We start from the raw sequence: 55472 nt of genomic DNA on the forward strand, positions 1-55472 counted from the left end.
CGTTGCCGAACGAGGCGGTCTCCGAGGTGAAGCGGTCCCCCGTCAGCTGCATCCCGTCCCCCGAGTCCCCCGCGAACCGGATGACCACCCGGTCCTGGCGGCGTACCTCGTGAGACGGGAGGGTCGTTCTGTCGGCCTCTCCGGGGGCGTTCGTGCCACTCGGACGGGTCGTGTCCACGGCCATCGGCCGCTCCTTCGTGTCGACGCAGATGACTGCCTGGCGTCGCACCCTAGGGAGCGCCCCTTGTGATCGGCCAAAGCCGTGCCGGCGGACCGTGGTCGCGCCGACGACGTCAGGCGTGGGCAGGCCGGTCACGACCCGGCGGCACCGTCACAGCAGCCACTCGGAGTCGCGCGCGATGCGGATCGCGTCGACGCGGTTGCGGGCGTTGAGCTTGCCGACGATGGTCGTCAGGTAGTTGCGCACCGTACCCGCCGAGATGCGCAGTGTGGCGGCGATCTCCCGGGGCTCCGCACCCTCCGCCGCGAGCCGCAGCACCTCGGTCTCCCGGGTGGTGAGAGGGCTCTCGTACTCCTCCCAGGCGGCCAGCGCCAGTTCCGGGTCGACCGCTCGCTGTCCCGCCGCCACCCGTCGTACCGCGGTGGCCAGTTCGGAGGACGGGGCGTCCTTGCGGAGGTACCCGGCGACCCGTGCCTCAAGGGCCCGGCGCAGGGCGCCGGGGCGTCCGAGGCTGGTCAGGATGAGGACGCGGCACTGGGGGAGCTGCTCGCGCAGCCGGACGGCCGCGGACAGGCCGTCGATACCGGGCAGGTCGATGTCGAGGATGGCCACGTCGGGCCGGTGCTTCAGCGCCATGGCGACGATCTCGTCCCCGCGGGAGACCTCGCAGATCACGTCGAGATCGTCCTGGAGGTTCAGCAGTGCGACCAGGGCGCCGCGGACCATGTCCATGTCCTCGGCGAGCAGGATCCGTATCACAGAACCGCCCAGGGGACGTCGGCACTTCTCGAATCGTCCGCAGCCGTCGGACCGCTCGTTGGTTTCCGTCATGTTCACGGCCTCCATCCTGCGGAGATCGTAAGTCAACCACGTGAAAATTGTGGGCCGTTCGAAGGCTTCTGGGCATACAACTGCGTATCCGTTGGCCATTTGGAAAAGAATTGAGGCCAATTCACCTTTTCTGGTGAATGTTCAGTCAGGGGCGTGCGTGCGTCTCGGGTGCTACACGCCTCGCTCGCCTCCGCCTCGCGGTGCACAAGCGGCTCTTTAGAGGGCGCCCGCAGGATGCGTGCGAACCGTACGCGTCGGCAGGGCGTCGGCACTCTCGGAGAGGTTCAGCGATGCGCGTTCTTTTCACCATCTTTCCGGCTTCGGCACATCTCTATCCAGCCGTCCCGCTGGCGTGGGCGCTGCAGAGCGCCGGCCACGAGGTCGTCGTGGCGAGCCCCGAGGGCGTGGTCGACCAGAAGGTGATCGAGAACATCACCTCGGCCGGCCTGACCGCGGTCTCGCTGGGCGGCAAGGAGGAACTCGCCGCTTCGCTCGCTCCCCTCATCGCAGGCGCCGGCCCGGACCGGCCCACCCTGGCCCTCGACCCCGACGCCCCGGACTCCTGGCGCACGGCCAGGGCCGTGCTCGGCGGGATGTTCCACGCGTACTACCCGCCGCCGACGGCCGAGGGCGGCCGTCGGCCCATCCTGGACACACTGGTCGAGTTCGCCAAGGACTGGCGTCCGGACCTGGTGCTGTGGGACCCGCTGGCGCCCACCGGCGCCGTGGCCGCGCGCGCCTGCGGCGCCGCGCACGCGCGCCTGCTGTTCGGCAACGACAACATCGGGCTCGTCCGGGCCAGGACGCGCGAGGAACTGGCCGACCCTGCCTCGGGCCTGACCGAGGACCCGTGGATGCCCTGGCTGGGCCCGGTGCTGGAGCGCTACGGCCTCGACTTCACCGAGGAGACGCTGACCGGCCAGTGGACCCTGGACCTGACCCAGTCCCGGATGCGCACCCCGCTGGACCTGACGTACGTCCCGGTGCGCCGCGTCCCGTACAACGGGGCCGCCACGCTTCCCGGCTGGCTGCACGCACGGCCCGACCGGCCCCGCGCCGTGCTCACCCTGGGCGTGAGCCGGCGGCTGCTGGCCGGCCGGCACAGCGGCTTCCCGATGCGGGAGTTCTTCGAGTCCGTGTCCGGTCTGGACCTGGAACTGGTGGCGACGCTGAACAGCGAGCAGCTGGAGGCGGCCGGCACGCTCCCGGACAACGTCCGCGCCCTCCCGTACGTCCCGCTCAACCAGGTGCTGCCCACCAGCTCGGCGATCATCCACCACGGGGGCGGCGGGACGTTCGCCGCCGCCGTGGCGTTCAAGGTGCCCCAGCTCGTCGTGCCCCTGCCGATGTGGGACGAGATGGTCACGGGGAGGTACGTCGCCCGCCGGGGTGCCGGACTGGTCGCCGACCCCGCGGCGATCGACGTCGACAGCCTGCACAAGGACCTCCTGCGGCTGATCGAGGAGCCGTCCTTCCAGCTCGGCGCCCGTGCCCTCTACGAGGACATGCTGGCCGCCCCGGCGCCGAAGGACGTGATCCCCGTCCTGGAGCGGCTGACCGCGGAACACCGCGGCTGACCCAGGCACCCACAGCCGTTCGGCCCCGGCCGGCCGGCTTGAGAAGGAAGGGCGAGCGTGCGCGTCGAGGAAACCAGCATCCCGGGTACGTTTCTGATCGAGCCGGACCACCTCTCCGACAGCCGTGGCGTCTTCTACGAGTCGCTGCGGACCGACGAACTGGAGCGGACCGCGGGGATCGTCTTCCGGCCCCGGCAGATCAACTACTCGGTGTCCCGGCGCCACACCCTGCGCGGCATCCACAGCGTGCGCACCCCCCCGGGGCAGGCCAAGTTCATCACCTGCGTCCGGGGAGTGCTGCGGGACGTCGTCGTCGACCTGCGCGTCGGCTCGCCCACCTTCGGCAGGCACCAGGTCAACGAACTGGACGCCGCCTCGGGCCGGTCCGTGTACGTCCCGGAGGGCGTCGGCCACGGGTTCCTGGCGCTCACCGACGACGCCTGCATCTGCTACGTCGTCTCGACCACGTACGTCCCCGGAACACAGATCGACATCAACCCGCTCGACCCCGACCTGGACCTTCCCTGGGAGTGCGCCGGGACACCGCTGATCTCGGACAAGGACGCGAAGGCACCGACGCTGGCCGAGGCCCTGGCCGCGGGCGTGCTGTCGGATTTCGCCCACACATGAAGCGAGAGGACCTCCCATGAAGGCTCTGGTGCTGGCAGGCGGATCGGGCACCCGTCTGCGGCCCTTCAGCTACTCCATGCCCAAACAGCTCATCCCCATAGCGAACACCCCCGTCCTGGAATACGTCCTCCGCAACATCCTGGACCTGGGGGTGAGCGAGGTCGGCGTCATCGTCGGCGACCGGGCCCAGGAGATCCAGGAGGCGCTCGGGGACGGTTCGCGGTTCGGGGCACGGCTGACCTACCTCCGGCAGGAGGCCCCGCTCGGCCTCGCCCACACCGTCGCCGTCGCCCGTGACTTCCTCGGCGACGACGACTTCGTGATGTACCTCGGCGACAACATGCTGCCCGAGGGGATCGTCTCCATCGCCGAGGAGTTCGCGGCGCACCGCCCGGCCGCCCACGTCGTGGTGTACAAGGTCCCGGACCCGCGCGCCTTCGGCGTGGCCGAACTGGGGCCCGGCGGTGAGGTGCGGCGCCTGGTGGAGAAGCCGCAGCGGCCGGTCAGCGACCTGGCCCTGATGGGCGTGTACTTCTTCACCGCCGCCATCCACGAGGCCGTACGGTCCATCGAGCCCAGCGCCCGCGGCGAGCTGGAGATCACCGACGCGATCCAGTGGCTGGTGTCGGCGGGCGCGGACGTGCGGGCCGGCCGGTACGAGGGCTACTGGAAGGACACCGGGAACGTCGAGGACGTCCTGGAGTGCAACCGCTACGTCCTGGACAGCCTGCGGCCGGCCGTGCACGGCGCGGTCGACGACGCCAGCGTGCTGGTGGGACCGGTCGTCGTGGAGGAAGGGGCGCGTGTCGTGCGCTCCCGCATCGAGGGGCCCGTGATCATCGGCGCCGGCACGGTCGTGGAGGACAGCCACATCGGCCCCCACACGTCCATCGGCCGCGCGTGCGCGGTCACCGGGAGCCGGCTGGAGTACTCCATCGCGCTGGACGGCGCGTCGGTCACCGGTGTCCAGGGCCTGCGCAGTTCCGTCATCGGCCGCTCCGCCTCGGTCGGCACCAGCGGGCAGAGCACGGACCGTTACCGCCTGGTCGTCGGAGACCACACCCGAGTGGAAGTCGCGGCATGAGGATCCTCGTCACCGGAGCAGCCGGGTTCATCGGCTCCAACTTCGTCCGTCACCTCCTCGCGAACGCGTACGCGGGATGGGAGGACGCGCGGGTCACCGCTCTGGACAAGCTGACCTACGCGGGCAACCGCGACAACCTGCCCGCCTCGCACCCGCGCCTGGAGTTCGTCCGGGGCGACGTCTGCGACCTGGCCCTGCTGCGGGAACTGCTGCCCGGGCACGACGCCGTGGTGCACTTCGCCGCCGAGTCCCACGTGGACCGCTCGCTGGAGGGCGCGGCCCCGTTCTTCCGCACCAACGTCCTGGGCACCCAGACACTCCTCGACGCCGTGCTGGACACCGGCGTCGAACGGGTCGTGCACGTCTCCACCGACGAGGTGTACGGCTCGATCGACGAGGGCTCCTGGACCGAGGACTGGCCGCTGCTGCCCAACACCCCCTACGCGGCCTCCAAGGCCTGTTCCGACCTGGTCGCCCGCACCTACTGGCGCACACACGGGGTGAACCTCTCCGTCACCCGCTGCTCCAACAACTACGGGCCCTACCAGCACCCGGAGAAGCTCATCCCGCTGTTCGTCACCAACCTGCTGGAAGGCCGGCAGGTGCCGCTGTACGGGGACGGACACAACATCCGCGAATGGCTGCACGTGGACGACCACTGCCGCGGCATCCACCTCGTGCTCGACCACGGCCGGCCCGGCGAGATCTACAACATCGGCGGCGGCAACGAGCGCACCAACCGGGCCATCACCGAGCACCTGCTCGAACTGACCGGCTCGGGCGAGGAGATGATCCGCCACGTCCCCGACCGCAAGGCGCACGACCTGCGCTACTCCATCGACGAGACCAAGATCCGTACGGAACTCGGCTACGCGCCGCGGATCGGGTTCGAGGAGGGGCTGGCCGCCACGGTGGCCTGGTACCGCGACCACCCCGACTGGTGGAAGAGCGTCAAGTACGGAGCCGACCGTGCGCACGACTGAGCACGGCCCGGCATCCGGGCTCCGTGTCGTGGTGCTCGGCGGCTCCGGCTGCCTGGGCCGCCGGATCGGCGCGGCCTTTTGCGCCGACGGCGCGCAGACGCACCTGGTGTCCCGGAAGCCGGCCGGGGACGGCCCGGCGGACGCGCGGCACGTCGCCCTGGACCTGCTCGCCGCCGACGCCCGCGAACTCGCCGGCTTCTTCGGGTCGGTGGCGCCCGACGTGGTGGTCAACGCCGCGGGCCGGGTCTGGCAGGGCGACGAGGCCGCGATGACCGCTGGCAACGCGGACCTGGTCGTCCGCCTCACCCGGGCACTCGCCCGGCTGCCCCGCCCCCCGCGGCTGATCCAGCTCGGCACCGTCCACGAGTACGGCGCCGGGACACCGGGTTCCGGTACCCGCGAGGAGCAGGAGCCCGCACCCGTCACGCCGTACGGGCGCACCAAACTCCTCGGCACGCGGGCCGTCCTGAGGGCCGTGGCGGACGACGGCGTGGACGGCGTCGTTCTCCGCCTCGCCCAGGTGATCGGTGCCGGGGTGCCGGCCACCAGCCTCTTCGGCAAGGTCGCCGCGCACCTCGGCGAGGCCGCCCGTGCCCGCTCCCGGGGCGAGGAGCCCGACGCGCTGAGACTGCCGCCGCTGCGGGCCCGGCGCGACCTCGTGGACATGCGCGACACCGTGGACGCCGTACGGGCCGCCGCCGTCGCGCCGAAGGCCGACGTGAGCGGCCAGGTGATCAATGTCGGGCGCGGCGAGGCGGTCCCGATGCGCGCGTTGATCGACCGCATGGTCGGCCTCAGCGGCCTGGACCTCACGGTCGCCGAGGCCGCCCCGGGCCCGTCCCCACGCACCGACGTGGCGTGGCAGCAACTCGACGTCTCACGGGCGCTGCGGCTCCTGGGATGGCAGCCGCGCCGCACCCTCGACGACTCGTTGCGCGACCTGCTCGCGGCCGCTCTGCCGGCACCGGTCAATGGAAGGACATGAAGTGAGCGACACCACCGACCCCAAGGAACTGGTGCTGGACGAGGTCCGCAGGTACCACCGGGAGACCGCGCCGGCACGGGAGTTCGTGCCCGGCGTGACCGAGATCTGGCCCTCCGGCGCGGTCCTGGACGAGGCGGACCGGGTCGCGATCGTCGAGGCGGCGCTGACCATGCGCATCGCCGCCGGACCCAGCTCCCGGAAGTTCGAGTCCGCCTTCGCCAAGCGGCTGAAGCGGCGCAAGGCCCATCTGACCAACTCCGGTTCGTCCGCGAACCTCCTCGCCATGTCCGCCCTCACCCAGCACGAACTCGGTGACCGGGCGCTGAAGCCGGGCGACGAGGTGATCACCGTCGCCGCGGGCTTCCCCACCACCGTCAACCCGATCCTGCAGAACGGACTCGTCCCGGTCTTCGTGGACGTGGAGCTGGCCACGTACAACACCACGGCCGAGCGGGTGGCGCGGGCGATCGGCCCCAAGACGCGGGCCATCATGATCGCGCACGCGCTCGGCAACCCCTTCGAGGTGGCCGAGATCGCCCAACTCGCCAAGGAGCACGACCTCTACCTCGTCGAGGACAACTGCGACGCGGTCGGCTCGACCTACGACGGGCAGCTCACCGGCACCTTCGGCCACATGACCACGGTCAGCTTCTATCCCGCGCACCACCTCACCATGGGCGAGGGCGGCTGCCTGCTCACCTCCGACCTGGGCCTCGCCCGCATCGTGGAGTCGCTGCGCGACTGGGGCCGGGACTGCTGGTGCGAACCCGGCAAGAACAACACCTGCTTCAAGCGCTTCGAGTACCAGATGGGCGACCTGCCGGCCGGGTACGACCACAAGTACATCTTCTCCCACATCGGTTACAACCTGAAGGGAACCGACATCCAGGCCGCCCTCGGACTCTCCCAGCTCGACAAGCTGGACGGCTTCGTCGAGGCGCGCCGCCGCAACTGGCGCCGGCTGCGCGAGGGACTGGACGGCGTACCGGGCCTGCTGCTCCCCGAGCCCACCGCGAAGTCCGACCCGAGCTGGTTCGGCTTCGTCATCACCGTCGACCCCGAGGCCCGCTTCACCCGCGCCGAGCTCGTCGCCCACCTGGAGGAGCACAAGATCGGCACCCGGCGGCTGTTCGCCGGCAACCTCACCCGGCAGCCCGCCTACATCGGCCGGCCCCACCGGGTCGTCGGCGATCTCACCAACAGCGACGTCATCACCGAGCACACGTTCTGGATCGGCGTCTACCCGGGGCTCACCGACGAGATGCTCGACTACATGACCGCCACGATCAAGGAGTTCGTGGCCCAGCGCGGCTGAGAGCCCGTCGGCACCCCTCCCGGACCGGGACCCGGACTCCCGCCGGGAACGGGGCCCGCCGACAGGTTCCGAGCCACCGGGCCGCCTCCACCCAGGAGATCGGTAGACGATGGAGATAGTGGGGACCGGATTCCTGGCACGGAGTCTGCGTCCGCTGGCCGGCCGTCATCCGGACACCGTGGCCCTCGCGGCGGGGGAGTCCAGGACCAGCGGCGCCACCGAAGCGGACTACGCGCGCGAGGCCGCGCTGCTGCGCGACGTCGGGAAGCGGTGTGCCGCGGGCGGGAAGCTGCTGCTGTTCTTCTCGACCGCCGCCACCGGAATGTACGGCCTCGCCGAGGGGCCGGGCGCGGAGGACGCCCCGGTGCGCCCCGCCACCCCCTACGGCGCACACAAGCTCGCGCTCGAACGACAGTTACGCGACTCCGGGACCGACCACCTCATCCTCCGGCTGGCCCACCTGGTGGGCCCGCACGGACGGCCCCACCAGCTCGTCCCGACGCTGGTGCGGCAGGTCCGGGCAGGGGTGGTGTCCCTGCACCGGGGCGCGGCCCGCGACCTGATCGGCGTCGCGGACATGCTGACGATCACCGACCGGCTGCTCGGCGCGGGACTGCGGGCCGACACGGTCAACGTGGCCTCCGGGTTCGCCACCCCGGTGGAGGACATCGCCGACCACCTCGCCCGCGCGCTGCGGCTCACGCCGCGCAAGGAGTACGTGGACGCCGGCGTCGCGTACGCCATCTCCACCCAGAAGTTACGCGCCCTGGTCCCGGAGGTGGCGGACCTGGGCTTCGGTCCCGACTACTACCGCCGGGTCCTCAACGACTTCATCGCGGCCGACCATACCTGACCCGGCCGCACCCTCCTCACCAGAAAAGCAGGGAGCCTCTCCGATGCCGTCGACCCCCACGCTCCGGACACGGGCGGACACGAGCCTGCCGGACCGCATCGCGCTCTCGGCGGCCACCACCGAGGGCGCGCACCTGCGCACCGCCGACTTCGCCGGCTGGCTGGCCGAACGGGGCCGGGCCCACACCTTCGAGGTGGAACGGATACCGTTCGCCGAGCTGGACGGCTGGTCGTTCCAGGAGACCACCGGGAACCTGGTGCACCGCAGCGGACGCTTCTTCACCGTCGAGGGCCTGCACGTCACGGAGGAGGGCGAACCGCACGGCGACGGCCCGCACGCCGACTGGTACCAGCCCATCATCAGACAGCCCGAGGTGGGCATCCTGGGCATCCTCGTCAAGGAGTTCGACGGGGTGCCGCACTTCCTGATGCAGGCGAAGATGGAACCGGGCAACCCCAACCTGCTCCAGCTGTCGCCCACCGTCCAGGCGACCCGCAGCAACTACACCAAGGCCCACAAGGGCGCGGACGTCAAGTACATCGAGTACTTCGTCGGGCCGCGCCGCGGCCGGATCGTCGCGGACGTGCTCCAGTCCGAGCACGGCTCCTGGTTCCATCACAAGTCCAACCGCAACATGGTGGTCGAGGCGGTGGGCGACGTCCCCCTCCTCGACGACTTCTGCTGGCTCACCCTGGGGCAGATCGCCCAGCTGCTGCACCTGGACAACGTGGTCAACATGGACTCGCGCACGGTGCTGTCCTGCCTGCCCTTCGGCGACGCCTGGGACGGCGCGCTGCTCTCCGACACCGAGCTGCTCTCCTGGATCACGGGCGAGCGCACCCGGCACTGTGTGCGGGCCGAACGTGTTCCGCTGGACAACCTCCCGGGCTGGAAGCGCCGCGAGAGCGCGATCGAGCACGAGACCGGCCGCTACTTCGATGTCGTCGCCGTGTCCGTGCGGGCGGGGAACCGTGAGGTGACCGGCTGGACCCAGCCCCTGTTCGAGCCGGTCGGCCCCGGCGTCACCGCCTTCCTCCTCCGGGAGTTCGGCGGCGTCCCGCACGTCCTGGTGCACGCCCGCGTCGAGGCCGGCTTCCTCGACACCGTCGAACTCGGGCCCACCGTCCAGTACACCCCGGACAACTACGCCCATCTGCCCGCGGGCGAACGCCCGTTGTTCCTGGACACGGTGGTGCGCGCGACCCCGGACCGCGTCCGCTACGAGGCCGTGCACTCCGAGGAGGGCGGCCGCTTCCTCAACGCCGTCAGCCGCTGCCTCCTCGTCGAGGCGGACGAGGCCGACGCCCCGCAGGACCCGCCGCCCGGCTACGCCTGGGTCACCCCCGGCCAGCTCACCTCCCTGGTGCGCCACGGCCACTACCTCAACGTCCAGGCCCGCACCCTGCTCGCCTGCCTCAACGCGACCACGGTGCGGGCGCGATGACCGGCCGCCTGAGGATCGGGGTGCTCGGCTGCGCGGACATCGCGGTGCGCCGTATGCTGCCCGCCTTCGCGGCGGACCCCGGCATCGAGATCGCGGCAGTGGCCAGCCGGGACGCGGCGAAGGCACGAGAGGTCGCCGAACGCTTCGGCTGCCGGCCCGTCCACGGATACGACGCGCTCCTCGAACAGGACGACGTCCAGGCCGTCTACGTGCCGCTGCCGGCGGCCCTGCACGCGCAGTGGACCGAGGCGGCACTGCGCACGGGCCGCTCCGTCCTCGCCGAGAAGCCCCTGACCACCGACCACCGCCGCACCGCGGACCTGCTCCGCCTCGCCGCCGAGCGCGGCCTGGTGCTCATGGAGAACGTGATGTTCGTCCACCACCGCCGGCACCGGGCCGTACAGCGCCTGGTCGCCGACGGCGCGATCGGCGAAGTGCGCGCGTTCCACGCCGCGTTCACCATCCCCCCGCTCCCGGACGGCGACATCCGGTACGACCCGGACCTCGGCGGCGGCGCCCTGGCGGACGTGGGCATCTACCCCCTGCGGGCCGCACTGCACTTCCTCGGCCCCGACCTCCGCGTCAGCGGCGCCCGTCTCGTCCGGGGCGCGGGACGACGGGTCGAGACCTCCGGCGCCGCGTTGCTGAGCACGCCCGGCACCGCCACCGCCCAGATCACCTTCGGCATGGAGCACGCCTACCGTTCGACCTACGAACTGTGGGGCAGCGAGGGAAGCATCACCGTCGAGCGGGCCTTCACCCCGCCCGCCGACCACGTCCCCGTGATCGCCCTCCACCGTGACGGCAAGAGCGAGGAGTTCCGGCTCGCACCGCACGACCAGGTGGCGGCCACCGTCGCGGCCTTCGCCGCCGCCGTGCGCTCCGGAACCCTCCCGGACACCGGCGACACCCTGCGGCAGGCCCGACTCCTCGACGAAATACACCGGTTCGCCGCAGCCGGCGAACCCGACGGCAATGGATGAGCGGCAGGAGGCCCGCGTGCGACGCCACATCGCTTTCTTCAACTTTCCGGCTGTAGGCCACGTCAATCCCACGATCGGCGTCGTCGAGGAGCTGGTCGAACGGGGCCATCGCGTCACCTGCACCGTGACCGATCATTTCGCCCCCATCGTCAAGGCAGCCGGAGCCGAACCGGTCCGGTACGACTCGGTCTTCGGCGACTTCTACCGCGCCCCCCTGACCCCCGAGGAGGCCGCCGGCGAGGGACTGCGGAGCCTGGACGAGGCCACGTCCCTCGTGTCCCAGGTCGGACCGTTCTACGAGGAGAACAGGCCGGACGTGATCGTCCACGACTTCATGGCCTGGGGAGCGCGCTTCTTCGCCGCCGCGCACGGTATCCCGGTGATCCGGACCTATCCCGTGTTCGGCGCGAACGAACACTTCTCCATCCGGGAGAAGTTCCCGGTGGCCGAGCTGGACGACCCACGGATCGTGGAGGCGGTGCGGCGACTGGCGGCGGTGCTGCCCCGCTTCGGGCTCCCGGCCGACCCGATGGGCTTCCTCACCCACATCGAGAGACTCGCCCTCGTCTTCCTCCCCCGCGAATTCCAGTACGCGGGCGAGACCTTCGACGAGCGGTTCGTCTTCACCGGCCCCTGCATCGCCGAACGCCCCTACCAGGGCACCTGGCGGCCGGCCTCGCCGGACCGGCCCGTCCTGCTCATCTCCCTCGGCACCTCGGCCAGGGGCTGGCCGGAGTTCTTCACCATGGCCATCGAGGCCTTCGGCGACTCCGAGTGGGACGTCCTCATCACCGTCGGCGACCACACCGACCCGGCGGGCCTCGGGCCGCTGCCCGCGAACGTCGACGTACGGCGGTACGCGCCCCAGCTCGACGTGCTGCGCCACGCTCGGCTGTTCATCAGCCACGGCGGCATGAACAGCACCATGGAGTCGCTGGACAACGGCGTGCCCATGATCCTCGTACCGCAGTCGAACGAGCAGCGGGCGAACGCCCTGCGCGTGGAGGAGCTGGGCCTCGGCCGCGTGCTGGCCAAGGAGGACGTCACCGTGGAGAGCCTGCGCGCGACGGTGGACCAGGTGGCGGGCGACCCGTCGGTGGCCGAACGGGTGCGGGCCGTGCGGGAGCGCATGCGGTCCGTCGACGGCCCGGCCGTCGCGGCCGACGCCGTCGAGGCGTACCTGACCGCACTGGACTGATCGCCGCCGCGCCTGACGCCCGCGTACAAGCACCACGCAAGCGCACGCCTCGACACTGGGCGTGCAGAGCCGCTCCGGCGGGACCCGGCGGGCAGGGTCTCCAGGTTCTTCCAAGGTGCCCCCGCCGCCCCGACGGCACCACCGGCCCGAGCCGGTGGTCCCCTCGCTAGGAGACCGATGGACCATCTGGAAGAACTCAAGGAATTCGCCCGCCTGCACGCCCGGGGCCAGGGCATGAGGCCCCAGCACGTCACGCGCGTCCTCACCGGCATCACCAACGACACCGCGGCGGACGGGCGGTCGTGGGCCGCGGTGTGGACCGCCGAGGGCCGGGCCGCCGCCGACCGCGGCGACCTCCTCGACGCGTGCCGGCACTTCGCGCTCGCCCGGTTCCCGTACCACGGCGACGCCGACCGCGTCCGCGCCCAGCGCCTGTGCGTCGACACCTTCGACCAGTGGCGCCGCGGCCAGGACGGTATCGAGCGCCTGGAGTTCGAGCACAGCGACGGCACCGTCGCCTGCTGGGCCGCCGGGCTCGACAGGCCCCGCCCGCTGCTGATCGTCATGGGCGGCATCGTCAGCGTGAAGGAGCAGTGGGCGCCGCTGCTGCCCCTGCTGCGCAGACTCGGCTACGCCACCGTCGTCACCGAACTGCCGGGCGTCGGCGAGAACACCTTCACCTACGGGCCCGGCTCCTGGCGCATCCTCGGCTTCCTGCTCGACGAACTCGCCGACCGGGCCGTGGTGTCCGACACCTCGATGCTCGCGCTGAGCTTCAGCGGCCATCTCGCCGTGCGAGCCGCTGCCGAGGACTCCCGCATCCGCCGCGTCCTCACCGTGGGCGCGCCCGTGAGCGACTTCTTCCGGGACGAGACGTGGTGGCCCCGGGTCCCCGGCATCACCGCCGACACCCTGCGCCGCCTCACCGGCAGCGAGGACCTCACCGCGCTGCGGCGCCTGCTGCCGCAGTTCGCGCTCACGCCGGAGCAGCTGCGGCAGGTGCGGATCCCCGTCCGGTACGTCGTCAGCAGCCGCGACGAGATCATCCCGGCCGGAGACCAGGCGCTGCTGAGCCGCACGCTCCAGGACGTGCGGTTCAAGACGTTCGACGACGTGCACGGTTCGCCCGCCCATCTCGGCGCGATGCGGCGCTGGCTCGTCCTCCAGCTCCTGCGGCTGCGCCTGGCGGGCGGCGGGGACCGGCCGGCGTCCCGCACTCCGCGCGGCAGGAGAGCCTCATGAACGAGTCCCGGAACGACGAGGACACGACCTCCGGCACCGGGGTGCGGCCGTGGCAGACGCTGAGCTCCCTCGGCCTCACCGAGAACGAGGTGACGGCCGTCCGCCTCACGCCCGCCACCGCGCTGCGGTTCCTGTCCGGGCTCGGCGGCACGGTCCACGGGGACGGTGCCGTCGCCGGGCCCCGCTGACCGGCACCGGCCGCGCCGTGGGCGGCGACCACCCCTCGGGGCCGCCGCCCACACCCTGGCCGGGACCGGTCAGCCGCCGGTCCGCGTGGTGGCCGAGAGCCCCTGCGCGGGCACTTCGGCCAGCAGCCTGAACGTGCCCTCGGCCCAGGGGCCCGACTCCAGCCGTCCGCCCACCGCGGTCATCCGCGCGTGCAGATTGCCCAGGCCGTGGCCGCCGTAGGGCGAGGGATCGTGGTGGACGCCGTCGACGCCGTCGTTCTCGACCAGCAGCCGGATCACACCGCCCAGCTCCACGGCCTCGATGCGGCAGCGGGAGGCGTTGCTGTGCCGCAGCAGATTGGTGACGGCCTCCCGCAGCGTGGTGGCGAGCGCCGTGTCCACGGCCGGGGCGAGCGGAGCCAGGTCCACCTTCGCCTGTACGGCGATGCCGGCGGCGTCGAGTATCGACCGCGCCGACTTGATCTCCTTGCGCAGTGACAGGTCGCGGAAGCCGCTCGCGACCCTGCGGACGTCGGCGAGGGACCGTTCGGCGATGGACAGGACCTCGTCGACCTCCTTCACCGCGCGGGCCGGTTGGGCCGGAATCAGCTCGTGGATCAGCTCGCTCTTCAGCGTGATGGCGGAGAGGCTGTGGCCGAGGAGGTCGTGGAGGTCTCGGGCGAAGCGCAGCCGCTCCGCGGTGACCGCGCGCCGGACCAGGTCACCGCGGACGGCGTGCAACTGCGTGACCAGATCGGCCAGTCGGGCCAGTCCGTAGAGGAGGAAGCCGGTGAGGAGCGAGATCTGGGCCAGACGGATGCTCTCGACGAGCGGTCCGCCGTCGAGGGCCGTGGGGATCACCATGCTGAGCCCCACGAGGCCGAAGAGCGGCCAGGCCGCCCGGGGCGGGAGGAGCAGCAGCAGCGAGCCCGCCAGATAGGCAGTCGTCGTCGTCCAGAACGTCCGGAACAGCAGGAGCGGCAGATAGGTCAGGAGCACCTGGGCGGCCAGGGTCATGCACTTGCGGCCCAGGGGAGCCCGGCTGCTGTCCGGGACGGAGTGCAGGACCTGGAGGGCGAGAATCAGCGGAAGGAGGAGCAGAAAGGTGGTTTCGGCGGAGGGGGAGGCACCGGCGCTGAGGATGTCCGTGGTGGTCAGGAGTGCGGACCCCAGCAACGCGGTGAGGAGGATGGTGCGCGCCAGCTTGGAGGCGGGAAGAGCGTTGCCGGACACGGACGGGGGTGTCGCCTCGCGTCTGTCGCCATTCGACCCGTCCACGCTGTCGGAACGGTCGTGACTGCCCATCATGTTGACGGCCTCTCGCAACTCTGTGCGTCGTTGACGGAATTCTATGAAGAGCTTGTGGGGGACGAGCGGTGATCGGATGTTCGTGAGATCGACGTTGCACAGTCCGAACCGGCCCCCGCACGGGGGCCGGACATGGCTGCTCCACCGCATGGGCCGATCGTCTGCGGGGCCGTGGTGGACAGGCGTTCCGCATCATGGGCTCGTGCGTGCGAGCTCATGCGCAGATGATGCCCGAGCACTCGCCGTTGATGCGGCTGATGCCTTGTCGGGCAGGCGGGCCGACGTACCGCGAACGTGCCACGAGGGCGGCAGGCGGCACTCCTGGCGACCCGGTCGCCCGCCCGGGCCCGCGCTCGCACGCGACGCGGGCGTGTGAGGTGGTGGACGGACACCGTCCTCCCCGTGCCGCCACCGGCGGTCGGACCGCCGGCTGGAGCGGCGCACCGGGGACGCGGTCGCCTGCCAGGGGGAGGGGGCCGGACGGGCCCCCGCCGGATTCAGCAGCCGTCGCGCTCGGGCTCGAACGTCATGGGGTGTCCGGCTTCGGACATCCGGGCATCCAGGTAGGTGTTGTTGTCGACGCGGTACCAGACATCGTCCCTGGAGTCCTTGCCGTCGACGTCGTCCAGCCTGACGCACCAGCGCTCCGGGCGGATCACACGGCGATAGGTCTCCGTGCCCTGTCGCACCTTCGTGCACACGGTGGTCGGCTCATCGGTGTACCAGGTGCGCTTGTCGCCGCCGCGGCCGGATGTGTGCCGCACCCGCTTGGATCCGGAATGACAGCGCTTGACCATGTGCGCGCGGGTCGCGAGTCCGGTCAGCGCGTGGACGTGCCGCGTGCTGTCCAGCAGCCCCGACACCTTCCGGGGCTCGTCGTCGCAGCCGCCGAGTGCCGCGGCGATCACCAGGACCGCCGCGGTGAGCGTCGTCCGGCCTATGTGGTGCTGCACGTTCCTCCTTCGTCCGTCACCCCGGGAAGGACGAGCACCTCGTACCCCCCGGCAGGTGTGAAGTCCCTCGGAGTATGACGGACACCGACAAGATCCAAAACACGCCCCCCGCACGGCACGGCGACGGTCAGGCGTCGAGCCGGTGGCCCGGAATCAGATCTCGCCACGTCGCCCTCCTCCGGGTCCAGGACGTCGCAGAGCCCCTCCGCGCCCTCCAGGGACTCGGGCAGCACGATCTCGACGCTCGCGTCCCCCCGTTATGTTTTCCGCGGTCCTGCAAGAGGGCCGCTGGCCTCCGGGCCCGGCATGACTGTGTCCCCCTGTCGAACAGATGACCTGGGGGGTGCGGTGTCACCGGGCCCGAGGGGTGCCGTCACAGACGCTGATGAAAGGTCCGGCCACCGCCCGGCCGGGCGCAATGCCCGGCCATTCGCGGGCGGCAGGTCTGCATAACGTGGATGCGCGAGAACGGCCCCGACGCCCAGGCCAGCACCGGTTACGAGCAAGTGGGGGCACGGTGATCGACACCAGCAGCGTGGGCGTCTTCCTCGGCCTGGACGTCGGCAAGAGCACACATCACGGCCACGGGCTCACCCCGGCCGGCAAGAAGGTCTTCGACAAACCGCTGCCCAACAGCGAGCCGAAACTGCGGGCCGTCTTGGAGAAACCGGCTGCCAAGTTCGGCACCGTCCTCGTCGTCGTGGACCAGCCCGCATCCATCGGCGCCCTGCCGCTGGCCGTCGCCCGCGCCACGGGCTGCCAAGTCGCCTACCTGCCCGGCCTCGCCATGCGCCGACCTCTACCCTGGCGAGGCGAAGACCGACGCGAAGGACGCGGCCGTGATCGCGGACGCAGCCCGAACGATGCCGCACACCCTGCGCTCCCTGGAACTGACCGACGAGATCACCGCCGAACTGACCGTTCTCGTGGGCTTCGACCAGGACCTCGCCGCCGAGGCCACCCGGACCTCCAACCGGATACGGGGCCTGCTCACCCAGTTCCACCCCAGCCTTGAGCGTGTCCTGGGACCCCGCCTCGACCATGCCGCGGTGACCTGGCTGCTGGAACGCTACGGATCCCCGGCCGCACTGCGAAAAGCCGGACGCCGCAGGCTCGTCGAGCTGATCCGGCCCAAGGCCCCGCGCATGGCCACCCGCCTCATCGACGACATCTTCGACGCCCTGGACGAGCAGACAGTCGTCGTCCCGGGCACCGGCACCCTCGACGTGGTCATCCCGTCCCTGGCCCGCTCACTCGCGGCCGTCCACGAACAACGCCGGACCTTAGAAGCCCAGATCAGCGAACTGCTGGAGGCCCACCCTCTTTCCCAGGTCCTGACGTCGCTGCCCGGCGTCGGCGTCAGGACCGCAGCAGTCCTGCTGGTCACCGTCCAAGACGGCACCAGCTTCCCCACCGCCGCCCACCTCGCCTCCTACGCCGGCCTCGCCCCGACGACAAAGTCCTCGGGGACCTCGATCCACGGCGAACACGCACCACAGGGCGGTAACCGGCAGCTCAAACGCGCGATGTTCCTGTCCGCGTTCGCCGCCCTGCACGACCCCGCCTCCCGCACCTACTACGACAAATGCCGGGCCCGCGGCAAAACCCACACACAGGCTCTGCTCCGCCTGGCCCGGCACCGCATCAGCGTCCTGTTCGCCATGCTCCGCGACGGAACCCTCTACGAACCCAGGTGTTCCAGCTCTCCGCCGACTCCGCCCGCTCGCTGGGCAGCAGGCGGGAGGAGGCGGTCCACCTCAACCACCTCGCCTGGGCCTACAACCTCAGCGTCGCCGATCCCCACGCCGCCCTGACGACCGCCGACGCCGCGCTCGCGGCGACCCGCGACTGCGGGGACGGGCTTCAGGAAGGCTGGGCCCCTCGGCTACGCCGCGGGCGCAGCCAACCGGCTGGGCCGGGCACAAGAGGCTCAGGCGCGACTGCGCGAGGCGGCCCGCTGCCTGGCCTCGCAGGACTCCCCGCAGGCCCGGCTGGCCGAGCTGACGATCCTCAACTCCCTCGGCGGCCTGCTCCGTCAGGCCGGCCGGGCGGCGGAAGCCCTGGACATCCACCGCCGCAGCGAGCGGATCTGCCACGCGGGGATCCCAGGCCGGCCCGACGAGCTGATCGCCTTGTACCACGCGGTCGCCCGACAACAGATCGGCAATGACCTGGCGGCCCTGGAACGCTGGAACGAGGCGGAACCGTCGCTCCGTCAGGCCCTCGCCGCCTTCGAGACCGCGCAGATGCCGGCCTGGGCGGGACCGGCCCGGCTCGACCTGGGCCAGGTACTCAGTGCCTCGGGGCACCCGGAGGCCCGGGAGACACTGCTTGCCGCCCGCGACGCCCTCGCCGCGCTGAGAAGCCCGCGACAGGCCGAGGCCACCGTCGCACTCGCTGCGCTCGACGCATAGCGTGGTGGTCTGTCACGCGGTTAGGGCCTGTGGACTCCGGCTACGACATCGCCCACCCAACCCACACCATCCCTGCCCGTCGTGCTGGTCGGATACCTGCTCCCGACCGGGTCATCGGCGTGTTTCAGGGCGTCGGCCCGGTAGTCGCGGGGGGTGCTGTCGTACGCGGTGCGAAACGCGCGGCTAAAGGCCGTCGCGCTGGAGAAGCCCCAGCGGACGGCGATGGCCTGAATGGGTTGCCGTCGCAGATCGGGGCTGGCGAGATCGGCGCGGCAGCGTTCGAGCCGACGCCGGCGAATCGTCGCGGCGACGCCTTCGGGCTCGTCGTGGAAGAGGGCGTGCAGGCTCCGCAGGGAGAGGTGGTGACGGTCGGCGATCACACGCGGCGTCAGGTCAGGGTCTCCGAGATGGAGTTCGATGAAGGCGTTGATGCGGCGAAGCAGGGTGTGGGCCCTTAGCTCAGCGGGCTGCTGCACCGTGGAGCCGAGCTGTCCAGCCAGACACGAGGCGGCCAGGCCCACAGCCATCTCCCCCAGCCCGCCCAGCTCGTGGGGCGAACAGTCAGGGCCCTTCCTGGCGAGCTCCACCAGGAACCCGGCCAGGATCGCAGCCATACCCGTGCCTCCTCGAACGCACCGCCCGAGGAGACGGTCGACCTGCTGCAAAGGCAAGGGCATCCGAGCCTTGGGGATCTGCAGGATGAACACCTCAACACCGCGGCCGTCCGTCCCCGAGCGGGACTCGTACGGGCGGGAGGTGTCCCACAGCGCCATGTCCCCGGCGCTCAGCTCCGCCTCCCGCCCCTGCTGCGCGAACCAGGCGGAGCCGCCCGTCACCAACCCGAGCTGGTACTGTTCCGGATCCCCTTTGCGGATCAACGCCTCGGTCCGCCGCGAACGCAGCGGGGCGTAAGTGAACTTCGCCAGCTGGGCGGCGCCGACGTCGAGCAGCCCGCCCGAGGCGTAGAACCCGCCCGTGTCATGTGCCTGGAAAACCGTCGGCATCAGCACATGGGACACCATCTCCGCGAACCACTCGAGCCTGTCCTGAGACGGCACTCGTGCCGTCGTCATCCCCTGCCACACCGTCGACGCTCCCCCGTGTTTGCTGTACGTCACCGGGGGAGTCGTCATCCCCTGCCACACCGTCGACGCTCCCCCGTGTTTGCTGTACGTCACCGGGGGCTCAGCCTCCGGCCGTGTGCAGTCTGACGGGCTGAGCAAGATCGCGCTACCGCGCGCGCCGAGCGGTCCAGCCCTAGTGGTGTCAGTGCCAGAGCTGGTAGCGGCCGTCGTTCTCGTCGTGGAGGTAGACGCTGCTGCCGCTGTCGTTGGCGTCCAGGAACCGCCCGGTCGCCTTGTGCTTGAGCTTCCAGCCGTCCGACGTCTGAATCTCGTACCAGCGCTGGTAGTCGTTGCCCGTGCACGGCTCCATGTAGACGTCGTTGTCCCAGTAGGCCGTCAGACAGTACCCACGGTCATCGTTGCGCTTCATGAGCCACGAGCCGTCGCTGTTGCTGAACTCGTACCAGGCCGTTCCGTAACTCGAGCACCCCCACATCTTGGCGTCGCTGTTGTCCAGGTTCCAGCCCAGGCACAGCTTGGACACATCGTGCTGCCAGGTGACAGTGCTGTCGGCGCTGGCCGGTGCGGCAACGCCCAGAGCAAGACCGGCGGCCGCGCCGACCATGCCAAGCGCCTTGCTCATCCGCTTCAAAGAAGTGAACACCATGGTTTCTCCCCTTACTTGACAGCACGGGCCGGGCTGGCCCGTGTCTCAGCACATACGGCCCGAGCGCGGTTCTCTGTGGTCGTCGGTTCTGACGCGGCCACCGAACGTTGATCGGACGCAGCACCAAATGTAGGAAAAATCAGCTCGCCGGACTGAACAATGAGCGCGGGATTTCTGAACGCTCTGCGCTCGGTCAGGAGCGGCCACCGAGCCGATGTCCGGGCGCTGCTGAACGCGACCGCGCCCCCCGCATCCGCCCTGCGCAGGCTCACGGAGGCCCAGCCGCGCGGCGCCGCCTGTACCCGAACTCGGTTGAATGGCACCACGGTCACCTCCCGCCGGTCCGGCCCGCTCGGTGTCCGACTGGCCGCCGCACCGGCCGAGGCCGCGGTCCATCTGCTCACCGACCCCGCGATCGGCAGGATCAAAAAATGCGAGGCGGGCGACCGCAACCAGCGCGCCTCCGGCCCGATCCTCGCCTTCACCACCACCGGCATCCAGGGCCAGGAGAAGCGCCTGCACGCCGCGGGTGTGGACATCACCATGCCGCTGCGCGAGGAACCCTGGGGCGAACGCCTCTTCCAGATCACCGACCCCAACGGCGTGATCATCCAGTTCCTCGAGTGGACAGCACCGGCCGTCAACTCCGCGACGGAACCTTCTACGAACCCAGAACACCTTGCCTCGCTTGACGAAAGACATAGAGGCACCCCCTCCCAGCCGAGCAGCACGTCCGGTTCACCCGGGCTGACAGCACAACCAAAGAGCCCCCCGGAGCGTCGTAGGCGACATGATCAACGCACGCGCACGGCGCGCCCTCGGCGCCGCCACGCTTGTCGTGGCCCTGGCGTCCTTGCTCCTTTCCTGCGCCGGCGGTCCGGACACGTCATCGACCGCCGGCCCGTCGCCCGTCCGAGATGCCGTCGGCACGACGGCACCATCCGCCACGACCGGGGCGCAGCCCGCCCCGAGCACGGGAGAACCGACACCGAGCGTCGAGAAGGTCCGCGACGTGTTCGCCCGGCTTCAGGCCACGTACCACGACGGATGCACGACCCCGGGGAACTGCGAGTACTTCCTGGAACGCGTCCTTGCCGAACTCACCGCCCTCGACGCGTCGATGAAGGCGGACCCCCAGGGCCCCGCCCACTTCAGGGAACCCCTCGCCCGGATCGCCGAACTGCGGAGCCGACTGGGCGGCGACAGCTCCTTCGAGAACCTCAAGAAGCACCAGACCCTGCTCACAGGAACCAGGGACAGGATCAACGCGTGGATGCAGGGTCATCCCGAGGACTATCGATGAGCACCGACGAGACCGAGAACGGCGACCGGATCGCCGTGACGGCGTACAGGTGCGACGTGACGCGTGGTGCGAGCGAACGGAGGGTGCGGTGGGCGCGGAAGTGGTCGTCAGGGCGGGGCTCGGGTATGCGTCAGCGCTGTCTGCCCAGCATCGCCCCCCACGCCGTCGAGGCGGGATCGCTGACCGCCGACCTGCCGGCCCGCGCCGCGTTCGGCCGGATGACGTCGGGTCGCACGAGCGGGGCGGCAGAGTGACCCCATGACCGCATCAGCCGCCAAGGCCGACCTCCATCGCTATCTCCAGACAGCCCGCGACGCCCTGCTGTGGAAGCTCGAAGGACTCCCGGAGTACGACATCCGCCGCCCGCTCACGCCGACCGGTACCAATCTCCTCGGGCTGGTGAAACATGTGGCCTGCATGGAACTCGCCTATCTCGGCGACGTTTTCGGGCGGCCGTCCGGCGAGCCGCTGCCCTGGCTGGAGGACGGCGCCGAGCCGAACGCGGACATGTGGGCCACCGCCGACGAGTCACGCGCGTTCGTCGTGGGGCTCTACCACCGCGCGGGGGCACACGCGGACGCGACGATCGACGCACTGGCCCTCGACGCGACCGGCACGGTGTCGTGGTGGCCGAGCGGCAGGAACGGGATCACGTTGCACCACGCCGTCGTCCGCATGATCGCAGAGACCCACCGACACGCCGGACACGCCGACATCGTCCGGGAACTCATCGACGGCGACGTCGGGGAGCGCCAGGGCCAGGACAGCATGGCGTCGGGCGACCCGGCGTGGTGGGAGGACTACCGCGGCAGGCTGGAGCGCGCGGCGCGGGCCGCCGGCCGAGACGCGTCGCCCCGGAGCCGAGACGCGTACATGTGACGTTCGGACGGCGTTCAGACCGCCTCCTGGCCACCGCCGCCCCTCCACGAGCGCAGCTTGTCGGGATTGCGGACGGCCCAGACGGATCGGATCCGGTCGTCCACGACATCGAACGCGAACACCGCGACGGTCGCCCCTTCCCACTGTGCCATCAGCCCGGGGCGCCCGTTGACCCTCCGTTCCAGGATGATCAGGTTGGCCGGTGTCCTTCCGGCGAGGGTGGCCAGGTAGCGCGCGATCCGCGGGCCGCCCTCGATCGGGTGGAGCGCGGCCCTGGCCAGACCGCCGCCGTCCGCGGTGAACGTGGCGTCGGGGTCGAGGAGTCCGACGAGCGCGTCGATGTCCCGGGCCTCCCACGCCTGTCTGAAGTCCCTCACGAGAACGGCCTGCCGGGCCGCCGGAGCCTCGGCCGGCCGCAGGGCGCGGACGCGACGGCGGGCCGAGGAGGCCAGCTGACGGCACGCCGGCGCGGTGCGGCCGGTGATCTCGGCGATCTCGGCGAAGGAGTGGCGGAAGACGTCGTGCAGGATGAGCGCGACGCGCTGGGCCGGGGTCATCGATTCGAGCGCGACGAGGAAGGCCATGCCGACCGACTCGTCCATGGTGACCCGGTCGGCCGGGTCGGTGGCGGTGCCCGTCGGCGCACCGACCCACGCGGTCCGCTCGGGCAGCGGCTCCGGAATCCATTCGCCCACATAGCGCTCGCGGCGGGCCCGCGCCGAGCCGAGCAGGTCCAGGCAGACACGGGTGGCGACGGTCGTCAGCCAGGCGCCGGGCGACTCGATCGCGTCCCGCTGCGGCCGGGACATGGTGTACCAGCGGGCGTACGTCTCCTGGACCGCGTCCTCGGCCTCGGCCAGGGAACCGAGGAGCCGGTAGGCGAGACCGATCAGCTGGCCCCGTTCGCTGATGACCACGCGGAGATCCGTGTCGTAGCGCTCGTGTTCCGGTCCTGAAGGCTGGGTCATGGTTTCGCCGGGCTTCCTGGTCGGGGCTGCCGTCATGAGTACGACGGAACAGCGGGCCGGAATGTCACGCGGCGCCACGTGACATTCCGGCGGGCTGTCTCGTCGTACTGCTCGGAGGCTCGCCCGACCCGGGGGAGCCGAGCGAGATGGGGGAGACCATGAGGGACCTTGAGGCCATCGCCGACCGGGTCGAGATCGCGGCGCTGTGCGGGGAGTACACCGATGCGGTGATGACGCGGGACTACGACCGTCTCGCGTCGTTGTTCACCGAGGACGCGGTGTGCCGCATACCCGAGGCCGACGTGGAGTTGAGCGGCCGCGAGCAGATCCGTGCCGGGGTCGCGCGGATGCAGGCACAGTGGGAGTTCTTCGTGCAGAACACCCACCCCGGCGCGATCCGGCTGGACGGTGACACGGCGTCCGGCCGTGCCTACATCCAGGAACTGGGGCGCATGCGGGACGGCATGTCGGCGGTCAACTACGCCTTGTACCACGACCGCTACCGCCGTACCCCCGACGGCTGGAAGTTCGCGGAACGCGCCTACGAGATCCGCTACGTCGACACCACGCCGCTGGCCGGGGGCCCGTGGTCGAGCGACTCGGTCTGATCCGGAACACGTCGCGGACGGGGGTCACCCCGGCCCCTCGCGGAAGGGCGTGGACGGATGGACCGTCTCCCGCCGGCCGGTACCCAGGCGCGCCGGTACGACGCTCTCCGCGGGGCCGGGACCGCCTGAGCCGCCGCTGAGCGGCGAACCCCACGCGGGGTCGTGCCACACGCTCCCCGCCGCGTGTTCCAGCAGGTGCTCTGCCGTGACCGGGGCGATGTCCCGCGGGACTCCTGCCGCGATCAGAGCGGATCGGAGCCTCGCCGGTGCCTCGTCCGGCAGGGGGTGCCCGGCCAGCAGGGGAAGCAGCAGCAGGAGACGGGCAGCCGGGTCCCGGACGCCCTCGGCCACGGAACCCGGACCGTCGACGACGCGGACGAGTTCGTGCCACGTCAGGGTGTCCCCCTCCAACTCCCCGCACCAGCTCGCGATGTGCCGGGTGATGCGCCGGTCCGGGTGGACGAGGAGGTAATCGACTCCGTAGTCTCCGACGAGGTTGCGATAGATCACCACGGCCTCGTACCCGCCCTCGATCGGCAACCGGAACACCGGCCACCGCCCGGGGTCCATGAGCACCTCGGACATGGCGTCGACATCGGCACCGTCATCGCCGAACCACTCCGGCTCGCCGCCCGCCTCACGGCAGCACGGGCCCCACAAGTGGTTCGCCCAGAAGCCCGGACGGGTCACCAGCGGCTCGCCGGCGACCAGGGGCTCGTCGTCGTATCCCTCGATCAGCACCCCACAAGCCTGCCACCTGCCGTCGGCGGGGCCGCGGTCCCCTCCGCCTGCCGACGTCTCGCACCCGGCCGGGCACGGGATACCGCACGGGGTCGCATGTGCCGTCAACAACCCCTTCACAAAGGCGAGTTGACGATGTCTCATGGTCCCACGTGGTCACGGACTCGCATGACGTACGGGGGACCTGTGGAGACGAAAGGGACCTTGGGGCCGCTGCCGATGCCGCCGGTGCCGCCCTCCGGCGAGAACGTCGAACTTCGGGTCAGCAAGCGGCTGCTCTGGATAGGAGAGGCGGCCTATCCGGTGCGCAACCTCGTGCGGGTCTACACCGCGGAGTTCAAGCCCAAACGCTGGGAGGCGTTCTGGCAGTTCGTGATCGGGGGCGTCATCGGGTCCTGGGCGGCGTACGCGGTGCCGCAGACGCGGTTCGTGGGCATCGTCGTGGTGATCGGGTTGTTCTTGCGCTTCCTGAAGGTGTTCATGGCGCCGAGCAGATACGCGCTCGCCGTCGACACCTCCGGCGCGGCGAGCGCGCTGGTGACGCTGCCGGACAGGGAACAGCTCCGGAAGCTCGTCGAAGCCATCGTGGAGGCCGTGGAGAACCCGGACAAGGAACTCCATGTGCGGGTGGAAAGCGTCCAGTTCAACCGCAGGGAGTACCACCAGGGCGACCAGGTCAACATGTACGGCGGTCTGGGCAACACGGGAATCCTGAAGAAGTGAGCTCCCCCGTGCCCGCCGTCGGCGGTCGGACCGGTTCACGTATCGTCTCCCGATGTCGGAGCACGTGACAAGGGCGGATACGCCACCGGGGAAGTGGGCCATGAGCAAGCCATCGACCGCCGCGGGCGCACCGGACGAACTGCGCCGCCGGCTCGGGGTCTTCGACGCCGTGGTGATCGGCCTGGGATCGATGATCGGCGCCGGGATCTTCGCCGCCCTCGCCCCCGCCGCGCGGTCCGCCGGCTCCGGACTGCTGGTCGGGCTGGCGCTCGCCGCCGTGGTCGCGTACTGCAACGCCACGTCCTCCGCCCGGCTCGCCGCCCGCTACCCGGCCTCGGGCGGCACCTACGTCTACGGCCGCGAACGCCTCGGCGACTTCTGGGGCTACCTCGCCGGGTGGTCCTTCGTGGTCGGCAAGACCGCCTCCTGCGCGGCCATGGCGCTCACCGTCGGTTCGTACGTGTGGCCGGGCCAGGCCCACGCCGTGGCGGTGGCCGCCGTGGTGGCGCTGACCGCCGTGAACTACGCCGGGGTGCAGAAGTCCGCGCTGCTGACCCGCGCCGTCGTGGCGGTGGTCCTGGCGGTTCTCGCCGCCGTGGTGGTCGCCACCCTGACCTCCGGCGCCGCGGAGGCGGCCCGGCTGGACGTCGGCTCGGACGCCACCGCCGGGGGCGTCCTCCAGGCCGCGGGCCTCCTGTTCTTCGCGTTCGCCGGCTACGCCCGCATCGCCACGCTCGGCGAGGAGGTGCGAGACCCCACCCGCACCATCCCCCGGGCCATCCCGCTCGCTCTCGGCATCACCCTGGTCGTCTACGGCGCCGTCGCCGTCGCGGTCCTGACCGTCCTCGGTCCCACGGGACTGGCACAGGCGGCGGCGCCGCTGTCGGACGCGGTCCGGGCGGCGGGCGCCGCCTGGCTGGCCCCGGTCGTACGGGCCGGAGCCGCCGTGGCCGCGCTCGGCTCACTCCTCGCGCTGATCCTGGGTGTCTCCCGCACCACCCTGGCCATGGCACGGGACCGCCACCTGCCCCACGCCCTGGCCGCCGTCCACCCGCGCTTCAAGGTGCCGCACCGGGCCGAACTGCTGGTCGGTGCCGTGGTCGCGGTCCTGGCCGCGACGGCGGACGTGCGCGGCGCGATCGGCTTCTCCTCCTTCGGCGTGCTCGCCTACTACGCCATCGCCAATGCCTCCGCCTGGACCCTCACCCCGGCCGAGGGCCGACCCAACCGGCTGATCCCCGCCCTCGGACTGACGGGCTGCCTGGCACTGGCCTTCGCCCTCCCGTCCTCCTCGATCGTCACGGGGGCGGCGGTGCTGGCCTTCGGCGCCGCCGTCCACGGAATCCGGCGCGCCGTGACCGCCCGCACCCCGTAGCGCGTACGACATCGAGAAGGGGACTCTCCCTCATCCGGCTACGATCAGCGCATGGTAGGGGTGCGTTCCATGCGCGAAGGAGACATCCAGGGTGTTTCGGCAGTGCGGGTGACCGGCTGGAAAGCCGCCTACCCGGGCATGGTGCCGCAGGACTATCTGGACGCGCTCACGGTGGCGGAAGACGCCCGCGTACGACGTGACATGTTCGAACGGGGCGCGGGCACGGCGGTGAATCTCGTCGCCGAAGAAGACGGCGCCGTCGTCGGCTGGGCAGCGCTCGGTCCTTCCCGGGAGGACGACCGGGCACCCCAGGACGGCGAACTCCTCGCCCTTTACGCGGCTCCCGACCGCCTCGGCACCGGAATCGGCACGGCGCTGATGCGGCACGTACTCGCCGCCGCCCGCGAACGGTCGTTTCTCAGGCTCGTGTTGTGGGTGATCGCCGACAACGCACGGGCGCGTCGCTTCTACGAGCGGAGCGGTTTCGCACCGGACGGCGGAACCTCGGACTGGTCGGTGAACGGCGTTCGGGTCCCCGAAGTCCGCTACAGCAGGGACCTGCTGCCCCTGCCGAACGCGTCTCGCGAACGCGCCTGAGGCGCCCGAGCCGGACGGGGCCGGGATCGTGGGATCGTCGCGGAGCCGGACGACCCGGACCGGCTCGTCGCCCGCCGCGCTCGGCTCAGGCGATGCCGAGGCGCTCGGTCAGTTCGGTGAGCGCCCGGCCGAGCGGCAGCGCCACGTGCGCGTGCGCGAGGTCGTCGGCGCGTGTCGGGCCGAGGTTGATGACGGAGACGGGCTTGCCGTCCTTCGCGGCACGCCGCACGAACCGCAACCCCGACAGGACGGCCAGTGACGAGCCGAGCACGAGCAGCGAGTCGGCGGCGTCGACCAGATCGAAGCAGTGCCGGGTACGGGGCTCGGGCACGTTCTCACCGAAGAACACGACGTAGGGCTTGAGCACGCCACCGCACCGGTCGCACGGCACGACGCGGAACGTGCGGACGATGTCGTCGGGCAGTTCCACGTCGCCGTCGGGGTTCACCCGGAGCGCGGCGTCCTGCGCGGCGAGGAACTCGCCGTTGGCGGCGAACAGCCTGGCATCGAGTTCGTCGCGGGTACCGATCGTCCCGCAGCCGAGGCAGACGACGCGGTCCAGGCTGCCGTGCAGGGCGACGGCGTCCGTCGTCCCGGCGGCCTGGTGCAGCCCGTCCACGTTCTGCGTGATCACGGCGTCCACGTACCCGCCGACGCGCAACGCCTGCACGGCGTGGTGCCCGGCGTTGGGCCGGGCTTCGGCGATGGCGCGTCGCCCGACGTAGCCGCGGGCCCAGTAACGGCGCCGGTTCTCCTCGTCCGCGACGAAGTCCTGGTACGTCATGGGGGAGTGCCGCCGGTGCCGCCCGCTCGCACCTCGGTAGTCGGGGATGCCGGACTCGGTGGAGATTCCGGCCCCGGTCAGGACCGCGACCCCGCCGGCGGCCAGCTGCCCGGCGATCTCGTCCATCCCGCCGGCCGGGCGTATACCGCTGTCGGGTACGGGGCCGACGAGCGGACGCATGCGCATGTCCGCAGCTTAGGGCGCTTCCGGGCGCATCGCGTACCCGAAACGGGTCAGCCCGATCCGCACAGGGGCCGCCCGGCACGCTGATCGAGAAGCCGCGGGCGCGCCCGAGCCCCGGGACCTCATGGGGGACGCCGGCATCGTGGCGCTCGCACACCTCCTGCCCGACGACGCCGACGGCCGGCAGCCCAGGCAGGCCCCGGACCGGCATTCCCCGCCTTCCGTGTCGTTATCCGGTCGCCCTCGCCCGGACGCCTCGCGTCGGTCCCGCGGCTCCTCCTACACTCACCGTGGCGCGACGCGCCGGGGGAGGGGGGCCGGGTGGTGCTGGACGGAACGGCCGGGCGCGAGGGCGCCGCGGCGGCGGGCCCGACGCTGGAGGGACTGCTGTCGGTCATGGGAGCGGGTGCGCTGGAACCCTGCGTGGCTCCGCGCGGCCTGGGGGTCGCGGTCGAGGGGGTCGCGGTGCTGGACCCCCTGGAGCCGGGGCCGCCGCGGGGGCAGGTGCTGCTGGCCGTGGGCATCGACCCGCAGTCGGCCGCCGCCGTCGAGGCCGTGCGCGAGGCCGCCGGATCGGGAGCGGCCGCGGTGGTCTTCGGTCCGGGAAGGTCGGGGCGGCCCCCGGACGCGCTGCGGGCGGCGGCGGAGGACGCCGGCACCGCGGTGCTGTTCCGGACGGCGTGGTGCGGCTGGACCGAGTTGGTCGGCGCGCTGCGGGCCGGTCTGGTCCTGTCCGGGGCCCCGGCCGACCCGGCCCTGGCGGCCTTGGCGCCCGGTGACATGAACGGGCTGGCCGACGCGGTGGCGGTCCTGGTCGGTGGCGCGGTGACGATCGAGGACGTGGAGTCCCGGGTCCTCGCGTACTCGTCGACCAAGGAGGACGTGGACGAGCTGCGCCGACTGACGATCCTCGGCCGCCGGGTCCCCGAGTGGCGTGTGGCGGCCATGCGGGAGGCCGGGTTCTTCCGGGCGTTATGGGGTTCGGGGGACGTCATCCACCGGCCGGCTCACGGGGAGAATCCCGAACGCCTGGTGGTGGCCGTCCGGGCGGGTGGGGAGATCCTGGGCTCCATCTGGGTGGCGGCCGCGGGGGGAGACCTCCCGCCGCACGCCTCCGACGCCCTGCGCTCGGCGGCGCGGGTGGCCGCCGCGCATCTCCTCCATCACCGCTCGCACCGTACGCAGGCCCGGCTGGTCGAGGACGCGGCCCGCGCGCTGCTCGACGGACGGGGTTCCGCCGGCGTGCTGGCCGAGCGCACCGGGATCCCGGCGCACGGACACTGCGCCGTCCTGGCCGTACGCCCCGGAGCGTCCTGCAAGGGGGAGGAGACCGGAAGGCTGTGCGCGCTGCTGACGGTGCGCTGCGGCGTGTACGACCTGACGCCCGTGGTGGTGCCGGTCGATCAGGGGGCCCTGGTCCTGGTGAGCGCGCTGCACCAGGACAGGCGGTCGGCCGTCGACCAGGTCGCACGTCTGGGGGCGTCACTGGTGCGGCAGGTGGCCGACGTGTTCGGGCCGGAGGCGAGAATCGGCCTGGGCACCGTGGTCGACGGCCTGGCGGACCTGCCCGAGTCCCGCCGGTCGGCGGACCTGGCGCTGCGGGCCCTGCGCTCGGCGGGCGAGCGGCGCACCGTCGCCTTCGCGAGCGAGGTGGCCGAGACGATCGCCCTGAACGAGATGCTGGACAGGCTCGCGGAGTGTGCCCTGGCCCCGGAGACACCGGTGGCACGCCTGGTGGCGTTCGACGCCGGCCACGGCGGGGGAACCCTGGTGCGGACCCTGCGGGCCTACCTCGACCACTTCGGTCATGTACCGGACACCGCACGGGCGTTGGGAGTGCACGCCAACAGCCTGCGGCACCGGATCAGCCGGCTCACCGAGGTGTCCGGGCTCGACCTGCGCAGTCCGGACGCCCGCCTCCTCGCCCAGGTGCAACTGCGCCTCCTCGACCACGCCGACCGGGAGCGTTGAGCACCTGCGCGCGGGAGCGCGACGGCCGGGGAGCGCGCGAGCAGTTGGGCGCCGCCACGAAGGAGGGGCGGCTTCTTCGTACCCGGGCACGAAGGCGGCCGGGTCACGTCCGCGGTGGTGCTCCACGGTGAGAACCGCGCGCCGGAACACCGGGACTCCCGACGAAGACACCCGCACCGCCCCGACGGGAGTCTGGTGACCGGTCCCACGGCAACCGTGGGCGGTGAGAACTCGGCTCGGGAGGGCGCATGATGAGTGGTTCCGACAGGACCGGCCGGCGGGAGCGGATTCTGCGGGCGGCCGTACAGCAGGGGCTGCTGGAGCCCGAGACGGCCGTACTGGCCGGGTTCGTCGACCTCGACGGCGTCAACGAGACCGTCACCTCCTTGCGGAGCGCGTTCCCCGACCGCCTCCGCGTCCTGCACGCGTTCGCGGCCAAGGCGAACTGCCTGGTCCCCGTGCTGGAGGAACTGCGGCTCAGCGGCATGGGCTGCGAGGTGGCCAGTGCCGGCGAGCTCGCCCAGGCGCTGGCGGCGGGCTTCGAGCCCGCGCAGATCGTGTTCGACTCCCCGGCCAAGACCCGGGCCGAACTGGCGCGGGCGCTGAGCCTGGGCGTCGCGGTGAACGCGGACAGCTTCCAGGAACTCGCGCGGCTGGACGAGCTCCTGGCGAGCCGCCGCACCGGCTCGCGGATCGGCGTGCGCGTCAACCCCCAGGTCGGCGCCGGCTCGATCGGCGCCATGAGCACGGCCACCGCGACCTCGAAGTTCGGCATCCCCCTCGACGACGAGGGCAACCGGCGACGACTGCTCCAGGCGTACCGGGACCGTCCCTGGCTCACCTGGGTGCACACGCACGTCGGCTCGCAGGGCTGCCCCCTCGGTCTCATGGCCCAGGGCGTCGCCAAGGCGGTGGAGTTCGCCGAGGAGATCAACGCCCACCTCGGCCGACGACAGGTCACCGGCATCGACATCGGGGGAGGACTCCCGGTGAACTTCGACAGCGACGAGACGACCCCCGGCTTCGACACCTATGTGGACCACCTGCGTGAGCACGCGCCGGCCCTGTTCTCGGGCGCGTACGAGATCGTCACCGAGTTCGGCCGCTCCGTGCTGGCCAAGAACGGGTTCACCGCGGCGTACGTCGAGTACACCAAGACCGTCGGAGGACGTCCCATCGCGATCACCCACGCCGGCGCACAGGTCGCCACGCGGACGGTGTTCGCCCCCGACGCGTGGCCCCTGCGGATCGAGGCCCATGATCCCCGCGGCCGGGCCAAGCGCGGCCGGGCCGTGCCGCAGGACATCGCGGGCCCGTGCTGCTTCGCCGGCGACCTGCTGGCACGCGACCGTGCGCTGCCCCTCCTCGACGTCGGCGACCTCGTCGTCGTACCGGACACCGGCGCGTACTACTTCTCCACGCCCTTCCACTACAACAGCCTGCCCGAACCCGCCGTGCACGGCGCCCGCGTCGACGCCGACGGCCGGGTCACCTTCCGGCTGCTCCGCCCCGCACAGGCCGTCCACCCGGCTCCGGCCCCGGTCCTCGCCTGAGTCCGGTGGGCCGGGCCGCCGGACTGCCAGGTGGCCCGGTGGCCGGTGGCCGGTGGCCCGGAGAAGAACACAACGCCAAGGAAGGCAGGTGCAACCGCCATGAAAGTACGGCGCGCCCGCTCAGGGTGCTCCACGGAGAACGCCGCGTCCCCCGGACGACGGGTGGCCCTCGGGCGCCGGCTGTCCGCCACGGGGACGTGCTGTGGCCGCACGGCTCGTGCGGCCGCGCGGTGGATCTCACGACACCGGCGCATCGCGGCCGACCAGTTCCTCCGGGGCGCGTGCTACGGGGCGGGCACGGCCGTCGTGGGACTGCTGGCGGTATGGGCACAGACCCGCTGACGGCAAGAAGCCCCGGGCCACCGGTCTGGGGCACCTGCCGGGAGATTCGTGCCCATCTCCGGCGGCCGGCCGGGTAACTCGCGCGACAGCTTCCGCGCCGCCCCGTAGATTCGCTCCCCGTAGCCGGAACGGGAAGGGGAGGGCATGGTCGGTCGTGTGTTCTTGGTCGGTGGGGGCTGGGATCTCGCCGAGGTCTACGAGCCGTTCGTGCGCGCGGTGGCCGGGGAACGGCGCATCGGGTGCCTGATCGTCGACGAGGGCGACGGAGGCGCGCAGTTCGAGCGGTACGCGCGGGCGCTGCGGAAGGCGGCCGGACCGGCGTGTGTGCCGGTGCCGCTGTTGATACCGCTCGGTGGGCGGTTCGAGCCCGAGTCCGCGCTGGCCGGGATCGACGGGTTGCTGGTGTGCGGTGGGCTCACGCCGGCGTACCAGGAGGCTTTCGCGGGTTGCCTGGAGCGGCTGCCACGGATGCTGGCCGCGCGCGGGATTCCGTACGCCGGTTTCTCCGCGGGCGCCGCCGTCGCGGCGCGGCGGGCCGTGGTCGGCGGCTGGCTGGTGGACGGGGTCCCGGTGTGCCCGGAGGAGACCGGGGAGGACCTGACGGAGGTCGAGGTACGGGCCGGTCTTGGGCTGGTGCCGTTCGCCGTGGACGTGCACGCCGCACAGTGGGGGACGCTGCCCCGGCTGGTCGCCGCGGTCGGCCGGGGAGACGTGCCGTACGGGGTCGCGGTGGACGAGAACACCCTTCTCTCGGTGGCCGACGGAAAGGCCGGGGTGACGGGGGCCGGGCGCGTGCACGTCGTACGGCCGGACGAGAAGGGCGACGGGGGCGTGGTCGTGCGGGCGTACGGCGCCGGGGACGAGTTCGGGGTGTAGCGCGGTCGGCCGCGCCTACGACAACGCCGGGACGTGCCTGGGCCGCACCGTGATCGGGCTGGACCGGACCGGCACGCCCGCCGGCGAGTACTCCCTGCCGCACAGGGCTCAGCCTTCCTCGGCGACGCCACGGGTCACGGCGGGGCCCATGCGGCGCGTCTGCGGGTAGGTGGTGACCATATGGGCGGTGACCGTCTCGCTGAGGCAGACGACCCGGTGCGGAACGTCGCCCGGGAACCTGACGAAATCCCCGGCGGAGAGGTCCACGGGTTCGTTGAGGGGGCCGATGCGCAGCCTGCCGGTGATGACGTAGACGTGGTGGAGCGTGCCCTGGGCGTGGGGTTCCACCGTCTTCGGCTCGGCTTGGCCGCGCTCGATGCGCATCACCATAGTGCGCACGTAGCCGGACCCGTAGGTCTCGTCGAGGAGGCGCTCGGACCAGTGCTGGCCCTGCGCCCACTCGCCCTCGCCCCGGCGCAGGACGTAGACCGGCGTGCCCCACTCGGTCAGCAGCCGGCGGGCGGGCATGTCCAGGGCCGACCCGAGCTGGGCGAGCGTCTCGACCGTCGGGTTCCCCGCCCCCTGCTCGATCTTCGAGAGCGTCTGTTTGGACAGGCCCGAGCGGCGGGCCAGATCCCCGAGCGACATCGCTCTCTCCAGCCGGAACCGCCGGACGTTGCGGGCCACGAGCTGGTTCTCGTGCGCGAGGTCGTCACTTTTAATAGACACTTCGTCATTATTGACGAACAGACGCACTCTTCGCATCCTGTGTTGCGTAGAAGTTTCCGAACTGCCTACTCCAGTTTTCCGAACCGACTGCTCACGTAGACGCAGCATCCTCGAAGCCGAGGTGAACGACCGACCATGACCACTGCCGCCGCGAGCGCGGTCCGGGACGACCGCGCGGCCGTCGACAAGGCCATCAGCCTCCTGGTCGCTTTCGGCGACCGGGCGAGCAGCGGAGTGGGGGTCAGCGAACTCGCTCGGCGCGCGCAACTGAGCAAGTCGACCGCACACCGCGTCCTCGGCGTTCTGGAGCGCAACGGAGTCGTCGAACGTGTCGGCACCGGCTACCGGCTGGGCGAGCGCCTGCACCACCTGGGCCGGTCGGTGTACGCGCCGGGGTCCGAAAGCGTCCGCGACGCGCTCCTGCCCTTCCTCAGCGACCTCTTCGAGGCGACCCGCCGGACCGTGCACCTCGCCGTGCTGCACGGGACCGACGTGGTCTACCTCGCGAAGCTCTACGGGCACCACGCGACCCCTGTGCCCTCCCGGATCGGCGGGCGGCGTCCCGCCCACGCGACCGCGGTGGGGAAGGTGCTGCTCGCCTACCAGCCCGACGTGGCGAGCCGGCTCGCCGATATGCCGTTGCAGCGCTTCACGGACCGGACGATCACCGGCCACGGTGCGCTGGCGGCCGAACTGAGCCGGATCCGACACGACGGCGTCGCCTACGACGACGAGGAGAGCCGTATCGGCCTGAACTGCGTCGCCGCGCCCGTGCTGGGGCCGGGGGGACGCGCGGTGGCCGCCCTGTCGGTCTCCGGTACGCGGGCACGGATCGACACCCGACGCCTGAGCCCCGACGTGCGCCGCATCGCGGCAGAGGCGTCCCGCGCCTGGACGCTGGCCTGTGCACGGCCCCGGCGGGGAACAACCGTGACTTTCTGAGCCCTCGCCCCGGCCGCCGGCCCCTTGACGCCCGGCGCGATCCGGGCGACGGCGTGGACGGCGAAGACGGGGGAGCCTCGCGCCTCGCCCAGGGCCCACACGCCACCGCCGAGCGTGTCGCCCGGCCTTCGGCCGCGTCAGCCGTGACGTGGGCACGGCTGACGCGGCCGAAGAGAACCGGCGCGCGGCGCATGGGCCGCGGACGGCGCGGTAGTCAGCGGCCCGGAGAGGCCGAGGCGGAGCCCGTCATCGGGCGGTCTCCGCCTCGGCGGTCGCCACCGCGAACCCGGCGATCCATTCGGGGATCGGGGCGTAGAAGCGCGAGGTCATCCGGTAGGAGCCGGTGGCGCCGAGGGACGCGAAGGCCGCGATCCAGGTCCGTACCTCGTGCGCGGAGCCGCCACCCTCGCTGCCCATCCACGCCACGCTCCAGTCGTCGACGTCACTGAGCCGGCCGCTTTCGAGCGTGTCGAGGACGAGGTTGTCCCAGGCCGGGTTGATGGGGATCATCGTGGTCGATCCGGCCGCGTAGTCGCGCCCCGCCTGGATGACGCGCTGCTCGCCCTTCGCCCGCTGCTCCGGGGTGGGCGGGTGCCCCTCGATGAGGGCGTCGGCGACGCGTGGCGGAGCACCCTCCAGCACCGGGACCGGCGGGTCGTGGGACAGGCCGCCGGAACCGAGGAAGAGCACACGCCGGTCGAGCGTGGCCGCGGCCTCGCCGAGCGCGGTGCCCAGCGCCCGGACACGGCTGACCGGCCCGAGGGGCGTCGCCACGCCGTTCACGAACACGGGCACGACGGGAACCTTGTCGATGCCACCGAACAGCACCTCCATCGGCTGGACGAAACCGTGGTCCACGGTCATGCGGGCCGAGACCGTCAGGTCGATCCCGCGGTCGAGGACGCCGCGCGCGAGGGCGCGGGCGGCTTCCGTGTCCACCGAGACGGGGCCGGCGGCGGAACCGAAGTCGCCGACCGCGTGGGCGTCCGTCGCCAGGCAGAAGGGCGGCATCTCCTTGTAGAAGAACCCGTTGTAGTGGTCGGGGGCGTACAGGACGACCAACTCGGGGTCGAAGTCACGGACGAAGGCACGCGCCGACTCGACAGCCTGCTCGACGGCCGCCAGAACTTCGGGCGCCGGATCGTTCTTGCCGATGAGGGGGGAGTGGGACAGGCCGACGGCGGCGGCGGTCATCGCGATGCTCCTGACGGGTCGGAACCGGACGGGTGGATGACGAGCTTGCCGGTCAGGCGCCCGTCGATCATGAGTTGGAAGCCCTTGTGGATCTCGCTCAGCGGCAGCGTGCGGTCGATCACCGGGCGCACTCCGGTGGCGTCCATGAGCTTGAGCAGGGACACCAGCTCACCGCGGGTGCACCCGGTCGAGCCGAGGACGCGCTGTTGCAGATAGAAGATGCGGCCCAGATCGGCGGGCGGGTTCATGCCGCTGGTCGCTCCGGCGATCACGACGGTGCCCCCGGGCCGCAGCGCCTTGAGCGAGTGCGACCAGGTGGCCTCGCCCACGGTCTCGATCACCACGTCCACCCGCTCCGGCAGCCGTTCACCGGTCGGTACCGCCGCACGGACACCCCAGGAACGCGCCTGCTCGCGTTTCTCCTCGCTGCGGCTGGTGGCGTACACGACGGCGCCCGCGGCGACCGCCAGCTTGATGGCCGCCGAGGCGACACCGCCGCCGGCACCCTGCACCAGCACCCGGTCACCGGCGGTGACGCGCGCCTGGGTGAACAGCATGCGGTAGGCCGTGCCCCAGGCGACGGGCAGGCACGCGGCCTCGTCGAAGGACAGCCAGGCCGGCTTGGGGATCAGGTTCCGCGTGGGAACGGAGAGGTATTCGGCGAAGGCGCCGTCGTGCTGCTCGGACAGCAGGGCGCGGCCCGGATCGAGCGTCTCGTCGCCCAGACCCGCGTCCGAGTCGGCTATCACCGGGTGGACGAGGACCTCGTCGCCGTTCTCGTCGATGCCCGCGGCGTCGCAGCCGAGGACGATGGGCAGTCGCTCCGGCGGGTGGCCGACGCCGCGCAGCGTCCACAGGTCGTGCATGTTCAGCGACGACGAGACGACACGGACTCTCGACCAGCCGGGCCGCGACTCGGGCTGGGGGACATCACCCAGGACGAGCCCGGCGAGCGGGTCGTTCGCGCTCTGGGAGACGGCGGTTGCAGCAAGCATGCGAGCACGCTCACCCGCCGGCGTGTCCCGCCGACAGCGCGTGTCCCGCAGAGCGGAACGACGGATGGCCGCCCGTCGCGCCGCTGCTGTTGCCTTGCCGCATGACCTCGACGATCGAACCCCAGGGCGCGGCCACACCGGCCCCGCGAGGGACCCTGCGGCGCCCGGCAGACCTGGCGCGGAACATCGACGTCTCCGGGCTCGTGGACACCGAGGGCGGACTGCTCGACCGCGTGATCTTCACCGACCAGCAGCTCTACCGACAGGAACTGCGCCGCGTCTTCGCGCCGAGCTGGCTGTTCCTCGCGCACACCGACCAGTTCCACAAGCCGGGCGACTTCTTCACCACGTACATGGGCGAGGACCCGGTCATCGTCACCCTCGACCGGGACCGGCGCGTCCGCGCCTACCTGAACTCCTGCCGCCACCGCGGTGCGCGCGTGTGCCGCGCGGAGTCCGGCACCACCCGCAACTTCACCTGCACCTATCACGGCTGGTCCTTCAACCTCGACGGATCCTTGGCGAGCGTGCCGAACAAGGACGGCTACACCGAGGACTTCTCCGCCGACCAATGGGGGCTGGTGGAGGTGCCCCACGTGGAGAGCTACCACGGGCTGATCTTCGGCACCTGGAACCCCCACCCCGTCCCCCTGCGGGAATCGCTCGGCGACATGGCCTGGTACATGGACGCGATGCTCGATCACGACGAGCAGGGCACCGTCGTGGTGGGCGGGGTCCACAAATGGGTGCTGGAAGGCAACTGGAAGCTGGCGGCCGAACAGTTCGGCACGGACTGGTACCACGTGAACATGAGCCATGCCTCGGCTCTCATGGTGCTCGCGCCCTCCGGCAAGAAGCCCAAGGACGAGGTCGTGCACCGCACGGGCCGCCAGTACTCGGACGGCAACGGAAACGGTGCGGGCTTCCCGGTCCACCCCAAGAACCGCTTCGACGCCCGGACCGTGCACGAGTGGATGGACTACGACGCGCTGCGCGCCCGCCTCGGCGAGGCCCGCGTCGAGGGACCGCTGACCAACGGACACGCCACCGTCTTCCCCAACTTCTCCTACCTGCCGGTCAACGGCTCGATCCGCGTCTGGCACCCCAAGGGGCCCGACCGGATGGAGGTGTGGGCCTGGACGATCGTCGACAAGTCGATGCCCCCGGAGGTACGGGAGGCGCAGCGCCTGTACAACCTGCGCACCTTCGGCCCCAGCGGCATCTTCGAGCAGGACGACGGTGAGAACTGGAGCGAGGTGCAGGCCATCTCGCACGGCTTCATCACCAACGGCGTCGCGCTGAACTACCAGATGGGCCTCGGCTCCGAACGCGAGGACGGCCGCTACCCGGGCACGACCAGCGAGCTGTACAGCGATGCCGCGGGCCGGGCCTTCTACGGACGCTGGCGAGAACTGATGAACACCCCGGCCTGGCACGAGGCCCGCCATGAGGAGCACAAATGAGTGACGGTATCCGCGTCGCGTCCCTGGACGACATCCCCCAGGGCGAGGGCATCGCGATCGACAAGGCGATCACCGGCACCCAGGACGACATCGCCCTGCTGCGCGACACCGACGACACGGTCTACGCGCTGAACGACACCTGCACCCACGAAACGGCCTCACTGGCCCAGGGCTGGGTGGAGGAAGGCTTCGTGGAGTGCCCGCTGCACTCCAGCAAGTTCTGCCTCAGGAGCGGAGAGGTGCAGGGGCTTCCGGCGACGAGGAACGCCTGCCCGCACCGCGTCGAGGTCCGCGACGGCGAGGTCTACCTGTTCCCGGGTGAGGCCCCGTGAGCACCGGTGTCGTGATAGTGGGCGGTGGTGTCGCCGGTGTGGGCACCGCCGCCGCCCTGCGGTCGCGGGGCTTCGACGGCGACGTCACCCTCGTCGACGGCGGGGAGTTCCCCTACGACCGGCCCCCGCTGTCGAAGGACTTCCTGGCGGGCGCGAAGACCCTGGAGCAGATCGCGCTCCAGCAGCCGTCCTGGTACGACGACCAGCGGATCCGCCTGGTCAACCGCACCACCGTCGTCGCGCTGCGGGCGGCGGAGGGCAAGCTGGAGCTGTCGGACGGCCGCGTGCTCAGCGCCGACCGCGTCGTGCTGGCCACCGGAGCCGGCGCCGCCCGGCCGCCCATCCCGGGTGCCGACAGCCCGCGCGTGCACGTGTTGCGCACGGCCGAGGACGCCGCCCGGCTGCGCGCCGCCCTGGTGCCCGGTGCCCGCGTCCTGGTCGTCGGTGCCGGCCTCATCGGCGCCGAGAGCGCCTCCACCGCCGTACGCCTGGGCTGCGAGGTCACCCTCGTCGACCCCGTGGCCGTCCCGCTCGCCGCCGTCCTCGGGCACGACCTCGCCGACTGGGTGCACGGCCTGCACGCCCGGCACGGCGTCAGGACGGTGCAGACGGTCGTCGAGTCGTTCACCGACCGCGGGGAGGCGGGGATCGAGGCACGCCTGGCCGGGGGAGAGCCGGCGCGCACCTACGACGCGGTCCTGCTGGGAGTCGGCATGGTCCCGCACACCGCCCTCGCCGAGCAGGCCGGCCTGGAAGTCGACCGGGGCATCGTCGTCGACGGCGGTCAGGTGACCTCCAACCCGGCCGTCCTCGCGGTGGGGGACCCGGCACGGACCCGGCTCGCCGACGGCACGCTGCTGCCCCGTGCCGAGCACTGGGAGGCCGCGCAGACGGACGGCGCCCGAGCGGCCGCCACGCTCCTCGGCACGCCGGGGCCCGCCGCCGCGGCGCCCTGGTTCTGGACCGACCGGCACGGACACCACATCGAGGGCGTGGGGCACATGGCGTCCGCGACGCGCACCGTGGTCAGGGGCTCGTTCGACGACCCGTCCTTCGCCGTGTTCGGCCTGGACGACGGGTACGTCGTAGCGGCGGCCGCCGTCGACGACTCCGGGGCGGTCCGCGCGGCCCGCCGAATGATCGACCGCCGTGTCCCGGCAGACGCCGACCAGCTGTCCGACCCGTCCGTCAACCTGCGTGCGCTCCTGCGGAACTGACGTGCCATCAGGCAGATCAGACCGTACCGAGTGCATGCGCAGAAGGGATCGAAGGACCCCGTGAGCACCAGTACCGAACCCACCAGGTCCCGCGCGGGCGCGCGGGCCGACCGCGACACCCACTTCGAGGTCGAGCAGTTCTACTACGAGGAGGCCGACCTCCTCGACGCCGGCCGTTACACCGACTGGCTCGACCTGCTCGCCGACGACCTCGACTACTGGATGCCGACCCGTACCGACCGGCTGCGCCGGCAGCAGGCTCTCTCCGTCGCGGCACGCGGCGAGGCCGCCTTCTACGACGAGACGAGGGAGAGCCTGGCCTGGCGCGTCCGCCGCTTCGACTCCGGCATGGCCTGGGCCGAGGACCCGCCGTCGCGCACCCGGCACCTGGTGACCAACGTGCTGGTCCGGCACATCGACCCGCAGGAGAACGCGGGCTTCACCGAGGACGACCTCCTGGTGCGCTCCGCCTTCCTGGTCTACCGCAACCGTCTGGAGCGCGAGGAGAACGTCTTCGCCGGCGGCCGCACCGACATCCTGCGTCGTACACCGGACGGACTGCGCGTGGCCCGCCGCACCATCCTCCTGGACCAGAGCACCCTCCAGGCGAAGAACATCTCCACCTTCTTCTAGCCCCCTCCCCTCCAGCCCGCCGCTCTCCACTGCCGATGGGAACTTCTGTGACCGACCTCCACCTCAAGCACCACCGCGTGGCCACCTCGCTCGGCGAGATCGCCGTCGCGGAGACCGGGCACGGCCCGGTGCTCGTCATGCTGCACGGCGGCGGCCCCGGCGCCTCCGGCGTCAGCAACTACCACCAGAACCTGCCGGAGCTCGCGCGGCACTTCCGTGTCCTGCTGCCGGACCAGCCCGGCTTCGGCGACAGCTATCGCCCCACCGAGAAGGACCTCGACGAGCGGTCCATCACGGAGATCACCGCGGACGCCCTCTTCCAGGCGCTGGACTCCCTCGGCGTCGACACCTTCCACCTCCTCGGCAACAGCCTCGGCGGCGCCGCCGCCATCGCCATGGCACAGCAGCGCCCCGACCGCGTCACCCGCCTGGTGCTGATGGCCCCCGGCGGCGGCTGGCTGCCCTTCGGCCCGACGCCGACGGAGGGGCAGAAGGAGATGTTCCGCTACTACAACGGCACGGGCCCCAGCGAGAAGAAGATGGGCGCCTTCATCCGCACCATGGTCTTCGACCACAAGCAGTTCGGTGCCGACGTCGTCAAGGCCCGTTACGAGGCCTCCCTCGACGAGAGCCACATCGCCTTCTACCACCTCTCCAACGCGGCCTTCGCCAAGCGCGGCGGGATGGACCCGCTCTGGCGCGACCTGCACAAGATCAAGGCACCCACTCTGCTGCTGTGGGGCCGCGACGACCGCACCATCACGCTCGACGGCGCCCAGCTGATGCTCAAGCAGATCCGGGACGTACAACTCCACGTCTTCGGCCGTTGCGGCCACTGGGTGCAGCTGGAACGCCGGCACGAGTTCGAGCGGCTCGTCACCGGATTCCTCACCGAGGAGGCGTCATGAGCCGCGGCTGGCTGGAGGGGTACTCCGCGCTGATCACCGGCGGCGGCTCCGGCATCGGACGCGCCGTCGCCGAGCGTTTCCTGGCCGAGGGGGCGTCCGTCACCATCGTCGGCCGGGACAAGGAGCGCCTGGACGAGGTCGCCCAGGCCGCCGACGCCCCCGAGCGGCTCCACACCGTCACCGCCGACGTGCGCGACCCCGAGGCGCTGCACCGGGCCGTAGCCGCCACCGTGGAACGCTTCGGCAAGCTCGACACCCTCGTCGCCAACGCGGGTGTCTGGGACTACCAGCGCCAGCTCACCCGCCTGACGGCGAAGGAACTCGACACCGCCTTCGACGAGATCTTCTCCATCAACGTCAAGGGCTACCTGCTGGCGGCCGAAGCGGCCTGGCCCGAACTGGTCAAGACCCGCGGCAGCATCGTCATGACGCTGTCCAACGCCTCCTTCTACGTCAACGGCGGCGGCCCCCTCTACACCGCCAGCAAGCACGCCTGTCTCGGCCTGATGCGCGAACTCGCCTACGAACTGGCCCCCAAGGTCCGCGTCAACGGCGTCGCCTGCGGAGGCATGAACACCGACCTGCGCGGCCCCCGGGCCCTCGACCTCTCGGGGCGCTCCCTGTCGGCGTCGTTCGCGAAGAGGTCCCCGGACGCCCCGCCCCCGCCCATCCCCCTGCACGACTCAAGCACCGACCCGCGCGACTTCACCGGTTCGTACGTCCTGCTGGCCGCACGCGATCAGAGCGGCCCCATCACGGGCCAGGCGATCTCCGTCGACGGCGGCATCGGTGTCCGCGGCTTCGCCACCGCCGCAGGCGGCGACCACCTCTGAGCTCGACGAGGAGCCCACCGTGACCACGCCCCACCCGCACAACTCCGGCCGTGCGGTCGACCTGAACCCGGCCGCGGCCGTCGCCCGCAACGCCCGGTACCACGGCGACACCGTCGTCATCGACTACCCGGGAGGCGACCTGACCTTCCGGCAGCTCGACGACAGATCCGCTCGCCTGGCCACAGTCCTGGCCACCGGCGGTGTCCGCGACGGCGACCGCGTCGCCTATCTCGGCATGAACAGCGCCGCCTTCTTCGTCACCATGCTGGCCGCCTTCCGCCTGGGCGCGCTGTTCGTCCCGGTGAACTTCCGCCTCGCCGACCCCGAACTCGCCCAGGTGCTGGAGAGCAGCGGAGCCAAGGCCATCGTCTGCGAGGAGGACCACCGGGCGGGCGTCGACCGGGTCAAGGCCGGCACCGCCCTCAGCCGGTTCCTGCTCGTCGACGACGACCCCGAGGCGCCTGCCTCACCGGCGGCGGGCTGGGAACCCTGGTCGTCGCTCGTCGCCGGGGCCGAGCCCACCCCCACCATCGTGGCCAAGCAGGCGGATGACCCGGCCGTCCTGATGTTCACCTCGGGCACGACGGGCATGCCCAAGGGCGTCGTGCTGACCCACGGCAACGCCTGGTGGAACTCCGTCAACGTGGAACTCCGTCTGGACACCCGGCGGGGCGACGTCACCTACGCGGCGGCACCGCTGTTCCACATCGGCGCGCTCAACAGCTTCGCGCTGCGCATCCTCACCCGGGGCGGTACCGCGGTCGTACGCAGGAGCTTCGACCCCCAGCAGTGTGCCGACGACCTGGTGCGCCTGAAGGTCAACTCCATGTTCGGCGTACCCCAGATGTTCGCCGCGCTCGCCCGGGTGCCCGGCCTTTTCGACAACGACCTCGGTTCCCTGCGCGCGGTCGTCGTCGCCGGTGCCCCGGTCCCGCCCTCGCTGGTCCGGAGCTACGCCGACCGGGGCCTGCTGCTCCAGCAGGCATGGGGCCTGACCGAGACCGCGCCGTTCGCCACTCACCTTCCGGCCGAGCGCACCCTCGACAAGATCGGCTCGGCGGGCATCCCCATGCCCTACACCCAGGTCCGCGTGGTCGACGCCCTCACCGGGCAGCCCGTCGAGGCCGGCACGCGCGGCGAGATCGTCGTCCGCGGCCCGAACGTGGCGGCCGGCTACTGGAACAACCCCGAGGCGACCGAGGCCGGCTACGACGCCGAGGGGTGGTTCCACTCCGGGGACATCGGCTACCTCGACGACGACGGCTACCTGTATGTCGTCGACCGGCTCAAGGACATGATCATCAGTGGCGGGGAGAACGTGTATCCGGCCGAGGTCGAACACGCGCTCGCCACCATGCCGGGCGTCCTCGACGTCGCCGTCGTCGGTGTCCCCGACCCGCAGTGGGGGGAGACCGTGGCCGCGGTCGTCTCGGTCGCCGAGGGCACCCGTCTCACCCTCGACGCCGTGCGCGAGCACGCCGCCCGGCACCTGGCCCGCTACAAGCTGCCGCGTCGGCTCAAGGTCGTCGAGGACGTGCCGCGCAACGGCTCCGGAAAGCTCGACAAGCCGGCCATCCGGTGTGTCGCGGCCGAGGAGGACTGACGTGCTCCAGGTACCGCCGCTGCCCGACGTCCGCCTGGGCCCGTCCTGGCGGGCAGGGACCGGAAGCCATGGTCGCCGTTTCCGGGACCTGCGCGCGGACGGTGAGGGCGGGGCCGTCGAGGCCCGGGTGGAACGCTGCGCCTGGGGCCGGCTGCGAGACGCGTACCCCGTGGGCCTGCGCGACCTGGAGGTGCGTGTCGGACCATGCGCGGCAGGTGCCCTGGCGGACCTGCTGGCCGAACTCCGCGAGGCGCTCGCCGACGCGGACCCCCTCAGCCGGCGTGTCGTCTTCGCGGTGCCCGTCGACGACCCGGGGCGCATCGCCGCCGCGGAGTCGGCCGGCTTCCGGCGGGTCGTCGACATCGACCTGGACGAGGTCGAACACACGCTGCTGACGTGGGAGCCGGCCTGGGCCACTCGGATCGATCCCGGACTGGACCGGGTTCCGGGAGCGTGACCCCGGAACGCGGGTGGCCGCGGCCACCCGCGTTCCCGCCGTGTGTCGGTTCTCGCCGAGATTCCCCCGGACGAAGTCGATGACCAGCCGGTTGAACCCCTCGGCGTGCTCGATCGTCGCCCAGTGCCCACAGCGGTCACCGCTTCCGCTCCAAGGGCGGGCTGCCCTCGCCGAGGCGGAGGCGGCGGAGGCGGCGGAGGCCGCGGAGATCGACCGGATCATCGAACGGGTGCGGCGGGACGGCCGTGCGCACATGAACCACATGGTCGCCGACTCGTCCGCCGGGTACGGCCCGCGGCTCGCGCAGGCCGTGCCGCTCGGCGAGTCCATCCCCGCGGGCCTGCTCTCCTGACGCCGCGCTGTCCGACCCCGGCGACCGGTCTCCAGGCCCGCCGGGGGCGGCGGGCGGATCAGCGTTGCCGGGCCAGGTCGTCCTCCAGGGCGTGTGCCGCGGCGCCCAAGTCCTTGACCAGGGACTGGAGTCGGTGCGGGTCGTAGCGCACGCTGGGCATCGAGACCGACAGGCCGGCCAGCGTGGTGCCGTCCCGGTCGCGCACCGGTACGCCGATGGCGATCAGACCCCGCTCGGACCGTTCCTTGTTGACGACGAACCCGTTGCGCCGCAGCCGTTCCAGTTCCGTGCGCAGGCGGCCGAGATCGGGCCGGTCGGCCGGACGGTCGCGGTAGCGCTCGGGGGCGTACACCTCCTCCAGCTCCTCGTCGGAGAGGTCGGCGAGCAGGAGCAGCCCCGCCGTGGTGCGGTGCGCCGGGAACACCATGCCCTCCCGGGAGCCGACCCGCAGGGCCTGCCCGCACTCGACGCTGGCGATGAACCGGGCCGTGTCCCCGGTGCGCACGATCAGGTTCGCGGTCTCGTCCAGCAGGCCGACGACCCGTTGCAGGTGCGGCAGGGCCGTCGCGCGCAGCCGCGAGACCAGGGACTGGGAGTGTGCGGCGAGCTCCAGCACCGGTCCCGCGCGGTAGCGGCGGTCGTCGTCCCGCACGGCGAAGTCCCGGTAGACCAGCATCGCGAGGATCCGGTGGGCGGTGGAGCGGGCGACGCCGAGGCGCTCGGCGATCTGCGAGACGGTCGCGCCGCCCTCCATCTGGAGGATGCTCGCGGCCCGCAGCGCGTGGTCCACGCTGGCGATCGGGTAGGGCGGTGGTGTCTTCAACGGCTTGTCCATGGCACGGTCCCCTGATTCTGCCCCGGCGTGGTGCTGATTCTGCTCTCCAGAATCTCCATGTTCTCTCATCAGACACGGAGCACGCTGGTGGCCGTGACTGAGACCTCCCTAGCCCAAGACACCGCCACGGGTTCCCCGGTCCGGCTCCAGGCTGTCGCCGCACAGGGGCAGCCCGAGGTCACCCCGGCGCTCGAAGAGCTCTACCGGGGCTTCGAGCGGGAACTGCTCGTCCCGCTGTGGACCGAGATCGGCGACCTGATGCCGGCCCACCCGCGCTCGCGCGCCGTGCCCCACCTGTGGCGCTGGGAGCGGCTGCGGGAACTGGCGGCCCAGGCGGGCGACCTGGTTCCGGTCGGCCGCGGCGGCGAGCGCCGCGCCATCGCGCTGGCCAACCCCTCCCTCGCCGGCCGTCCCTTCGCCACGCCGACGCTGTGGGCGGCCATCCAGTACCTCATGCCCGGTGAGGACGCCCCCGAGCACCGGCACACCCAGCACGCCTTCCGCTTCGTGGTCGAGGGCTCGGGCGTGTGGACCGTCGTCGGCGGCGACCCGGTGCCCATGAACCGGGGCGACTTCCTTCCGCAGGCCGGCTGGAACTGGCACGCCCACCACAACGCCACCTGCGAACCGATGGCGTGGATCGACGGTCTGGACATCCCGTTCCAGTACGTCACCGAGGCGCAGTTCTTCGAGTTCGGCCGCGACGAGATCAGCGACGCCGAGCGCGCCACCCCGAGGCGCTCGCGCTCCGAGCGCCTGTGGGGCCACCCCGGCCTGCGCCCGCTGGCGGCCACCCCGACCACGCCCGGCAGCCCCCTGCTGTCCTACAAGTGGGAGTACACCGACGCGGCTCTGCGCGACCAACTCCTGCTGGAGAAGGAGGGCTTCGGCGGCACCGTGGAACCCGGCCACGCCGCGGTGCGCTACGCCAACCCGCACGACGGCTCCGACGTCCTGCCGACCGTCCGCGCCGAGTTCCACCGCGTCGCCCGCGGCGCCGAGACCGCGCCGGTGCGCGAGACCGGCTCGTCCGTGTACCAGGTCTTCGACGGCTCCGGTGTGGTGACCGTCGGCGACACCTCCTGGACGGTCACCCGCGGCGACCTCTTCGTCGTCCCGTCCTGGGAGCCGTTCGCAGCCAGGTCCGAGGCCGGCACGACCGACTCCGACGCGGGCGGCCTCGACCTCTTCCGCTTCTCCGACGCGCCCGTCTTCGAGGCGCTCCGGCTCGACCGCACCCAGAAGGACGCCTGACATGAAGCTCGCCACCATCCGCACCGCCGACGGCACCCGGGCGGTCCGTCTCGACGGCGACCACCTGGTCGACCTCGGGTACGCCGACCTGGGCGAGCTGTTCGCCGAGGCCGACTGGCGCACCAGGGCCGCCGCCTCCGGCGCCCGCCACCCCGTCGAGGGCGCCGACTTCGCGCCGGTCGTGCCCAACCCGTCCAAGATCATCTGCGTCGGACACAACTACACCAACCACATCAAGGAGATGGGCCGGAACCTGCCGGACTACCCGACCCTCTTCCCGAAGTTCGCCGACACCCTGCTCGGTGCCCACGACGACATCGCCAAGCCGGCCGAGACCGACGCGCTCGACTGGGAGGTCGAACTGGCGGTCGTGATCGGCAGGGCGGTACGCCGCGCCGACGAGCGGCAGGCCGCCGACGCCATCGCCGGCTTCACCGTCATGAACGACATCTCGGCGCGCGACTGGCAGTTCCGCACCATCGAGTGGACCCAGGGCAAGATCTGGGAAGCCTCCACCCCGGTCGGACCCTACGTCGTCACCCCCGACGAGGTCGGCGGCGTCCGCCCCGCGCTCGCGGTGCGCACGGTCGTCGACGGCCAGGTCATGCAGCGGGACGACACCGGCACGCTGCTGTTCGACCCGGTGTTCCTGGTGCGCTACATCTCCACCATCGTCACCCTGCGCCCCGGCGACATCATCGCCACCGGCACCCCGGCCGGCGTGGGCAACGCCCGTGACCCGAAGGTCTTCCTGCGCCCCGGCAACACCGTGGTCACCGAGATCTCCGGCCTCGGCACCTGCACGAACAAGGTGGTCGAGGCATGACGCGGGCCACCCCCCGGACCCTCGCCGACGCGCGTGCCTGGGCCGGCGCGGGCACGAGGCTGGTGCTCGCCGCCGTCGCGGACCTCGACGAGGCCGGCTTCTTTGCCGACAGTCTGCTGCCCGGCTGGACCCGCAAGCACCTCGCCGCACATGTCGCCGCGAACGCGGACGCCCTGTGCAACCTCGTCCACTGGGCGGCCACCGGCGAGGAGACGCCGATGTACGCCTCCGCCGAGGAGCGCGCCGCCGGCATCGCCAAGGGCCCCGCCCTCTCGGCCGACGAGCTGCGTTCCTGGCTGACCGGCTCCGCGCGACGGCTCGCCGAGGGACTCGACGCGCTCACCGACGAGCAGTGGCGCAACGAGGTCGTCACCGCCCAGGGCCGTACGGTCCCCGCCACCGAACTCCCCTGGATGCGCGCCCGCGAGGTGTGCGTCCACGCCGCCGACCTCGGCACCGGCGTCACCTTCGCCGACCTGCCGGACGGCTTCCTGACCGCGCTGGTCGGCGAGGTCCGTGACAAGCGCGCCCTGACCGAGCTGCCCGACGGGCCGCTGCCGGAGGTCGCGGCCTGGCTGACCGGCCGCCCGCACTCGCTCGCCGACGCTCCCGAGCTCGGCCCGTGGCTCTGAGGAGTCCAGTCATGTCCCATCCTGATGTCATCGTCGTCGGCGGCGGCCTCGGCGGCCTCGGCGCCGCGTTCTCGCTGACCCGCCAGGGCCTGCGCGTCCGCCTGCTGGAGCGCGCCCCGGCCTTCGGCGAGGTCGGCGCCGGCATCCAGCTCGCGCCCAACTGCACCCGCATCCTCGACGACTACGGCCTGCTCGACGAGGCCAAGAGCCTCGGCGTCGTCCCCGACTCCATGGTCATGCGCGACGCCGTCGACGGATCCGAGCTGACCCGGCTCGACCTGCGCGACCTGGAGCGGCGCTACGGCTACCCGTACCTGGTCATCCACCGCAGCGACCTGCACGGCCTGCTGCTGCGCGCCTGCGAGCGCGCCGGCGTCGAGCTGATCACCGACGCGCAGGCCACCTCGTACGAGAACACCGGCGACGGCGCTCGCGTGACCCTCGCCTCCGGCGAGACGCACGAGGCCGGCGTCGTCATCGCGGCCGACGGACTGCACTCCCCGGCCCGCAAGCTGCTCGTGGACGACGAGCCCGTCTCCTCGGCGTACGTCGCCTACCGCGGCACCGTGCCCGCCGAACTGCCGCGGGTGCGGTCCACCGACCTCGGCGAGGTCGTGGTGTACGTCGGCCCCTCCTGCCACTTCGTGCACTACGGCCTGCGCGGCGGCGAACTGCTCAACCAGGTCGCCGTCTTCGAGTCGCCCAAGGCCCTGGCCGGTCAGGAGGACTGGGGCACGCCCGACGAACTCGACGCCGCCTTCGCCAGGACCTGCGACTTCGTCCAGGACGGACTGCCGTTCATGTGGCGGGACAAGTGGTGGCGGATGTTCGACCGCGACCCCGTCATGACCTGGGTGCGCGGCCGGATCGCGCTGCTCGGCGACTCCGCGCACCCGCCGCTGCAGTACATCGCGCAGGGCGCGGTCATGGCGATCGAGGACGGCTGGGTGCTGGGCGAGCACGTCGCCCGCAACCGGACCGCGGACGGCACCGTCGACTGGGACACCGCCCTCGCCGCCTACGAGGCGGTCCGCCCGGAGCACTGCCGGCGCGTGCTGAGCACCTCCCGCGCCTGGGGCGAACTGTGGCACCTCGACGGCGTCCCCCGCGAGCAGCGCAACATACTCCTGCGGGCCCGCGACACCTACGACTACTCGTTCGTCGACTGGCTGTACGGCCCGACCGCGCTGACGCCGGACGAGGAACCGCCCATGTTCCGCCCGATCCCGCTGTCCGCGGCGGACGCCGAGGTCCCGCCTCCCGTCGTGGAAGGCAGCGCAGCGTGAACGACGCCTACCTGTACGCGGCCGTCCGCACCCCGTTCGGCCGCTTCGCCGGAGCCCTCGCCGGGGTACGTCCCGACGATCTCGCGGCGACCGCGCTGCGCGGCCTGCTGGACCGGGCGCCCGGCCTCGACCGGGCCGAGATCGGCGACGTGGTGTGGGGCAACGCCAACGGCGCCGGCGAGGACAACCGCAACGTCGGCCGGATGGCCGTCCTGCTGGCCGGGCTGCCGACGAGCGTGCCCGCCACGACGGTCAACCGGCTGTGCGGCTCCGGCCTGGACGCGGCGATCAACGCCGCGCGCACCCTGGAGTCCGGTGACGCGGACGTCGTCGTCGCCGGCGGTGTGGAGTCCATGACCCGGGCACCCTGGGTGCTGCCCAAGCCGGAACGGGCCTTTCCCGCCGGTGATGCCAGGGCCGTCTCCACCACGCTGGGCTGGCGTCTTGTCAACCCGGCGATGCCGAAGGAGTGGACGGTCTCGCTGGGGGAGTGCAACGAACTGCTGCGGGACAGGTTCTCCATCTCCCGCGAGCGGCAGGACGCGTTCGCGGTGCGCTCCCACCGGCTCGCCGCGCGCGCCTGGGACGAGGGCTTCTACGACGACCTCGTCACGACCGTCCCGGGGCTCGCCCGCGACGAGGGCATCCGCCCCGACACCGATCCCGGCCAACTGGCCGCCCTCAAGCCGTCGTTCCGCCCGGACGGGACGATCACCGCCGGCAACGCCTCCCCGCTCAGCGACGGGGCGTCGGCGCTGCTGATGGGCACCGCGGCCGCCGCCGACCGGATCGGTCTGGACCCCGTCGCGCGCGTCGCCGGGCGCGGCGTGCACGCTGTCGAGCCGCAGATGTTCGGCTACGCGCCCGTCGAGGCCGCGCGGAAGGCGCTGCGCCGGGCCGGCATCGGCTGGGACGACGTGGGCGCGGTCGAGCTGAACGAGGCGTTCGCGGTGCAGTCGCTCGCCTGCGTCGACGCCTGGGGCATCGACCCGGAGATCGTCAACACCCGGGGCGGCGCCCTCGCCATCGGCCATCCGCTGGGCGCCTCCGGCGGCCGGCTGCTCGGCACCCTGGCGAAGGTGCTGCGCGAGCGGCGCAGGCGCTGGGGGGTCGCGGCCATCTGCATCGGTGTGGGCCAGGCCCTCGCCGTCGTACTGGAGAACGTCGCCGGGGAGGTGAGCGCAGGATGAGCGCGACCACCGTCGCCGCGACACCCGACGAGGCCGTCGCCGGCATCGCGGACGGTTCCACCGTCCTGGTGGGCGGTTTCGGTCTGGCGGGGATGCCGTTCGATCTGATCGACGCCCTCATCCGGCAGGGCGCCGGTGAGCTGACCGTGGTGTCCAACAACGCCGGCAACGGGGACGTGGGCCTGGCCGCGCTGCTCAAGGCAGGCCGGGTGCGCAAGGTGATCTGCTCCTTCCCCCGGCAGAGCGACTCCTACGTCTTCGACGACCTGTACCGGGCGGGCCGGGTGGAGCTGGAGGTGGTGCCGCAGGGCACCCTGGCGGAGCGGATGCGGGCCGCCGGTGCGGGCATCGGCGCCTTCTACAGCCCCGTCGGCGTGGGCACGCCGCTCGCCGAGGGCAAGGAGACACGGCGGATCGACGGGCGCGTCCACGTCCTGGAGCACCCGATCAAGGGGGACGTGGCCCTGGTCTCCGCGCATCGGGCCGACACCGTGGGCAACCTCGTCTACCGCAAGACCGCACGGAACTTCGGGCCCGTGATGGCCACCGCGGCGCGGCTGGTCGTCGCCCAGGTCACGGAGATCGTGCCGGCGGGGGAGATCGACCCGGAGACCGTGGTCACCCCGGGTATCTACGTCGACCGCCTGGTGCGGGCGCAAGCCCGCCGGCTCACCGTCCGAGGAGCCCGCTGATGACGATCGCAGCACCGGTGGAGCACACCGGCCGGCCGCCGCTCACCACCGAGGAGCTGGCGGCCCGCGTCGCCCGCGACATCCCGCCCGGCTCCTACGTCAATCTCGGCATCGGGCAGCCGACCCGGATCGCCGAGCATCTGCCGGCCGACGCCGGGATCGTGCTCCACACCGAGAACGGCATGCTCGGCATGGGGCCGGCCGCGGTGGGCGACGAGGTGGACCCCGATCTCACCAACGCCGGGAAGGTGCCGGTCACCGAGCTGCCGGGGGCGTCCTACTTTCACCACGCGGACTCCTTCGCGATGATGCGCGGCGGTCACCTGGACGTGTGCGTCCTCGGGGCGTTCCAGGTCTCCCACCACGGCGACCTGGCCAACTGGCACACCGGCGACCCGGACGCCGTCCCGGCCGTGGGAGGCGCGATGGACCTGGCCGTCGGGGCGCGGCGGGTGCTGGTGATGATGAGGCTGTTCACCCGGGACGGCGCGCCCAAGCTGGTGTCCGCGTGCACGTACCCCCTGACCGGTACCGGCTGCGTGAGCCTGGTCTACACCGACCACGGTGTCTTCGAGCCCGGCCCGGACGGGGTCCGCGTGCGGGAGACGTACGGCATCACGGTGGCCGAGCTGCGGGGGCGGCTCGGCGTCGACCTCCTCGACTGACCCACGGGCGGTGCCGCGCGGTCCGCGGCACCGCCCGCTTTACGGTCGGTCAGGGAACTGTGCGGCGCGTGCGGCGCGGAATCGGTGTGTACGGCCGCGATGCGGCGGCGCGTTAGGATCCCGGCATGGCGAACCTTCGACAGGCGCAGAAGCAGATGACGCGCCGCTTGCTGCTGGAGTCGGGACTTGAGCTGTTCACGACGAAGGGATACGCCGCCACCACGGTCGACGACATCGCGACCGCGGCGGGCACCACCCGGGTGACGTTCTACGCCTACTTCCCCTCCCGCAGCGAGCTGATGAAGGCGCTCATCGACGAGCGGCTCAACGAGGCCCTGCAACGGGTCAGTTCGCCCGAGCACGGCTCCACCGCCCAGAGCCTGGTCGCGACCGTGGCCGACGGGACGCCGGAGGCGATCGGCGCCTGGTTGCGGCACACCGCCGACAGCTGGCCGGCGATCCGGCCGATCATCCGGGTGGGCCGGGACGCCGCGGCGATCGACCCGGAACTCGCCGACCTGGTGGAGCGATGGCTGGAGGAGGCCATCAGGGACATCGAGGACGGACTGACGGCGGCCGGGCGCTTCGCACCTCATCAGCGCCGCTTCCGGGGCGTGCTGGCCATGGCCGAGCTGGACTACGTCGCCCAGCACTGGGACGGCGCCGACTGGAAGCTCACCCGCGAGCAGATGCTCGACGAACTCGGCGCCAGCTGGGTGCGGTTGCTCAACTGACCGCCGCCGCCCGAGGTCAGGCCGCGGCCTCGAACAGCAGCGCCCGCAGCCAGGCCACGAAGGACCGGTCGGACAGACGCGGGTTCCACACCATGTCGATGCCGAGCCCGGGCAGCGGGAACGGGAACTCCTCGATCCGCACGTCGGCGAGCGTCCGCATGGTGGCGGCGACCCGGTACCGCAGGAGCGCGACGCCGCCCGCGCGGGCGACGAGGAACGGCACCAGCAGGAAGTCGGAGATCCACTGGCCGACCCGGTAGGGGATCTGCTTGTCCTCCAGCACCGAGTACGGGAAGACCCGCCGTTCGGTGTCGACCACGATGTGCCGCTCGGTGGTGAGCAGTTCGAGCGCACTCGCCTGCGGCGGGGTCTCCGGGGAGGCGACCACCACGCAGCGGTCGTCGTACAACCGCTCGCGCGGGTGGGGCGAGAAGTGCCCCTCGGAGATCAGTACCACGTCGACGCCGCCCTCGGTGAAGGTGGCCTCGGTCGGCACCGCGATCGTCCGCACGCGCAGCGTGGCGCGCGGCGCGCGCTCGGCGACGAGCCGCGTCAGCCGGGGGCCGATGACGAACGCCGTGCTGTTCGTCATGGCGACCGTGATGACCCGTTCGTCCGTGGCGGGGTCGAAGCAGGGGAACTCGACGATCTGCGCCGTCTGCTGGAGCGCGCTGCGCAGCGGCGCGATCAGCTCCAGCGCCCGCGGGGTGAGCGTGACGCCGCTGCCCTGCCGGACGACGAGCTCGTCGCCCAGCAGGCGCCGCATCCTGGTCAGGGCGTGGCTCATGGCCGGCTGCGACAGCCCGACCCGTTCCGCCGCCCTGGTCACCGAACGCTCCTCAAGGAGCGCGAGAAGGGGTACCAGCAGGTTGAGATTGACCGACGCCAGCCGGTCCAGCCCCGAAACCGGGGTGCTCTCACCGTCGTCGCTCATGGAGCGAACCCTACGTCGCCGCCCCGGTCATGCGACGCAGCCGGGGAATGGGGATGCGGTGGTCGAGCGCCGCGGCGGTGGTGGTGGTGCCGTCCTCCTGCGACCAGGTCAGCAACGCCGGTCCGCCGCCGGGCGCTCCGTCGGCGTACGCCGGTTCCCCGGCCGCCGGAAGGTGCCCCACCGCCTTGAGGGTCAGTCCGAACTGCTCGGTCCAGAAGTACGGCTGGAAGGTGAGCGGCGGTGCGCCCGTGCCGTGGACGAGCGCCCGGGCGGCCGCCTTCGCCTGCTCGACGGCACTGCTCCACAGGGGGATGCGGCGCGGGCCCTGCGCGGTGGGGAGGGCCGCGAGGTCACCGGCCGCCGCCACGTCGGGGCGGGCCAGGCCCCGCGCGTCGACCGGTACGGCGCCGTTCGCGACGAGACCGGTGCCGGCGAGCCACTCCGTGTTGGGCACGTCGCCGACGGCCGTGAGCAGGAGTTCCGCGGTCAGGACCGCGCCCTCCTCCAGCACGACCCGGGCGTCGCCCGGCCGCCCCTCGACCCGGGCCCCGCCGGTCTCGACGAGGGTGAGTCCCCGGTCCCGCGCGGCGGCGGTGAAGACACCGGCGAGGTGCGGACCGAGCTGCGCGGCCAGCGGCATCCCCTGGGAGACGAGGGTGACCGGGCAGCCGGCGGCCAGGCATCCCGAGGCGATCTCCATGCCCAGCGGGCCGCCGCCGACGACGAGTACCGAGGGCCGGCCCGCCAGGCGGCGGCGCAGCGTCAGCGCGTCGTCGAGTCCGCGCAGGGTGATCTCGTCGGGCAGCTCGGACAGCCGCCGCGCCCGGGAGCCCGTGGCGAGGACGACGCGGTCGTACGGCAGCGCGGTGCCGTCGTCGAGCGTGACGATCCGCAGGTCGAGGTCGAGCCCGCTCGCGCGCACGCCCAGGAGCTCGGTCGCCCCGTGGCCGGCCGGCGGGAGCGTGTGCGAGGAGACGTCGGCGCCGTCGAGCAGCAGCGCCTTCGACAGGGCGGGGCGGCTGTACGCCGGGTGCGGCTCGTCGCCGACCACGGTCAGTTCGCCGTCGAACCCGGCCTCGCGGAGCGTGTCGGCGGCGGTGAGCCCGGCGATCCCGTTGCCGACGACGACCACGCGTTCCAGGGTGCCGGTGCTCATCCGAGCCTCAGTGCGGCGACCGGGCACATCCGGGCGGCGGCGTTCGCGGCGGCGGTGTCGGCTCCGTCGACCTCCTCGCGGTCGAGGACCAGTTCGCCCTCGTCGTCGAGGTGCATGAGCTGCGGGGCGGCCTCTTCGCACAGACCGTGGCCCTCGCAGCGGGCGCGGTCGAGAACGATCCTCATACGGGGATCACCTCCAGGACGGGGAGCTCTTCGATGCTCCGGGTGATGTTGCTGGGAACACGGACCTCGGGTCCGACGACGAGGCGCTCGACGCGCCGGGACAGCGCCTCGATCACGGCGTGCGCCTCCAGCCGGGCGAGCCCCTGGCCCGCGCAGCCGTGCGGGCCGTATCCGAACGACAGGTGGTCGGCCGGGTTGCGTTCGACCAGGAAGGTGTCCGGGTCCTCGTAGTGCCGGGGGTCACGGTTGCCGGCGCCGAGCAGTACCGCGATCTGTGCGCCCGCCGGGACGACGGTGCCCTCGATGTCGACGTCCCGGGTGGCCAGCCGGCCCCAGACGTTGACGGGCGTCCAGAAGCGCAGCACCTCGTTGAACGCGCCCGGTATCCGCGACGGGTCGAGGCGCACCCGTTCGAGCTGGTCGGGATGCGCGGCGAAGAGGGCGACGGCGTTGCCGATCGCCGCGACGGTCGTGTCGACGCCGGCGCCCAGGTACTGGTGGATGATGTGGCCGGCCGTGCCCTCGGGGACGGCGCCGCGCGCCTCGGCATCGAAGATGCCCCGGCCCACGGAACCCTCGGCCAGGTCGTCGGCCGTGACCTCGGAGCACCATGCGTACAGTTCCCCGGCGATGGGGAAGCTCT

At 71.9% G+C, this 55472-nt stretch carries 58 protein-coding genes and 2 pseudogenes (1 of these 60 running past the window's edge); 43 read left to right on the forward strand and 17 right to left on the reverse strand.

The genetic code is table 11. The features are described 5' to 3' along the window. The coding region (locus ACWDD7_RS19010) for a hypothetical protein (RefSeq protein ID WP_351878962.1) at positions 1 to 184 on the reverse strand (184 nt) is incomplete at its 3' end. A 147-nt stretch (positions 185 to 331) separates the two neighbouring features. Then, positions 332 to 940, reverse strand: coding sequence for a response regulator transcription factor (locus ACWDD7_RS19015; protein ID WP_351879001.1), 609 nt, complete (start codon positions 938 to 940; stop codon positions 332 to 334). Between the two features lie 362 nt (positions 941 to 1302). On the opposite strand from ACWDD7_RS19015, the gene ACWDD7_RS19020 reads away from it, so the two are divergent. The 12 genes from ACWDD7_RS19020 (at position 1303) to ACWDD7_RS19075 (ending at position 13494) form a co-directional block, all read left to right on the forward strand. After that, positions 1303 to 2589, forward strand: a complete 1287-nt coding sequence (locus ACWDD7_RS19020) for a nucleotide disphospho-sugar-binding domain-containing protein (protein ID WP_450458167.1) — start codon at positions 1303 to 1305, stop codon at positions 2587 to 2589. 57 nt (positions 2590 to 2646) lie between these two features. Then, positions 2647 to 3219: a dTDP-4-dehydrorhamnose 3,5-epimerase family protein gene (locus tag ACWDD7_RS19025; protein ID WP_351878968.1), complete on the forward strand. Its 573-nt coding sequence runs from the start codon at positions 2647 to 2649 to the stop codon at positions 3217 to 3219. A gap of 16 nt (positions 3220 to 3235) precedes the next feature. Further along, complete coding sequence (locus ACWDD7_RS19030) at positions 3236 to 4303, forward strand: glucose-1-phosphate thymidylyltransferase (protein WP_351878971.1); 1068 nt, start codon at positions 3236 to 3238, stop codon at positions 4301 to 4303. Further along, entirely contained in the window at positions 4300 to 5286 is a 987-nt protein-coding gene (gene rfbB, locus ACWDD7_RS19035; RefSeq protein ID WP_450458168.1) for a dTDP-glucose 4,6-dehydratase, read from the forward strand. The genes ACWDD7_RS19030 and rfbB overlap by 4 nt, the downstream gene beginning before the upstream one ends. After that, positions 5273 to 6271: an NAD-dependent epimerase/dehydratase family protein gene (locus tag ACWDD7_RS19040; RefSeq protein WP_450458169.1), complete on the forward strand. Its 999-nt coding sequence runs from the start codon at positions 5273 to 5275 to the stop codon at positions 6269 to 6271. Before rfbB ends, ACWDD7_RS19040 begins: the two co-directional genes overlap by 14 nt. 1 nt (position 6272) lies before the next feature. Next, positions 6273 to 7586, forward strand: coding sequence for a lipopolysaccharide biosynthesis protein RfbH (gene rfbH / locus ACWDD7_RS19045; protein ID WP_351878980.1), 1314 nt, complete (start codon positions 6273 to 6275; stop codon positions 7584 to 7586). Positions 7587 to 7695: 109 nt separating this feature from the next. After that, positions 7696 to 8439 (forward strand): NAD-dependent epimerase/dehydratase family protein, encoded by a 744-nt coding sequence (locus ACWDD7_RS19050; protein WP_450458170.1) that lies wholly within the window; start codon positions 7696 to 7698, stop codon positions 8437 to 8439. A gap of 43 nt (positions 8440 to 8482) precedes the next feature. After that, complete coding sequence (locus tag ACWDD7_RS19055; RefSeq protein WP_450458171.1) at positions 8483 to 9883, forward strand: NDP-hexose 2,3-dehydratase family protein; 1401 nt, start codon at positions 8483 to 8485, stop codon at positions 9881 to 9883. After that, complete coding sequence (locus tag ACWDD7_RS19060) at positions 9880 to 10866, forward strand: Gfo/Idh/MocA family protein (RefSeq protein ID WP_450458172.1); 987 nt, start codon at positions 9880 to 9882, stop codon at positions 10864 to 10866. Before ACWDD7_RS19055 ends, ACWDD7_RS19060 begins: the two co-directional genes overlap by 4 nt. 16 nt (positions 10867 to 10882) lie before the next feature. Then, positions 10883 to 12064, forward strand: coding sequence for a macrolide family glycosyltransferase (locus tag ACWDD7_RS19065; RefSeq protein WP_351878992.1), 1182 nt, complete (start codon positions 10883 to 10885; stop codon positions 12062 to 12064). A gap of 177 nt (positions 12065 to 12241) precedes the next feature. Next, positions 12242 to 13306: an alpha/beta hydrolase gene (locus ACWDD7_RS19070; RefSeq protein WP_450458173.1), complete on the forward strand. Its 1065-nt coding sequence runs from the start codon at positions 12242 to 12244 to the stop codon at positions 13304 to 13306. Then, positions 13303 to 13494, forward strand: a complete 192-nt coding sequence (locus ACWDD7_RS19075) for a hypothetical protein (RefSeq protein WP_392216622.1) — start codon at positions 13303 to 13305, stop codon at positions 13492 to 13494. The genes ACWDD7_RS19070 and ACWDD7_RS19075 overlap by 4 nt, the downstream gene beginning before the upstream one ends. A 69-nt stretch (positions 13495 to 13563) precedes the next feature. Here ACWDD7_RS19075 and ACWDD7_RS19080 read toward each other — a convergent pair whose 3' ends face one another. Both ACWDD7_RS19080 and ACWDD7_RS19085 read right to left on the reverse strand, forming a co-directional pair. After that, entirely contained in the window at positions 13564 to 14706 is a 1143-nt protein-coding gene (locus ACWDD7_RS19080; protein ID WP_392216620.1) for a sensor histidine kinase, read from the reverse strand. Between the two features lie 572 nt (positions 14707 to 15278). Further along, a complete protein-coding gene (locus ACWDD7_RS19085; protein ID WP_450458174.1) occupies positions 15279 to 15734 on the reverse strand; it encodes a hypothetical protein in 456 nt (151 codons plus the stop codon). A gap of 517 nt (positions 15735 to 16251) precedes the next feature. Here ACWDD7_RS19085 and ACWDD7_RS19090 point away from each other — a divergent pair. Both ACWDD7_RS19090 and ACWDD7_RS19095 read left to right on the forward strand, forming a co-directional pair. After that, a pseudogene (locus ACWDD7_RS19090) lies at positions 16252 to 17428 on the forward strand (IS110 family transposase); the annotation flags it as partial. 438 nt (positions 17429 to 17866) lie between these two features. Then, the gene (locus ACWDD7_RS19095; RefSeq protein ID WP_450458175.1) at positions 17867 to 18148 is read left to right on the forward strand and encodes a hypothetical protein; all 282 of its coding nucleotides are present in this window, start codon (positions 17867 to 17869) and stop codon (positions 18146 to 18148) included. A 20-nt stretch (positions 18149 to 18168) separates the two neighbouring features. Here ACWDD7_RS19095 and ACWDD7_RS19100 read toward each other — a convergent pair whose 3' ends face one another. Together ACWDD7_RS19100 and ACWDD7_RS19105 are read right to left on the reverse strand one after the other, a co-directional pair. Next, entirely contained in the window at positions 18169 to 19266 is a 1098-nt protein-coding gene (locus tag ACWDD7_RS19100; protein ID WP_450458176.1) for an AraC-like ligand-binding domain-containing protein, read from the reverse strand. A gap of 148 nt (positions 19267 to 19414) precedes the next feature. Further along, positions 19415 to 19855 (reverse strand): RICIN domain-containing protein, encoded by a 441-nt coding sequence (locus ACWDD7_RS19105; RefSeq protein WP_450458177.1) that lies wholly within the window; start codon positions 19853 to 19855, stop codon positions 19415 to 19417. A gap of 183 nt (positions 19856 to 20038) precedes the next feature. Here ACWDD7_RS19105 and ACWDD7_RS19110 point away from each other — a divergent pair. The 4 genes and pseudogenes from ACWDD7_RS19110 to ACWDD7_RS19125 form a co-directional block, all read left to right on the forward strand. Further along, a pseudogene (locus tag ACWDD7_RS19110) lies at positions 20039 to 20485 on the forward strand (VOC family protein); the annotation flags it as partial. Between the two features lie 406 nt (positions 20486 to 20891). After that, the gene (locus ACWDD7_RS19115; protein WP_450458277.1) at positions 20892 to 21182 is read left to right on the forward strand and encodes a hypothetical protein; all 291 of its coding nucleotides are present in this window, start codon (positions 20892 to 20894) and stop codon (positions 21180 to 21182) included. Then, complete coding sequence (locus ACWDD7_RS19120; protein ID WP_450458278.1) at positions 21179 to 21436, forward strand: hypothetical protein; 258 nt, start codon at positions 21179 to 21181, stop codon at positions 21434 to 21436. The genes ACWDD7_RS19115 and ACWDD7_RS19120 overlap by 4 nt, the downstream gene beginning before the upstream one ends. Before the next feature lie 4 nt (positions 21437 to 21440). Then, positions 21441 to 22061 (forward strand): DinB family protein, encoded by a 621-nt coding sequence (locus ACWDD7_RS19125; protein WP_450458178.1) that lies wholly within the window; start codon positions 21441 to 21443, stop codon positions 22059 to 22061. A gap of 14 nt (positions 22062 to 22075) precedes the next feature. On the opposite strand, the gene sigJ is transcribed toward ACWDD7_RS19125, so the two are convergent. Beyond that, positions 22076 to 23029 carry an RNA polymerase sigma factor SigJ gene (sigJ, locus tag ACWDD7_RS19130; protein ID WP_450458179.1) on the reverse strand — a complete coding sequence of 318 codons (954 nt, stop codon included), beginning with the start codon at positions 23027 to 23029 and terminating at the stop codon, positions 22076 to 22078. A gap of 146 nt (positions 23030 to 23175) precedes the next feature. Here sigJ and ACWDD7_RS19135 point away from each other — a divergent pair, with 146 nt between their 5' ends. Further along, positions 23176 to 23637, forward strand: a complete 462-nt coding sequence (locus ACWDD7_RS19135; protein WP_351876732.1) for a nuclear transport factor 2 family protein — start codon at positions 23176 to 23178, stop codon at positions 23635 to 23637. Between the two features lie 24 nt (positions 23638 to 23661). Here the strand turns inward: ACWDD7_RS19135 and ACWDD7_RS19140 are convergent, their stop codons facing one another. Next, positions 23662 to 24378, reverse strand: coding sequence for a hypothetical protein (locus ACWDD7_RS19140; protein WP_450458180.1), 717 nt, complete (start codon positions 24376 to 24378; stop codon positions 23662 to 23664). A 186-nt stretch (positions 24379 to 24564) separates the two neighbouring features. On the opposite strand from ACWDD7_RS19140, the gene ACWDD7_RS19145 reads away from it, so the two are divergent. The 3 genes from ACWDD7_RS19145 (at position 24565) to ACWDD7_RS19155 (ending at position 27073) form a co-directional block, all read left to right on the forward strand. Beyond that, a complete protein-coding gene (locus ACWDD7_RS19145) occupies positions 24565 to 25101 on the forward strand; it encodes a DUF6232 family protein (RefSeq protein ID WP_450458181.1) in 537 nt (178 codons plus the stop codon). 100 nt (positions 25102 to 25201) lie between these two features. Then, positions 25202 to 26476, forward strand: a complete 1275-nt coding sequence (locus tag ACWDD7_RS19150) for an APC family permease (protein ID WP_351876735.1) — start codon at positions 25202 to 25204, stop codon at positions 26474 to 26476. 69 nt (positions 26477 to 26545) lie between these two features. After that, entirely contained in the window at positions 26546 to 27073 is a 528-nt protein-coding gene (locus ACWDD7_RS19155; protein WP_450458182.1) for an N-acetyltransferase family protein, read from the forward strand. Positions 27074 to 27158: 85 nt separating this feature from the next. On the opposite strand, the gene ACWDD7_RS19160 is transcribed toward ACWDD7_RS19155, so the two are convergent. Continuing rightward, a complete protein-coding gene (locus tag ACWDD7_RS19160) occupies positions 27159 to 28043 on the reverse strand; it encodes an NAD-dependent protein deacetylase (protein WP_450458183.1) in 885 nt (294 codons plus the stop codon). A gap of 318 nt (positions 28044 to 28361) precedes the next feature. Here ACWDD7_RS19160 and ACWDD7_RS19165 point away from each other — a divergent pair, with 318 nt between their 5' ends. From ACWDD7_RS19165 to ACWDD7_RS19175, 3 genes are all read left to right on the forward strand, one after another. Further along, positions 28362 to 30011, forward strand: a complete 1650-nt coding sequence (locus tag ACWDD7_RS19165) for a PucR family transcriptional regulator (protein WP_450458184.1) — start codon at positions 28362 to 28364, stop codon at positions 30009 to 30011. 248 nt (positions 30012 to 30259) lie between these two features. Continuing rightward, positions 30260 to 31564 carry a type III PLP-dependent enzyme domain-containing protein gene (locus ACWDD7_RS19170; RefSeq protein ID WP_392216603.1) on the forward strand — a complete coding sequence of 435 codons (1305 nt, stop codon included), beginning with the start codon at positions 30260 to 30262 and terminating at the stop codon, positions 31562 to 31564. 486 nt (positions 31565 to 32050) lie between these two features. Continuing rightward, positions 32051 to 32782, forward strand: a complete 732-nt coding sequence (locus ACWDD7_RS19175; RefSeq protein WP_450458185.1) for a hypothetical protein — start codon at positions 32051 to 32053, stop codon at positions 32780 to 32782. 108 nt (positions 32783 to 32890) lie between these two features. Here the strand turns inward: ACWDD7_RS19175 and ACWDD7_RS19180 are convergent, their stop codons facing one another. After that, positions 32891 to 33547: a helix-turn-helix domain-containing protein gene (locus ACWDD7_RS19180; protein ID WP_450458186.1), complete on the reverse strand. Its 657-nt coding sequence runs from the start codon at positions 33545 to 33547 to the stop codon at positions 32891 to 32893. Between the two features lie 99 nt (positions 33548 to 33646). Here ACWDD7_RS19180 and ACWDD7_RS19185 point away from each other — a divergent pair, with 99 nt between their 5' ends. After that, complete coding sequence (locus tag ACWDD7_RS19185; RefSeq protein WP_351876742.1) at positions 33647 to 34453, forward strand: IclR family transcriptional regulator; 807 nt, start codon at positions 33647 to 33649, stop codon at positions 34451 to 34453. A gap of 246 nt (positions 34454 to 34699) precedes the next feature. Here the strand turns inward: ACWDD7_RS19185 and ACWDD7_RS19190 are convergent, their stop codons facing one another. Together ACWDD7_RS19190 and ACWDD7_RS19195 are read right to left on the reverse strand one after the other, a co-directional pair. Then, positions 34700 to 35647: a 3-carboxyethylcatechol 2,3-dioxygenase gene (locus ACWDD7_RS19190; RefSeq protein ID WP_450458187.1), complete on the reverse strand. Its 948-nt coding sequence runs from the start codon at positions 35645 to 35647 to the stop codon at positions 34700 to 34702. Then, positions 35644 to 36642, reverse strand: coding sequence for a zinc-binding dehydrogenase (locus ACWDD7_RS19195; RefSeq protein WP_450458188.1), 999 nt, complete (start codon positions 36640 to 36642; stop codon positions 35644 to 35646). The genes ACWDD7_RS19190 and ACWDD7_RS19195 overlap by 4 nt, the downstream gene beginning before the upstream one ends. A gap of 101 nt (positions 36643 to 36743) precedes the next feature. Between ACWDD7_RS19195 and ACWDD7_RS19200 the strand changes: the two genes are divergently transcribed. From ACWDD7_RS19200 to ACWDD7_RS19240, 9 genes are all read left to right on the forward strand, one after another. Then, positions 36744 to 38105, forward strand: a complete 1362-nt coding sequence (locus ACWDD7_RS19200; RefSeq protein ID WP_351876745.1) for an SRPBCC family protein — start codon at positions 36744 to 36746, stop codon at positions 38103 to 38105. After that, the gene (locus ACWDD7_RS19205; protein ID WP_351876746.1) at positions 38102 to 38437 is read left to right on the forward strand and encodes a non-heme iron oxygenase ferredoxin subunit; all 336 of its coding nucleotides are present in this window, start codon (positions 38102 to 38104) and stop codon (positions 38435 to 38437) included. The genes ACWDD7_RS19200 and ACWDD7_RS19205 overlap by 4 nt, the downstream gene beginning before the upstream one ends. Next, the gene (locus ACWDD7_RS19210) at positions 38434 to 39654 is read left to right on the forward strand and encodes an NAD(P)/FAD-dependent oxidoreductase (protein ID WP_351876747.1); all 1221 of its coding nucleotides are present in this window, start codon (positions 38434 to 38436) and stop codon (positions 39652 to 39654) included. The genes ACWDD7_RS19205 and ACWDD7_RS19210 overlap by 4 nt, the downstream gene beginning before the upstream one ends. Before the next feature lie 60 nt (positions 39655 to 39714). Continuing rightward, entirely contained in the window at positions 39715 to 40287 is a 573-nt protein-coding gene (locus ACWDD7_RS19215) for an aromatic-ring-hydroxylating dioxygenase subunit beta (protein WP_351876748.1), read from the forward strand. A gap of 47 nt (positions 40288 to 40334) precedes the next feature. After that, positions 40335 to 41195 (forward strand): alpha/beta fold hydrolase, encoded by an 861-nt coding sequence (locus tag ACWDD7_RS19220; RefSeq protein ID WP_351876749.1) that lies wholly within the window; start codon positions 40335 to 40337, stop codon positions 41193 to 41195. Continuing rightward, positions 41192 to 42028 carry a 3-(cis-5,6-dihydroxycyclohexa-1,3-dien-1-yl)propanoate dehydrogenase gene (hcaB, locus tag ACWDD7_RS19225; RefSeq protein ID WP_450458189.1) on the forward strand — a complete coding sequence of 279 codons (837 nt, stop codon included), beginning with the start codon at positions 41192 to 41194 and terminating at the stop codon, positions 42026 to 42028. Before ACWDD7_RS19220 ends, hcaB begins: the two co-directional genes overlap by 4 nt. Positions 42029 to 42047: 19 nt before the next feature. Continuing rightward, complete coding sequence (locus tag ACWDD7_RS19230) at positions 42048 to 43631, forward strand: acyl-CoA synthetase (protein ID WP_450458190.1); 1584 nt, start codon at positions 42048 to 42050, stop codon at positions 43629 to 43631. Position 43632: 1 nt separating this feature from the next. Next, positions 43633 to 44088 (forward strand): hypothetical protein, encoded by a 456-nt coding sequence (locus ACWDD7_RS19235; RefSeq protein WP_351876752.1) that lies wholly within the window; start codon positions 43633 to 43635, stop codon positions 44086 to 44088. Positions 44089 to 44167: 79 nt separating this feature from the next. Continuing rightward, positions 44168 to 44440, forward strand: a complete 273-nt coding sequence (locus ACWDD7_RS19240; RefSeq protein WP_450458191.1) for a hypothetical protein — start codon at positions 44168 to 44170, stop codon at positions 44438 to 44440. Positions 44441 to 44498: 58 nt separating this feature from the next. Here ACWDD7_RS19240 and ACWDD7_RS19245 read toward each other — a convergent pair whose 3' ends face one another. Beyond that, positions 44499 to 45275 (reverse strand): IclR family transcriptional regulator, encoded by a 777-nt coding sequence (locus ACWDD7_RS19245; RefSeq protein WP_450458192.1) that lies wholly within the window; start codon positions 45273 to 45275, stop codon positions 44499 to 44501. Between the two features lie 93 nt (positions 45276 to 45368). On the opposite strand from ACWDD7_RS19245, the gene ACWDD7_RS19250 reads away from it, so the two are divergent. From ACWDD7_RS19250 to ACWDD7_RS19285, 8 genes are all read left to right on the forward strand, one after another. Then, positions 45369 to 46529 (forward strand): cupin domain-containing protein, encoded by a 1161-nt coding sequence (locus ACWDD7_RS19250; RefSeq protein WP_450458193.1) that lies wholly within the window; start codon positions 45369 to 45371, stop codon positions 46527 to 46529. Between the two features lies 1 nt (position 46530). Further along, positions 46531 to 47355 (forward strand): fumarylacetoacetate hydrolase family protein, encoded by an 825-nt coding sequence (locus ACWDD7_RS19255; protein WP_450458194.1) that lies wholly within the window; start codon positions 46531 to 46533, stop codon positions 47353 to 47355. Beyond that, positions 47352 to 47987 carry a maleylpyruvate isomerase family mycothiol-dependent enzyme gene (locus tag ACWDD7_RS19260; RefSeq protein ID WP_450458195.1) on the forward strand — a complete coding sequence of 212 codons (636 nt, stop codon included), beginning with the start codon at positions 47352 to 47354 and terminating at the stop codon, positions 47985 to 47987. The genes ACWDD7_RS19255 and ACWDD7_RS19260 overlap by 4 nt, the downstream gene beginning before the upstream one ends. A gap of 11 nt (positions 47988 to 47998) precedes the next feature. Then, positions 47999 to 49273, forward strand: coding sequence for an FAD-dependent oxidoreductase (locus tag ACWDD7_RS19265; protein ID WP_351870889.1), 1275 nt, complete (start codon positions 47999 to 48001; stop codon positions 49271 to 49273). Next, complete coding sequence (locus tag ACWDD7_RS19270) at positions 49270 to 50463, forward strand: thiolase family protein (protein WP_351870891.1); 1194 nt, start codon at positions 49270 to 49272, stop codon at positions 50461 to 50463. Before ACWDD7_RS19265 ends, ACWDD7_RS19270 begins: the two co-directional genes overlap by 4 nt. Beyond that, the gene (locus ACWDD7_RS19275) at positions 50460 to 51155 is read left to right on the forward strand and encodes a 3-oxoacid CoA-transferase subunit A (protein WP_450458196.1); all 696 of its coding nucleotides are present in this window, start codon (positions 50460 to 50462) and stop codon (positions 51153 to 51155) included. The genes ACWDD7_RS19270 and ACWDD7_RS19275 overlap by 4 nt, the downstream gene beginning before the upstream one ends. Then, on the forward strand, positions 51155 to 51820 hold the full coding sequence (locus tag ACWDD7_RS19280) for a 3-oxoacid CoA-transferase subunit B (RefSeq protein WP_450458197.1): 666 nt from the start codon (positions 51155 to 51157) through the stop codon (positions 51818 to 51820). The genes ACWDD7_RS19275 and ACWDD7_RS19280 overlap by 1 nt, the downstream gene beginning before the upstream one ends. A 125-nt stretch (positions 51821 to 51945) precedes the next feature. Further along, positions 51946 to 52554 carry a TetR/AcrR family transcriptional regulator gene (locus ACWDD7_RS19285; RefSeq protein WP_450458198.1) on the forward strand — a complete coding sequence of 203 codons (609 nt, stop codon included), beginning with the start codon at positions 51946 to 51948 and terminating at the stop codon, positions 52552 to 52554. Positions 52555 to 52570: 16 nt separating this feature from the next. Here ACWDD7_RS19285 and ACWDD7_RS19290 read toward each other — a convergent pair whose 3' ends face one another. The 4 genes in view from ACWDD7_RS19290 to ACWDD7_RS19305 are tightly spaced (at most 10 nt apart) and all read right to left on the reverse strand, a layout consistent with a single transcriptional unit that may run on beyond the window. Then, a complete protein-coding gene (locus ACWDD7_RS19290; RefSeq protein ID WP_351870903.1) occupies positions 52571 to 53488 on the reverse strand; it encodes a LysR family transcriptional regulator in 918 nt (305 codons plus the stop codon). A 10-nt stretch (positions 53489 to 53498) separates the two neighbouring features. Beyond that, positions 53499 to 54644: an NAD(P)/FAD-dependent oxidoreductase gene (locus ACWDD7_RS19295; protein WP_450458199.1), complete on the reverse strand. Its 1146-nt coding sequence runs from the start codon at positions 54642 to 54644 to the stop codon at positions 53499 to 53501. Then, complete coding sequence (locus ACWDD7_RS19300) at positions 54641 to 54829, reverse strand: ferredoxin (protein ID WP_351870909.1); 189 nt, start codon at positions 54827 to 54829, stop codon at positions 54641 to 54643. Before ACWDD7_RS19300 ends, ACWDD7_RS19295 begins: the two co-directional genes overlap by 4 nt. Beyond that, a protein-coding gene (locus tag ACWDD7_RS19305) for a cytochrome P450 (RefSeq protein WP_351870912.1) crosses the window boundary here: on the reverse strand, positions 54826 to 55472 show its 3' portion. 526 nt of this gene lie beyond the right edge of the window; 647 of the gene's 1173 nt are visible here — the last part of the coding sequence; its start codon lies beyond the right edge, outside the window; its stop codon occupies positions 54826 to 54828. Before ACWDD7_RS19305 ends, ACWDD7_RS19300 begins: the two co-directional genes overlap by 4 nt.

Source organism: Streptomyces sp. NPDC001056 (assembly GCF_053598955.1).

Bases quoted from the DNA above. Each gene is read 5' to 3' on its own strand.
- ACWDD7_RS19125 (WP_450458178.1), top strand. From the start codon at position 21,441: ATGACCGCATCAGCCGCCAAGGCCGACCTCCATCGCTATCTCCAGACA.
- ACWDD7_RS19070 (WP_450458173.1), top strand. From the start codon at position 12,242: ATGGACCATCTGGAAGAACTCAAGGAATTCGCCCGCCTGCACGCCCGG.
- ACWDD7_RS19150 (WP_351876735.1), top strand. From the start codon at position 25,202: ATGAGCAAGCCATCGACCGCCGCGGGCGCACCGGACGAACTGCGCCGC.
- rfbB (WP_450458168.1), top strand. From the start codon at position 4,300: ATGAGGATCCTCGTCACCGGAGCAGCCGGGTTCATCGGCTCCAACTTC.
- sigJ (WP_450458179.1), bottom strand. From the start codon at position 23,029: ATGACCCAGCCTTCAGGACCGGAACACGAGCGCTACGACACGGATCTC.
- ACWDD7_RS19160 (WP_450458183.1), bottom strand. From the start codon at position 28,043: ATGCGCATGCGTCCGCTCGTCGGCCCCGTACCCGACAGCGGTATACGC.
- ACWDD7_RS19105 (WP_450458177.1), bottom strand. From the start codon at position 19,855: ATGAGCAAGGCGCTTGGCATGGTCGGCGCGGCCGCCGGTCTTGCTCTG.
- ACWDD7_RS19275 (WP_450458196.1), top strand. From the start codon at position 50,460: ATGAGCGCGACCACCGTCGCCGCGACACCCGACGAGGCCGTCGCCGGC.
- ACWDD7_RS19185 (WP_351876742.1), top strand. From the start codon at position 33,647: ATGACCACTGCCGCCGCGAGCGCGGTCCGGGACGACCGCGCGGCCGTC.
- ACWDD7_RS19285 (WP_450458198.1), top strand. From the start codon at position 51,946: ATGGCGAACCTTCGACAGGCGCAGAAGCAGATGACGCGCCGCTTGCTG.
- ACWDD7_RS19020 (WP_450458167.1), top strand. From the start codon at position 1,303: ATGCGCGTTCTTTTCACCATCTTTCCGGCTTCGGCACATCTCTATCCA.
- ACWDD7_RS19255 (WP_450458194.1), top strand. From the start codon at position 46,531: ATGAAGCTCGCCACCATCCGCACCGCCGACGGCACCCGGGCGGTCCGT.
- ACWDD7_RS19175 (WP_450458185.1), top strand. From the start codon at position 32,051: ATGGTCGGTCGTGTGTTCTTGGTCGGTGGGGGCTGGGATCTCGCCGAG.
- ACWDD7_RS19075 (WP_392216622.1), top strand. From the start codon at position 13,303: ATGAACGAGTCCCGGAACGACGAGGACACGACCTCCGGCACCGGGGTG.
- hcaB (WP_450458189.1), top strand. From the start codon at position 41,192: ATGAGCCGCGGCTGGCTGGAGGGGTACTCCGCGCTGATCACCGGCGGC.
- ACWDD7_RS19135 (WP_351876732.1), top strand. From the start codon at position 23,176: ATGGGGGAGACCATGAGGGACCTTGAGGCCATCGCCGACCGGGTCGAG.
- ACWDD7_RS19205 (WP_351876746.1), top strand. From the start codon at position 38,102: ATGAGTGACGGTATCCGCGTCGCGTCCCTGGACGACATCCCCCAGGGC.
- ACWDD7_RS19245 (WP_450458192.1), bottom strand. From the start codon at position 45,275: ATGGACAAGCCGTTGAAGACACCACCGCCCTACCCGATCGCCAGCGTG.
- ACWDD7_RS19280 (WP_450458197.1), top strand. From the start codon at position 51,155: ATGACGATCGCAGCACCGGTGGAGCACACCGGCCGGCCGCCGCTCACC.
- ACWDD7_RS19120 (WP_450458278.1), top strand. From the start codon at position 21,179: ATGAGCACCGACGAGACCGAGAACGGCGACCGGATCGCCGTGACGGCG.
- ACWDD7_RS19240 (WP_450458191.1), top strand. From the start codon at position 44,168: ATGACCAGCCGGTTGAACCCCTCGGCGTGCTCGATCGTCGCCCAGTGC.
- ACWDD7_RS19295 (WP_450458199.1), bottom strand. From the start codon at position 54,644: ATGAGCACCGGCACCCTGGAACGCGTGGTCGTCGTCGGCAACGGGATC.
- ACWDD7_RS19155 (WP_450458182.1), top strand. From the start codon at position 26,546: ATGCGCGAAGGAGACATCCAGGGTGTTTCGGCAGTGCGGGTGACCGGC.
- ACWDD7_RS19180 (WP_450458186.1), bottom strand. From the start codon at position 33,547: ATGCGAAGAGTGCGTCTGTTCGTCAATAATGACGAAGTGTCTATTAAA.
- ACWDD7_RS19300 (WP_351870909.1), bottom strand. From the start codon at position 54,829: ATGAGGATCGTTCTCGACCGCGCCCGCTGCGAGGGCCACGGTCTGTGC.
- ACWDD7_RS19290 (WP_351870903.1), bottom strand. From the start codon at position 53,488: ATGAGCGACGACGGTGAGAGCACCCCGGTTTCGGGGCTGGACCGGCTG.
- ACWDD7_RS19060 (WP_450458172.1), top strand. From the start codon at position 9,880: ATGACCGGCCGCCTGAGGATCGGGGTGCTCGGCTGCGCGGACATCGCG.
- ACWDD7_RS19190 (WP_450458187.1), bottom strand. From the start codon at position 35,647: ATGACCGCCGCCGCCGTCGGCCTGTCCCACTCCCCCCTCATCGGCAAG.
- ACWDD7_RS19200 (WP_351876745.1), top strand. From the start codon at position 36,744: ATGACCTCGACGATCGAACCCCAGGGCGCGGCCACACCGGCCCCGCGA.
- ACWDD7_RS19260 (WP_450458195.1), top strand. From the start codon at position 47,352: ATGACGCGGGCCACCCCCCGGACCCTCGCCGACGCGCGTGCCTGGGCC.
- ACWDD7_RS19170 (WP_392216603.1), top strand. From the start codon at position 30,260: ATGATGAGTGGTTCCGACAGGACCGGCCGGCGGGAGCGGATTCTGCGG.
- ACWDD7_RS19055 (WP_450458171.1), top strand. From the start codon at position 8,483: ATGCCGTCGACCCCCACGCTCCGGACACGGGCGGACACGAGCCTGCCG.
- ACWDD7_RS19195 (WP_450458188.1), bottom strand. From the start codon at position 36,642: ATGCTTGCTGCAACCGCCGTCTCCCAGAGCGCGAACGACCCGCTCGCC.
- ACWDD7_RS19030 (WP_351878971.1), top strand. From the start codon at position 3,236: ATGAAGGCTCTGGTGCTGGCAGGCGGATCGGGCACCCGTCTGCGGCCC.
- ACWDD7_RS19050 (WP_450458170.1), top strand. From the start codon at position 7,696: ATGGAGATAGTGGGGACCGGATTCCTGGCACGGAGTCTGCGTCCGCTG.
- ACWDD7_RS19265 (WP_351870889.1), top strand. From the start codon at position 47,999: ATGTCCCATCCTGATGTCATCGTCGTCGGCGGCGGCCTCGGCGGCCTC.